This window comes from Streptomyces sp. NPDC059649 (assembly GCF_042734445.1).
Classification (GTDB): domain Bacteria; phylum Actinomycetota; class Actinomycetes; order Streptomycetales; family Streptomycetaceae; genus Streptomyces.
In genome coordinates, this window is the sequence record NZ_JBHWDV010000017.1 from 1 (window position 1) to 57,671 (window position 57,671).

48 protein-coding genes and 8 pseudogenes (1 of these 56 running past the window's edge) are annotated in these 57,671 nt (G+C 68.8%); 20 read left to right on the forward strand and 36 right to left on the reverse strand.

The window, feature by feature from the left end; translation table 11 throughout:
- The coding region (locus ACFV1J_RS19595) for an IS630 family transposase (protein WP_385859773.1) at positions 1–585 on the forward strand (585 nt) is incomplete at its 5' end.
- A gap of 290 nt (positions 586–875) precedes the next feature.
- Here the strand turns inward: ACFV1J_RS19595 and ACFV1J_RS19600 are convergent.
- Positions 876–1,337: a hemerythrin domain-containing protein gene (locus tag ACFV1J_RS19600; protein WP_385859775.1), complete on the reverse strand. Its 462-nt coding sequence runs from the start codon at positions 1,335–1,337 to the stop codon at positions 876–878.
- A complete protein-coding gene (locus ACFV1J_RS19605; RefSeq protein WP_385859777.1) occupies positions 1,327–2,106 on the reverse strand; it encodes an alpha/beta hydrolase in 780 nt (259 codons plus the stop codon). The genes ACFV1J_RS19600 and ACFV1J_RS19605 overlap by 11 nt, the downstream gene beginning before the upstream one ends.
- Positions 2,107–2,866: 760 nt before the next feature.
- On the opposite strand from ACFV1J_RS19605, the gene ACFV1J_RS19610 reads away from it, so the two are divergent.
- A complete protein-coding gene (locus ACFV1J_RS19610) occupies positions 2,867–3,274 on the forward strand; it encodes a DUF3224 domain-containing protein (protein WP_385859779.1) in 408 nt (135 codons plus the stop codon).
- A 9-nt stretch (positions 3,275–3,283) separates the two neighbouring features.
- Here ACFV1J_RS19610 and ACFV1J_RS19615 read toward each other — a convergent pair.
- The 9 genes and pseudogenes from ACFV1J_RS19615 to ACFV1J_RS19655 form a co-directional block, all read right to left on the reverse strand.
- A pseudogene (locus tag ACFV1J_RS19615) lies at positions 3,284–3,454 on the reverse strand (IS5/IS1182 family transposase); the annotation flags it as partial.
- Between the two features lie 112 nt (positions 3,455–3,566).
- Positions 3,567–4,027, reverse strand: a pseudogene (locus ACFV1J_RS19620) (recombinase family protein).
- A gap of 154 nt (positions 4,028–4,181) precedes the next feature.
- Positions 4,182–4,865 (reverse strand): response regulator, encoded by a 684-nt coding sequence (locus ACFV1J_RS19625; RefSeq protein WP_385859781.1) that lies wholly within the window; start codon positions 4,863–4,865, stop codon positions 4,182–4,184.
- Positions 4,862–6,100 (reverse strand): sensor histidine kinase, encoded by a 1,239-nt coding sequence (locus ACFV1J_RS19630; RefSeq protein WP_385859783.1) that lies wholly within the window; start codon positions 6,098–6,100, stop codon positions 4,862–4,864. Before ACFV1J_RS19630 ends, ACFV1J_RS19625 begins: the two co-directional genes overlap by 4 nt.
- A 23-nt stretch (positions 6,101–6,123) precedes the next feature.
- Positions 6,124–6,858 carry a hypothetical protein gene (locus ACFV1J_RS19635; protein ID WP_385859786.1) on the reverse strand — a complete coding sequence of 245 codons (735 nt, stop codon included), beginning with the start codon at positions 6,856–6,858 and terminating at the stop codon, positions 6,124–6,126.
- A gap of 130 nt (positions 6,859–6,988) precedes the next feature.
- A complete protein-coding gene (locus ACFV1J_RS19640) occupies positions 6,989–7,258 on the reverse strand; it encodes a Tn3 family transposase (protein WP_385859788.1) in 270 nt (89 codons plus the stop codon).
- Between the two features lie 43 nt (positions 7,259–7,301).
- A pseudogene (locus ACFV1J_RS19645) lies at positions 7,302–7,652 on the reverse strand (Tn3 family transposase); the annotation flags it as partial.
- 320 nt (positions 7,653–7,972) lie between these two features.
- Positions 7,973–8,217: pseudogene (locus tag ACFV1J_RS19650) on the reverse strand (IS701 family transposase); the annotation flags it as partial.
- A 35-nt stretch (positions 8,218–8,252) separates the two neighbouring features.
- Positions 8,253–9,191, reverse strand: coding sequence for a GlxA family transcriptional regulator (locus ACFV1J_RS19655; protein ID WP_385859790.1), 939 nt, complete (start codon positions 9,189–9,191; stop codon positions 8,253–8,255).
- Between the two features lie 196 nt (positions 9,192–9,387).
- Between ACFV1J_RS19655 and ACFV1J_RS19660 the strand changes: the two genes are divergently transcribed.
- From ACFV1J_RS19660 to ACFV1J_RS19680, 5 genes and pseudogenes are all read left to right on the forward strand, one after another.
- The gene (locus ACFV1J_RS19660; RefSeq protein ID WP_385859792.1) at positions 9,388–10,077 is read left to right on the forward strand and encodes a DJ-1/PfpI family protein; all 690 of its coding nucleotides are present in this window, start codon (positions 9,388–9,390) and stop codon (positions 10,075–10,077) included.
- A gap of 71 nt (positions 10,078–10,148) precedes the next feature.
- A complete protein-coding gene (locus tag ACFV1J_RS19665; protein WP_385859794.1) occupies positions 10,149–10,466 on the forward strand; it encodes a hypothetical protein in 318 nt (105 codons plus the stop codon).
- Positions 10,463–10,939, forward strand: a complete 477-nt coding sequence (locus tag ACFV1J_RS19670) for a DUF2269 family protein (RefSeq protein WP_385859795.1) — start codon at positions 10,463–10,465, stop codon at positions 10,937–10,939. Before ACFV1J_RS19665 ends, ACFV1J_RS19670 begins: the two co-directional genes overlap by 4 nt.
- 348 nt (positions 10,940–11,287) lie before the next feature.
- Positions 11,288–11,425, forward strand: a complete 138-nt coding sequence (locus ACFV1J_RS19675; RefSeq protein ID WP_385859797.1) for a hypothetical protein — start codon at positions 11,288–11,290, stop codon at positions 11,423–11,425.
- Positions 11,426–11,466: 41 nt separating this feature from the next.
- Positions 11,467–12,027 (forward strand): annotated as a pseudogene (locus tag ACFV1J_RS19680) (GNAT family N-acetyltransferase); the annotation flags it as partial.
- 147 nt (positions 12,028–12,174) lie between these two features.
- Here ACFV1J_RS19680 and ACFV1J_RS19685 read toward each other — a convergent pair.
- From ACFV1J_RS19685 to ACFV1J_RS19695, 3 genes are all read right to left on the reverse strand, one after another.
- Positions 12,175–12,438 carry a hypothetical protein gene (locus tag ACFV1J_RS19685; protein WP_385859799.1) on the reverse strand — a complete coding sequence of 88 codons (264 nt, stop codon included), beginning with the start codon at positions 12,436–12,438 and terminating at the stop codon, positions 12,175–12,177.
- 167 nt (positions 12,439–12,605) lie between these two features.
- Entirely contained in the window at positions 12,606–13,502 is an 897-nt protein-coding gene (locus tag ACFV1J_RS19690; protein WP_385859801.1) for a polymorphic toxin-type HINT domain-containing protein, read from the reverse strand.
- Between the two features lie 1,120 nt (positions 13,503–14,622).
- Entirely contained in the window at positions 14,623–15,888 is a 1,266-nt protein-coding gene (locus ACFV1J_RS19695; RefSeq protein ID WP_385859803.1) for a trans-sulfuration enzyme family protein, read from the reverse strand.
- A gap of 60 nt (positions 15,889–15,948) precedes the next feature.
- Between ACFV1J_RS19695 and ACFV1J_RS19700 the strand changes: the two genes are divergently transcribed.
- The 3 genes and pseudogenes from ACFV1J_RS19700 to ACFV1J_RS19710 form a co-directional block, all read left to right on the forward strand.
- Positions 15,949–16,485, forward strand: coding sequence for an Lrp/AsnC family transcriptional regulator (locus ACFV1J_RS19700; protein ID WP_385859805.1), 537 nt, complete (start codon positions 15,949–15,951; stop codon positions 16,483–16,485).
- A gap of 16 nt (positions 16,486–16,501) precedes the next feature.
- A pseudogene (locus ACFV1J_RS19705) lies at positions 16,502–16,704 on the forward strand (IS701 family transposase); the annotation flags it as partial.
- A gap of 13 nt (positions 16,705–16,717) precedes the next feature.
- Positions 16,718–16,815, forward strand: a pseudogene (locus tag ACFV1J_RS19710) (IS5/IS1182 family transposase); the annotation flags it as partial.
- Between the two features lie 402 nt (positions 16,816–17,217).
- On the opposite strand, the gene ACFV1J_RS19715 reads toward ACFV1J_RS19710, so the two are convergent.
- Both ACFV1J_RS19715 and ACFV1J_RS19720 read right to left on the reverse strand, forming a co-directional pair.
- Positions 17,218–19,185: a SpoIIE family protein phosphatase gene (locus ACFV1J_RS19715; protein ID WP_385859807.1), complete on the reverse strand. Its 1,968-nt coding sequence runs from the start codon at positions 19,183–19,185 to the stop codon at positions 17,218–17,220.
- 381 nt (positions 19,186–19,566) lie between these two features.
- On the reverse strand, positions 19,567–20,532 hold the full coding sequence (locus ACFV1J_RS19720) for a trypsin-like serine protease (protein ID WP_385859809.1): 966 nt from the start codon (positions 20,530–20,532) through the stop codon (positions 19,567–19,569).
- Positions 20,533–21,177: 645 nt separating this feature from the next.
- Here ACFV1J_RS19720 and ACFV1J_RS19725 point away from each other — a divergent pair.
- Complete coding sequence (locus tag ACFV1J_RS19725; protein ID WP_385859811.1) at positions 21,178–22,551, forward strand: erythromycin esterase family protein; 1,374 nt, start codon at positions 21,178–21,180, stop codon at positions 22,549–22,551.
- A 164-nt stretch (positions 22,552–22,715) separates the two neighbouring features.
- On the forward strand, positions 22,716–22,898 hold the full coding sequence (locus ACFV1J_RS19730) for a hypothetical protein (protein ID WP_385859813.1): 183 nt from the start codon (positions 22,716–22,718) through the stop codon (positions 22,896–22,898).
- Between the two features lie 1,028 nt (positions 22,899–23,926).
- On the opposite strand, the gene ACFV1J_RS19735 is transcribed toward ACFV1J_RS19730, so the two are convergent.
- The 5 genes and pseudogenes from ACFV1J_RS19735 to ACFV1J_RS19755 all read right to left on the reverse strand — a co-directional run bounded on the left by ACFV1J_RS19735 (position 23,927) and on the right by ACFV1J_RS19755 (position 28,241).
- The gene (locus ACFV1J_RS19735) at positions 23,927–24,181 is read right to left on the reverse strand and encodes a ribosomal protein L7/L12 (protein WP_385859815.1); all 255 of its coding nucleotides are present in this window, start codon (positions 24,179–24,181) and stop codon (positions 23,927–23,929) included.
- A 961-nt stretch (positions 24,182–25,142) separates the two neighbouring features.
- Positions 25,143–25,757, reverse strand: coding sequence for an FMN reductase (locus ACFV1J_RS19740; RefSeq protein ID WP_385859818.1), 615 nt, complete (start codon positions 25,755–25,757; stop codon positions 25,143–25,145).
- Positions 25,754–26,857 (reverse strand): LLM class flavin-dependent oxidoreductase, encoded by a 1,104-nt coding sequence (locus ACFV1J_RS19745; RefSeq protein ID WP_385860003.1) that lies wholly within the window; start codon positions 26,855–26,857, stop codon positions 25,754–25,756. Before ACFV1J_RS19745 ends, ACFV1J_RS19740 begins: the two co-directional genes overlap by 4 nt.
- A gap of 525 nt (positions 26,858–27,382) precedes the next feature.
- Positions 27,383–27,436: pseudogene (locus ACFV1J_RS19750) on the reverse strand (hypothetical protein); the annotation flags it as partial.
- A 226-nt stretch (positions 27,437–27,662) separates the two neighbouring features.
- Positions 27,663–28,241 carry a Dps family protein gene (locus ACFV1J_RS19755; protein WP_385859820.1) on the reverse strand — a complete coding sequence of 193 codons (579 nt, stop codon included), beginning with the start codon at positions 28,239–28,241 and terminating at the stop codon, positions 27,663–27,665.
- Positions 28,242–28,479: 238 nt separating this feature from the next.
- Here ACFV1J_RS19755 and ACFV1J_RS19760 point away from each other — a divergent pair, with 238 nt between their 5' ends.
- Positions 28,480–29,847 carry a dihydrolipoyl dehydrogenase family protein gene (locus ACFV1J_RS19760; RefSeq protein WP_385859822.1) on the forward strand — a complete coding sequence of 456 codons (1,368 nt, stop codon included), beginning with the start codon at positions 28,480–28,482 and terminating at the stop codon, positions 29,845–29,847.
- 50 nt (positions 29,848–29,897) lie between these two features.
- Positions 29,898–31,025, forward strand: coding sequence for a low temperature requirement protein A (locus ACFV1J_RS19765; protein ID WP_385859824.1), 1,128 nt, complete (start codon positions 29,898–29,900; stop codon positions 31,023–31,025).
- A gap of 100 nt (positions 31,026–31,125) precedes the next feature.
- Here the strand turns inward: ACFV1J_RS19765 and ACFV1J_RS19770 are convergent, their stop codons facing one another.
- On the reverse strand, positions 31,126–32,103 hold the full coding sequence (locus tag ACFV1J_RS19770; RefSeq protein ID WP_385859826.1) for an alpha/beta hydrolase: 978 nt from the start codon (positions 32,101–32,103) through the stop codon (positions 31,126–31,128).
- A 404-nt stretch (positions 32,104–32,507) separates the two neighbouring features.
- Here ACFV1J_RS19770 and ACFV1J_RS19775 point away from each other — a divergent pair, with 404 nt between their 5' ends.
- The 5 genes from ACFV1J_RS19775 (at position 32,508) to ACFV1J_RS19795 (ending at position 37,681) form a co-directional block, all read left to right on the forward strand.
- Positions 32,508–34,394 carry an amidohydrolase gene (locus tag ACFV1J_RS19775; RefSeq protein WP_385859829.1) on the forward strand — a complete coding sequence of 629 codons (1,887 nt, stop codon included), beginning with the start codon at positions 32,508–32,510 and terminating at the stop codon, positions 34,392–34,394.
- A 127-nt stretch (positions 34,395–34,521) separates the two neighbouring features.
- Positions 34,522–35,184, forward strand: a complete 663-nt coding sequence (locus tag ACFV1J_RS19780) for a hydrolase (RefSeq protein WP_385859831.1) — start codon at positions 34,522–34,524, stop codon at positions 35,182–35,184.
- A 55-nt stretch (positions 35,185–35,239) separates the two neighbouring features.
- Positions 35,240–35,764, forward strand: coding sequence for a DoxX family protein (locus ACFV1J_RS19785; RefSeq protein ID WP_385859832.1), 525 nt, complete (start codon positions 35,240–35,242; stop codon positions 35,762–35,764).
- On the forward strand, positions 35,745–36,482 hold the full coding sequence (locus tag ACFV1J_RS19790; RefSeq protein ID WP_385859834.1) for a YoaK family protein: 738 nt from the start codon (positions 35,745–35,747) through the stop codon (positions 36,480–36,482). The genes ACFV1J_RS19785 and ACFV1J_RS19790 overlap by 20 nt, the downstream gene beginning before the upstream one ends.
- Positions 36,483–36,748: 266 nt before the next feature.
- The gene (locus tag ACFV1J_RS19795) at positions 36,749–37,681 is read left to right on the forward strand and encodes a glyoxalase (protein WP_385859836.1); all 933 of its coding nucleotides are present in this window, start codon (positions 36,749–36,751) and stop codon (positions 37,679–37,681) included.
- A gap of 120 nt (positions 37,682–37,801) precedes the next feature.
- On the opposite strand, the gene ACFV1J_RS19800 is transcribed toward ACFV1J_RS19795, so the two are convergent.
- The 11 genes from ACFV1J_RS19800 to ACFV1J_RS19850 all read right to left on the reverse strand — a co-directional run bounded on the left by ACFV1J_RS19800 (position 37,802) and on the right by ACFV1J_RS19850 (position 52,204).
- Positions 37,802–39,466 carry an ATP-binding cassette domain-containing protein gene (locus ACFV1J_RS19800; RefSeq protein ID WP_385859838.1) on the reverse strand — a complete coding sequence of 555 codons (1,665 nt, stop codon included), beginning with the start codon at positions 39,464–39,466 and terminating at the stop codon, positions 37,802–37,804.
- A complete protein-coding gene (locus tag ACFV1J_RS19805) occupies positions 39,463–40,800 on the reverse strand; it encodes an ATP-binding cassette domain-containing protein (RefSeq protein WP_385859840.1) in 1,338 nt (445 codons plus the stop codon). Before ACFV1J_RS19805 ends, ACFV1J_RS19800 begins: the two co-directional genes overlap by 4 nt.
- Positions 40,801–41,232, reverse strand: coding sequence for a hypothetical protein (locus ACFV1J_RS19810; protein WP_385859842.1), 432 nt, complete (start codon positions 41,230–41,232; stop codon positions 40,801–40,803).
- On the reverse strand, positions 41,229–42,506 hold the full coding sequence (locus ACFV1J_RS19815) for a cytochrome d ubiquinol oxidase subunit II (RefSeq protein ID WP_385859844.1): 1,278 nt from the start codon (positions 42,504–42,506) through the stop codon (positions 41,229–41,231). Before ACFV1J_RS19815 ends, ACFV1J_RS19810 begins: the two co-directional genes overlap by 4 nt.
- The gene (locus ACFV1J_RS19820; protein ID WP_385859847.1) at positions 42,499–43,863 is read right to left on the reverse strand and encodes a cytochrome ubiquinol oxidase subunit I; all 1,365 of its coding nucleotides are present in this window, start codon (positions 43,861–43,863) and stop codon (positions 42,499–42,501) included. Before ACFV1J_RS19820 ends, ACFV1J_RS19815 begins: the two co-directional genes overlap by 8 nt.
- Positions 43,864–44,286: 423 nt before the next feature.
- Entirely contained in the window at positions 44,287–45,273 is a 987-nt protein-coding gene (locus ACFV1J_RS19825; protein ID WP_385859849.1) for a helix-turn-helix domain-containing protein, read from the reverse strand.
- A gap of 119 nt (positions 45,274–45,392) precedes the next feature.
- Positions 45,393–46,208: a carbohydrate ABC transporter permease gene (locus tag ACFV1J_RS19830; protein WP_385859851.1), complete on the reverse strand. Its 816-nt coding sequence runs from the start codon at positions 46,206–46,208 to the stop codon at positions 45,393–45,395.
- Positions 46,209–46,219: 11 nt separating this feature from the next.
- Positions 46,220–47,113, reverse strand: a complete 894-nt coding sequence (locus ACFV1J_RS19835; RefSeq protein ID WP_385860005.1) for a carbohydrate ABC transporter permease — start codon at positions 47,111–47,113, stop codon at positions 46,220–46,222.
- Between the two features lie 67 nt (positions 47,114–47,180).
- Positions 47,181–48,578 carry an extracellular solute-binding protein gene (locus tag ACFV1J_RS19840; RefSeq protein ID WP_385859853.1) on the reverse strand — a complete coding sequence of 466 codons (1,398 nt, stop codon included), beginning with the start codon at positions 48,576–48,578 and terminating at the stop codon, positions 47,181–47,183.
- On the reverse strand, positions 48,551–49,327 hold the full coding sequence (locus ACFV1J_RS19845) for an alpha/beta fold hydrolase (protein WP_385859855.1): 777 nt from the start codon (positions 49,325–49,327) through the stop codon (positions 48,551–48,553). Before ACFV1J_RS19845 ends, ACFV1J_RS19840 begins: the two co-directional genes overlap by 28 nt.
- A gap of 129 nt (positions 49,328–49,456) precedes the next feature.
- Positions 49,457–52,204, reverse strand: coding sequence for a helix-turn-helix transcriptional regulator (locus ACFV1J_RS19850; protein WP_385859857.1), 2,748 nt, complete (start codon positions 52,202–52,204; stop codon positions 49,457–49,459).
- Between the two features lie 456 nt (positions 52,205–52,660).
- Between ACFV1J_RS19850 and ACFV1J_RS19855 the strand changes: the two genes are divergently transcribed.
- Positions 52,661–55,408, forward strand: coding sequence for an AAA family ATPase (locus ACFV1J_RS19855; RefSeq protein ID WP_385859859.1), 2,748 nt, complete (start codon positions 52,661–52,663; stop codon positions 55,406–55,408).
- A 24-nt stretch (positions 55,409–55,432) separates the two neighbouring features.
- On the opposite strand, the gene ACFV1J_RS19860 is transcribed toward ACFV1J_RS19855, so the two are convergent.
- The 3 genes from ACFV1J_RS19860 to ACFV1J_RS19870 all read right to left on the reverse strand — a co-directional run.
- Positions 55,433–56,677 (reverse strand): MFS transporter, encoded by a 1,245-nt coding sequence (locus tag ACFV1J_RS19860; protein WP_385859861.1) that lies wholly within the window; start codon positions 56,675–56,677, stop codon positions 55,433–55,435.
- Between the two features lie 287 nt (positions 56,678–56,964).
- Positions 56,965–57,306, reverse strand: coding sequence for a GNAT family N-acetyltransferase (locus ACFV1J_RS19865; RefSeq protein WP_385859863.1), 342 nt, complete (start codon positions 57,304–57,306; stop codon positions 56,965–56,967).
- Positions 57,307–57,316: 10 nt separating this feature from the next.
- Positions 57,317–57,671: the end of a pirin family protein gene (locus ACFV1J_RS19870; protein WP_385859865.1), read on the reverse strand. 626 nt of this gene lie beyond the right edge of the window; only the last 355 of its 981 coding nucleotides appear in the window; its start codon lies off the right edge, out of view; it ends in the stop codon at positions 57,317–57,319.

Consider the following 57,671-nt stretch of genomic DNA (forward strand, 5'->3'; position numbering starts at 1 on the left):
AAGGGGGCGGTGAACACACGTGCCTGGATCGTCTTCCTCGACGAGTCAGGCGTCTCACTGCTGCCCCAGGTCCGCCGCACCTACGCACCCCGCGGACGCACCCCGATCCTGCGACATCGGCTGAACTGGAAGCGCGCCTCGATGGCCGCGGCTCTCGGCTACCACGCCACCGAGCCCGACCGCGGACCTCGTCTTTGCTTCCACCTCAAGCCCGGCAGCTACGACACCACCGCCCTCATTGAGGTCCTGGAACAGCTCAAGGTGTTCTACCGAAGGGAACGAGTGGTAGTGGTATGGGACGGACTGTCCGCCCACTGGAGCCGGGCCATGCGTGCCTGGGTCGCCCAACAGGACTGGCTGACCCTGGAGCGATTACCCGCCTACGCGCCCGAGCTCAACCCGGTGGAACTGCTGTGGGCCTCGCTCAAGAAGCGTGAACTCGCCAACCTCGCCAGCGAGCACCTTGCCGATGTCGCCGACGCCACCGAACAAGGCATCCACCGCATCAACCAGAACCGGCAGCTGCCCTGGTCCTTCCTCACCCACACCGGCCTGACCATCCACCCACCAACCCCACCGAACTAACGAAAAGATCAGTAAGACCGTGTCCTATGTGGTGAGCCGGAGCGTCAGTGACCGCCTGGTTTCAGCAGCGCGGACAACGGGTCGAGCGCACCACAGCCAAGGCGGCAGCGCACCGCACGGACGCGCTGGACAGCGTGACCGAATTCATCACCGCGCTGGCCGATCACCGCAGTAGTGCATCGGCGATCGCGGTTCAGGCCCCGGGCGAGGCGGTGGCGGTGGCGGTGCCGCTCGACCCCAGGTGGGATTGCCGGTCGCGCCGTCGGCGGGCGGCGCGACCGGGACGCGGCTCAGCTGATCGGGCCGAAGATCTCGGTGCGGTCGAAGTCGGCGTCCATGCCGTCCAACACCGCCCCCAGTTGCTTCTCCTCGTACTTGAAGTGCGTCTCCATGACCGCCTCGATCCCGTCCAGGTGGCGGTGTGCCACCTCCGGGTCGGCCGAGTCGGCCACCGCCTTCTGCAATCCACCGATGAGGTGCTCGATCATGTTGTGGTCCTGAGTGAGCTTCGCGACCACCGGCGCCAGGTCGGGTCGCGCCCGCACCAGTTCCGGGAACAGCGAACCGTCCTCGGCACGGTGGTGGCCGGACAGAGCGGCGCAGAACCCATGGCAGAACAACAGCAGGTCGGTGGCGGCCTCGGCCGGGTCGCCGCCGTCCAGGCCCGCGCGCGCCAGCGCCAGCGCATTGCGCAGCTTGCCGTGCACCCGCTGCAGTTCCCTGCCCCAAGCAGTGACGCGGTCAGTCGGCAAGTACGCCCTCCCGTCGCAGCCAGGCCGCGCATGCGGTCGTCCAGGACGCAGTGTGCGGCTCGCGCGCAATGAACTTATGCGGCTCGCCGCCGTATGCCACGCCGTCGGCCAGGCCGATGCCGTGGCTGCCGCCCAGGTAGACGTGCAACTCCACCGGTACCGCGGCGGCCGCCAACGCCCGGGTCCACTCCAGGGCGTTGGGCAGGCCCGGCGGGTCCTGAGCGGTGGCCCAGACGAAGGTCGGGCACACCGACGCATCGACATGCTTGGCCGGGGACAGCTCGTCCTTGATGGGCAGCAGGTCGCCGAGCAGGTTCTCCACCACCGGCGGCGGCAGCAGGTCGAGGTCGGCCAGCGCGTAGGCCAGGATCGCGAAGTCCGGTCGGGGCGGGTCGGTGACGCCCTCCTCGATGGACAGGACTTGGCCGGTCATGAGCAGGCCGGCGAGTTGGCCGCCCGCGCTTGATCCGATGACGCCGACCCGACCGATGTCGAGGCCGTGGTCTCCGTTGCGGATGTGGTCCAACGCGGCCCGGGCATCTTCGAGTGGGGCCGGGAACCGGTCCGGCAGCAGCCGGTAGGACAGGACGAAGGCGTGGATACCAAGGCCGGACAGCCAGCGCGCGTAGCCTTCGCCTTCGTGCGGTGGAAGTTCCCGGAAGCCGCCGCCGGGCAGGACGAGGACGGCGGGTCGGACGCCGAAGAACCGGTCCTCTGCGGGGTAAAGCGTGATCTTCTGTGAAATTGGGGCGGGAATGGCCGTAGCCACCTTTCGATACGACGCCTCCATGCCTGACGCTCATCCGCCACCGGCACGCGACGCTGCCCGGGAGTATAACCGCGAAGATCGCTGGGGCCCCCACTGTGGTCTGTGCCACCATCATGATCCACAGCCCGGACAGGTTGGTGCACCAGGCCGTACCGCCGCCCTCGGTCTGGAGTTGGGCGCAAGGTGTGCCGCCGGCGAGGAGGCACAGGAGAGCTCGGCACCGCGGCCCGGCGCGTCCATTTCCTCGCTGAGGGCAGCCATGCGTGCCTTGTATTCAGCCTGCGGGATTTGCCCCAGGACCGCGAGACGTTCCAGTTCGACGGCCTCGGCTTCATGCGAGATCTTGCGGCTCTGCCCTACTTGCTCTCCGCTGTACTTGACGGCCTTGGCCCGCGGGTCATGACTGCTGGAACCGCACCCACCCCCCAACACCGCTGCTGGCGGCAGCCGCTGACGTCAGCGAGACCCGCGCCGCCTCGCACGTCGTCCGCGCCGCAACCACCGCAGCCGCGGTCCGCGTCACCGTCGTGCTGCCCGCGGCGGACCGTGACACGCTCAAGGCGCGGTCCGCCCGAGCGCGCCAACTCCCCTGCCGACGAACCGGTCACCCGTTATCCGAGACTCCCCCAAGTCGTCAGGCACGTATGGAATGTATGGCATGTATGGCATGTGGGGAGAAAGCCACGTACCTGGAGTCTGTCCGGCGGATCATGGTCGAACTACTCAGCAGCGATGTCAGTGGCGCGGCATACGATCCGGGATGCGAGCTTCAGGAACTTTCAAAGTTGCCGACTTCACCCCGGCGCCGGTGCCCAGCGCCGCGATCGAGACGGCCTTGCCCGTCGGTGTGGCCACGATGGAGAAGCAGTACGAAGGCGAGGTCGTCGGGCGCTCCGTCACCTTGTTCACCGCCGCGTTCGACCAGCCCACCGGTACGGGGACATACGTCGCGATGGAGTCCTTCGAAGGGACGCTCCATGGCCGGGCAGGCGCCTTCAATTTTGCGCACTCCGCGACGACCCTGGGCGAAGGGAGGGAGAGCGAGTTCTTCGTCATCGTGCCGGCCAGTGGGACGGGCGCGTTGGCTGGGATCACTGGGACCGGCGGAGTCGCGGTTGACGCGGACGGCACCCACCGGATCTGGTTCGACTACGAGCTCGGCCAGTAGATCGGCGCGTCAAGAACGGAGCCAAAGCCGGATCGCGACGACAGTAACGGTGCCGTGGAAGACGTAGGCGCGCTTGTCGAACCTCGTCGCCGCGGCCCGGAAGTTCTTGATGGCGTTGATCGTCCGCTCAACTTCGTTCCTGCGCTTACAGATCGTCTTGTCGAAGCCGACGGGCCGCCCGGCCGCACGCGGTGCTCGGCCGCCCGGCGCCGGGCGCGGAGCGGCGCCTGGAGGTTCATCGCTCTCAGCGTGGGGCCGTCACCGAGGCGGGCTTGACGGATCTGCTCGTCGGTCATGGCCGGCGGGCGTCCGAGCGGGCGCCGCGGGCGCGGGCGGCGTCCAGGCCCTCGTTGGTGCCCTGCACGATGAGTTCGCGGATGAACTCGGCCAGGGCGGCGAAGACGTGGAAGACCAGGCGTCCGGAGGAGTGGTGGTGTCGAGCGCCTCGTGCAGCGAGGTGAAGCCGACTCCACGCTTGCGCAGGCCTGAGACGATGGCGATGAGGTCCTGGATGGAGCGGCCGAGCCGGTCGAGCGACGGGACGACGAGGGTGTCCCCGGGCCGGAGGCAGTCGAGCGCCGCCCAGAGTTCTTCGCGTTCGGCGTTCTTGCCGGACTTCTTGTCGGCGAAGATCCGGATGCAGCCCGCTTCGTTGAGTGCGTGGATCTGTCGGTCGAGCAGTTGTCCCTTCGTCGATACGCGGGCGTACCCGACGAGGGCGCCGGTCCGTTGAGCGGGACAGGGCGAGGAGATCGGCGGTGTCGTCGTCTGAAGGTGGCTGCACCCGCGAGATCGTGCAGAAAAGTGTGGCCCTCAAGTTCATGAGCACGTCCACTTTTTGACACCGTTTTACGGACATGATCCGGCGCCGATCGGACCGCCGACCCGCACTTACGGATCTTGCTCATCAATCGGTCGATTGATGAGCGACGCTGACGAGCCCTGACTCGTAGGCGCTGATCACCAGCTGCGCGCGGTCCCGCGCGCGCAGCTTCCTCAGCAGCCGACCGATGTAGGTCTTGACGGTGCCGTTGCTGAGATGGAGGTACTCGGAGATGTCGGCATTGGAGAGGCCACGCGCCACAAGCACAAGGACCTCGCGCTCGCGCTCCGTGAGGTCCTCAAACGAGGAGCCCAGCGCATGGTGCGCATGGGGAAGACGGGCAAAGTCGGCGATCAGGCGTCGGGTCACCGAAGGGGCGAGAAGGGATTCTCCGGCGGCGACAGTGCGGATGCCTGCCAGGAGCACCTCGGGAGATGTGTCCTTGAGGAGGAATCCCGCTGCCCCGGCACGCAACGCGCCGTACACGTACTCGTCGAGGTCGAAGGTGGTGAGGATGAGAACGCGTGTCCCGGCTGTCTCGGGAGATCCGGCTATGCGCCGTGTCGCCTCGATGCCGTCCATGCCGGGCATCCTGATGTCCATCAGCACCACGTCCGGGCAGAGCCGCTGTGCGCTCTCGACAGCTGCGGCCCCGGTGCCGGCCTCGCCCACCGCTGTCAGCCCGGGTGCGGTGTCGATGAGCACCCGGAAGCTGCCTCGGAGCAGGGACTGGTCATCGGCGACGAGTACCCGGATCGGTTCGGTCACGCGGTCCTCTCCCTCCGGCTCGTGGCCGTGCTGTGAGCGGGTTCGGGCGGGAGACGAGCCGACACAGCGAATCCGCCGCCGGGCCGTGGCCCGGCGGCCAATGTCCCGCCATACATCATCACGCGTTCGCGCATCCCCACGAGCCCGTGGCCGCCCCTGAGTTCGACCCGGTTGGACGCGGCCGCGTTCCCGGCTCCGTCATCCACCACCTCGATGCGCACTTCTCCTTGCGAGTCGACTGTGATCGTCACCTGGCAGTGTGTTTTGTTGCCGGCGTGCTTGACCACGTTCGTCAGGGCCTCCTGCACGATCCGGTAGACGGCCAGCGCCGTCCCCACGGGGAGGCCGACGGCCAGCCGAGTGCGGAGCTCGGCACGAACTCCCGCTCGCTCGGCACGCTGGACGAGGGCCGGCAGGTCGTCCAGCCCGGGAGGGGGAGCCGTCTTTGCCGAGCCGGGTTCTCGCGTGCGCCGTCCAGCAGTGTCGCCGCGCAGCACTCCCAGGGCACGGCGCATCTCGGTGAGCGCCTCCCGGCCGGTCTGCTCGATCGCCTGGATGGCATCGCGCGTCTCCTGGGGGCGTGCCTCGGCCACATGGTTGGCCACCGCTGCCTTGACGACGATCACGCTAAGGCTGTGCGAGACGATGTCGTGTAGTTCTCTGGCGATGCGCAGGCGTTCTTCGGCCAGTGCCTCCTCTGCAAGGCGACGGTCCCTTCGGGTCGCTCGGGATCTGCGTTCACGTACGACACGGCCTGCGGCCCACGCGGCCCCGGTGACCAGCCAGACGAGGGCGGCGGTTCCGGCTGCTTCCGTCCACGGGCCGGAGGGCCTCAGGCACGCTTCACCGGTGATGACCGCGGCTGCCGAGACAACCAGGGTCAGGCCGAGCGCTGCCGAAGCCCGGCGTGTCGGCTCGATGAGCGCCACCGCGTAGAGGGCCAGGGCCGCGGAGATGTAGGGGTCACGGGTTATCTCGAGCAGTGTCGCCGTCGCCGAAGCACCCAGAACTACGGCCAGGGCGGGCAGGGGCCACAGGCGCCGAACGGCCAGCGGCACTCCGACACAGACGGCCACCAGCCAGCCCAGCCACCACGGGCCAGAGAACCGAGGCAGACCGTCTGTGGCACCCTGGTCGGCCAATGCCACGTACCCGGCTGTCACGACGGCCGCCACACAGGCGTCGATCGCCAGCAGATGCGCGCCGGCCCGCAGGTGCCGCCCCATTCTGTGCATTGCTCGACGATACCGACGGCTGCTCATCCGGCTTGCCCGAAGAGGAACATCGCGGTACCCACGGCGACCAACACGAGAAGCCTTCGCGCGACCGTGGCCGCTCGCGGGGTCTGCCCGCTGCGCAACGCGGCCATACCCATGGGCACGAGCGCGACGCACAGTCCCGCAGCGGCGGCGACCGATAGAGGGGTCGTTCCCTTCAGCACCCCCAACGGCATCGCCGATGCCAATGCCAGGGCCGCCGCACGCAGCGGGCCGAACACTCGGGAGCGGTAGGCGCCGATGGCCAGCAGAAGCCAGCCGCCCATGATGGCGGCGTTCAGTGTGCTGAAGATGTGGAACGCGCCGTAGGTCTCGCTCACCGTTCGGGTCGTCGCTGCCGCCCCCTGGACGGCCACCAGTTGGAAGGCCAGGTGGTCCACACCGGCGTGAAACGCGCGGGCGAAAAGGCCGAGGACCGTGAGTGCGCCGCCCCACAGAGCGAGTTCCCGGAACCTCTCACCGATCCTGGCGGCGAGAAGTACGACTCCCGGCCAGAGCAGCACCCACCCGGCGGACACAAAGCTGTATGAGGCCGTCATGAGGTCCGGATGGTGCCCGTACGCGCTCAGTTGCGCCGGGAAGAAGAAGTCGAAGCGCAAGCGCAGCAGTACGCCGGTGAGCAGCAGCAGGGGGCTGAGGACGAGGGAGGCGCCGCCCACCCAGCGTCCCGGAAAGACAGGGTGGGGAACGGTGATTGGCGAAGTCGTGACGGTCATGGGGCAACGATGCTGCCGCCGCACGTACCGTGTCGTCGGAGCATGGACCACACTTTCGGATCGGACCGTGGTCGTACCGCCTGCCTCGTGTTCGCTTCCGGTCCGACCCTCGAACCAGCCACCATGCTGCTCACGTGCGCTCGGCCGACCGGTGCTCGTTGACGTTCGCCGGTGCCCGAGGGCCTGGCACGGTAACCACGGCAAGGTCCAGGCGGGCGCCCATATCGAGGTTCACCTCCCCGTACGGAGGCACATGCGACCAGAACAGCGGTGTCAGGCCGCGCCGGTCGGCCGGGGTGAGGAGGTCGGCCCACTCCGGTTCGCCGAGAATGTCCGGAAGCATCCGGGTGTTCACGTAGACCAGGGCGGACTGCAGAATGCGCAGGCACAGGACAAACATCTCCTGCTCGTCGCGCCGGTTCGAGGCGATCTCTCCCCCCCTTGCCGTACGCGATCAGGGAGTTGGCGCCGTTGGAGGACGCCATCACGTTCAGGCCCTCCTCGATCTCCCGCTGAAGGTCACGCAGCCGCAGGTAACGGGCCACAAAGATGGTCTTCTGCGCGCGGCCGACCTCTGGGCGATGAGTTCCCGGCGGATCGGACGGCTCAGCGCCGGGGCGAGCCGTGGGTAGGCGACCGCCTCGCCGGCCACCGGCCGACAGGTTCTGGTCGTACGCGCGCACGTGCGTGGAATCGGAGGCGACCGCGGTCGAGCCCTGGCCCCACAACTCGGTGTTGCGGGCAGCGAAGGGCGCGTTGGCGATCTGGATGGCGATGCCGCCGTCGAGCAGCACGTGAGCGCGAGCCCTTGCTCAGGGCCAATGTCTCGGGAATAGGGGGCCGCTCCGAGGGGTGGGTCAGGGGCACCGGCTCCTGGCCGGACAGGCCACGACCTCGAACGGCATTCTCAATGTCGTCGCTCTCGCCGTCGAGGCTGGCATCCACCGTATGGCCCTCCGGGTTCACCTCCGCTCGAGCGGAGGTGAACCGTTCGTGATCCGGACCTCGAATCTCCCCCTGTACTCCAGTCAGAAATCGTTGCCTGAGCTGGTTCTTCTTCGGTAGTGGCAGCGGCGGGCGATGGCCTGGTGCTGTCTGCGCCAGCGGGACCAGTTCAGTGCCTGGGTGACCGATCCGAGGCGGGGAGTGGGGCGGGGCAGCAGAGTATCCAAGAGTCTGCGGATTTCTGCCACGGTGAAGCGGATGGTGCTGGTGGTGTCGTTTCTCCGGCCCCCCTTTCGGTTGTCCGGGCTGCGACGGCGGCCAGGAAGGCGTGGGCGAGCATGGCCAGGGTGATGTGTCGGTACCAGCCGGGATAGCGGCGGACTTCTACTGGTCGAGGCCACATTCGTTCTTGGCGGCCGGGCAGGCGTCCGGGAAGGGTGGCGGCGAGCTCAGTTGAACGTACGTCGGTACGTCTGCGGGCTGACGCCAGTCGTGCGTTTGAAGCGGTCGCGGAAGGTGGTGGGGGAACCGAAGCCCACCTGGCTGCCGATGCGTTCCACGGAGTGCTCCGTGGTTTCGAGCAGGTGCTGTGCCTGGCGGATACGGGCTCGGTGGAGCCACTGGAGCGGGGTTGTGCCGGTCTGTTCGCGGAACCGCCGGATCAGGGTCCGGGTGCTCGTCCCGGCCTGCTCAGCGATGTCGGCGAGGATGAGGTCGCGGGCCAGATTTTCCCGCAGCCACGTGAGCAACGCCTCCAGCTCGGAGCCCTGCGGTGTGGGCGCGTGGTCGCAGACGATGAACTGCGCCTGCCCGCCCTCCCGTTCAAGAGGCATCACCGACAGCCGGGCGGCGTCGGCGGCGACAGCCGAGCCGTAGTCACGGCGGATCATGTGCAGGCACAGGTCCATTCCCGCGGCCGCGCCGGCCGACGTGAGGAACTGGCCGTTGTCGACGTAGAGGACGTTCGGGTCGACGTCGAGGTCCGGGTGGGTGTCGGCCAGAAGCCCGGCCGCTTGCCAGTGGGTCGTGACACGCAGCCCGTCAAGAAGCCCGGTGGCGGCCAGCGGGAAAGTGCCTACGCAGATGGAGGCGATCCGCGTGCCGTCGGCAGCGGCCGACCGCAACGCGTCGCGCACGGGGGAGGAAAGTGGGGCGGTGGGGTCGTTGACGCCCGGCACGATGATCGTGTCCGCGTCCTGCAGGCCCTCCAGACCCCAGGGGGCGCGCAGGGTGAAGGCTCCGGCGTCGATCTCGTCGCGCTCGGCGCACACCCGGACCTGGTAGCCGGGCCGCCCGTCAGGAAGACGGGTGCGGGAGAAGACCTCGATCGGGGCGGACAGATCGAACGGGATCACCTGGTCCAGCGCGAGAACGGCAACGGTGTGCATGGCCGGAACCTACCTCCTCATCGGCTTGACGGTTCCGGACCGATATCCGGGCAGCTCCATGTCACCGCAGCTCTGAGTACTCCGGAAGCCCTTGGCGCTATCCCGTTGAAACCTGTCACTCGTGCCACTGGGCGATCACGGCGGCAGCCGATTGACTCAGAACGTCCGAGAGAAATCGACACCCGAAGGAACACCCATGCACATCCAGGTCGTCCTGTTCGACGGTTTCGACCCGCTCGATGCCATCGCCCCCTTTGAGGTCCTGCACGCCGGTGGCTCGGCGTCGGACGGAGCGGTGACCGTCGAGATGGTCTCCGCGGAAGGCCCGCGCGAGGTGATCAGCGGCGCCGGAGGGCTGACACTGCGCGCCACCAGTGCCCTCGACCTGAAGCGTGCGGACTTGCTCCTGGTGCCGGGCGCCGCCGGCCGGGTCGGCGAACCCGGCGAGGTTCCGGAAGAAGAGGTGGGCGCCGGCGAGTGGAAGCAGCAGGAGTTCATACCGGTGCTGCTGGGCCGCACGCTGACCACCGAGCTGCCCGCACTCCTCAAGCAGGCAATGGACGACCCGGACATCACGGTCGCCACCGTCTGCGGCGGCTCGCTCGTCCTGGCCATGGCCGGTCTGCTGGAGGGACGCCACGCCACCACCCACCACATGGGGCTCGACATGCTGGACGCCACCGGCGCCCACCCGGTCCGCGCCCGCGTCGTGGACGACGGCGACCTGATCACCTGCGCCGGTGTCACCTCCGGGCTCGATCTGGGCCTGTACCTGCTGGAGCGCGAGGTGGGCCCACGCGTCGCGCACGCCGTCGAAGAGCTCTTCTCCCACGAGCGGCGCGGCACCGTCTGGCGCGCCCAGGGGCCGACGCCCGCCACCCTCTGAACACTCGGTCCGCGCCCTTCGCGGGCCAGTCGCTCACCCTCCCCCTTTCACAGTCAGGAAGAACAGTCAGCATGTCCCTCGAAGGCACCTGGAACCTGTCCATCTCCACCCCCATCGGCAAGATGAAGGCCGTGGTCGAGCTCCGTGAGCAGGACGGCGTCCTGACCGGCGTCGCCCACGGAACCGGCGAGGAAGTACCGCTGAACGACGTCGCCCTCGACGGCGACCGGCTCACCTGGAAGCAGGCCGTCACCAAGCCCATGCGGCTGAACCTGGCGTTCGACGTGACGGTCGACGGCGACACGCTCCAGGGCACCTCCAAAGCCGGCCGCCTTCCGTCCTCGACGGTTACCGGCGAGCGCCGGACCGCCCCGGAGCACCAGGCGTGACCAAGCTCCTCCTGTCGCTGCACGTCCTGGCCGCCATCGTCGCCGTCGGCCCGGTCACCGTCGCCGCGAGCATGTTCCCCGCGACGCTGCGCCGTGCCCTCGGCGACTGCGGCGACGGCGACGCCCAGACGACCCTTCGGACGCTGCACCGCATCTGCCGGGTCTACGCGGGCCTTGGCATCACGGTTCCCCTCTTCGGCTTCGCCACGGCCAGCAGTCTCGGTGTCCTCGGCGACGCCTGGCTCATCATCTCGATCCTGCTGACCGCGGCGGCCGCCGGCGTACTGGCCCTGCTGATCCTGCCGGCACAGGACCGTGCTCTGGCCGAGACGACGAGTTCCGCCTCGCCTTCGCCAGCGCCAACCCCGTCGACACCGGGTCATATCGCCATGCTCACCGGCATCTTCAACCTGCTCTGGGCCACAGTCACCGTGCTGATGATCATCCGCCCCGGCTCCACCACAGGAGTGTGACCGTGCACCTGCGGTCTCCGCGCCATCTGCGCATCGCAGCTCACGCCGAGCTGGCCTCGCTGATCATGATGCTGGCCAACGTCCTCACCGTCCACCTCAAGCCCATCTCGTCCTTGATGGGCCCCACCCACGGCTGCGCCTACCTGTTCGTCGTGATCGCGACCTGGCGCCTCCAACACGTCCCGGCCACCGCCAAGGTCCTGGCCGTCGTTCCAGGCATCGGCGGGCTGCTCGCGCTGCGACAGCTCGACCGCGTCGATACGGCCCGCGCCCCGTGGCGAGCCCGTCGAGCAGATCCAGCCCGACCTGATCATCCCCACCGGCAAGCGCAAGGGACAGAGCCCCTCCGTGGCCAGCATCTACCGGGCGCTCGCCGAGCACGTCAAGCGGGAGGCGTACCCGGAAGCCGTCGAACAGGCCCACACCGACTTCGCCTCCATGAGCAACGCAGCTGTCCCCGAGCCCGTACTCCAGCAGAGGCCATGAAATCACGCTGAGCTACATGTCTCTCGCCCTAGCTATACGAGAACAGGGCCTACTTCGCTGTCTCGGTCCCCGACCGCGGCGACGACTTCTTCGACCAGTTCGCCGACCGATACAACGCTTTGTTGGCTGAGCAGGAGGCTGGCATCTGCGCCTTCCACGTGCTCGTCACCGAGGACGGCTCGGTACTCGGCAGGTTCAACCTGGTCGACATCGAAGACCACACTGCGGAACTCGGCTACCGGTTCGCGCAGCACGTCGCCGGCCGAGGCGTGGCGACCACAATCGTCCGCGAGATGTGCCAACTGGCGGTGATCCAGAGCCGGTTACGCACACTGCGAGCGGCCACCGTCCGCCAGAATGCCGCGCCCCAAGAGGTGCTGATCAAAGCCGGGTTCGTCCCCGTCGGCCCAGCCGACCCGGCCCATCTCGGCGGTAAGCCAGGCACCTGGTATCAGCGCGACCTGGTGCACGCGATCTTGCCGGGGACCGGCTGCGGTAAGGCCGCGGCCACCGCCCCGCCAGCCCGGTACTCAACGCCTCGCCGTCGCCGTGGGCCTGGCCGATGCCGCCCCGGCCCACGGTGCTTCCGTCCGCCCCGGTAGGCGCGGTCGGCGTCGTACGGGGCCGTCGGCAGCGAGGGTGCAGCCAGGAGCGGGCGGCGGCCCGCACAAAGCGGGCCGCCCTTGAACCGGTTGAGAAACTCTGAACAGCTCACCCGCTGCCGTCACCGCCTGCCAGGCACATGAAGATCAATCTTTCTCTACGCGCTCAAGAACGAGATCGATTGGAGAGTCGATCTCTTGATCTGCCGTGAGATGAAGATGCGCACCTTCATGAACGCCTTGCTGGGCAAGGGTCAACAGGTGACGGGCAAGTGAAGTCAATCCGGCGCGATTCGCCTTGATGACCACCTCTGTCGACCCGACCTCCAACTCAATCTCAAAATCTTCGTCCCAGGCGAATCGCAGTCCTTCGCCGACGCGAAATTCTGGCACGCTCATTACAAGATCCATTGCAGCTGTCACTTCCTTTGGTGGCGCAGTGGGGAGCCGTTGATGTGCCACCAACGGCTCCCCACTTTCAGGGTCTATTCGAGGTAGATGTGCCGATTCTCGACAATCATGAACTTGCCCGGCTTCTTGGGGTTCGGGGCTTCCGAATAGCCGGGGCCGATCCACTTCTACGCCGCCTCGAGAGCTTCGCTTGTGGGAATCTGAGTTCCATCCACCGGATGGCCGTCTGCATCGAATTTCCGGTAAGAAGTCCAAGGGCAGTTGCTGTTGTGCACGAGGACCGGCGTCTCACCAGCGAGTACATAGTACGTGTGCAGGTTGTTGACCGTCAGGTTGTACGTCCTGGCGTTTCCACTGAAGGGACGATTGCCCTTGATCGTGACCGCGCTGCCCTCGACGGTTCTGAGTGTCATGCCAGGACGCAGGTGTGCGGCCTCGGTCCAGGCCTTCTGTGAGGGTGACCAGAAGGGGTGCTCATTGGTGACGGCGAGGCGGTGCAGGCCCTGAGGGGTGGCGATGGTGAGCTCGTTGAAGTTTTTGTCGTGTTCCGTGACGAGGAGCCGGGTGACAGTCTGCTTCCCTGTGCGGCCGCTGATCGGGTCGGTGGCGATCACCTCGTCACCGGTCTTCATCGACTCGATGTTCTTCGTCGAGTGATCAGCCATGAGTACTTTGGTGCCGGCGAGGAAGCACTTGAAGCACTTCACCTTTTTGGCGACACGTGAGCCTTCAGCGATGTCTTCGACACCTTCGCCGAGCTTCTTGAGGAGCTTTACCTTGTCGACGGGGAGGACGGAGATGGCGAAGGCGGTGCATGCTCCGAAGTTGGGATTTTTGATGCACTCCTTGAGGTCGTTGAGACCGGTAACTTCCCATACCGCGGCGGAGAGGGTGGGGTCGATGACGGGAGTCACGTCGCCGCCGGACATGACACAGGGCAGGAGGCCGGCTATTTCGTTTCCGGTGTGCGAGACGCAGTGCGGCTTCTTGGCCTTCTGCTCCTCCTGTTGTCTGCGGGCTTCTTCGGCCTTGCGGCGTGCTTCGGCCACCTCGCTCTCGCGCACCGAGACGACTACAGCGGTGCCTGGTACATGTACATCGGCAGCGACAAGAAGGGGCTTTTCTACAGCACCGCCACCTTCAGTGTGTGCTGAGCGCGGGGCTGCGCTTTCGGAGAGGCCCCGCGCGGACTCACCCACGCGTTCGTGCACAGCAGGCCGCGAGATGACGTGCCGTTGATCATCGACCAGGGGCATGCGACTCGTGCAGCGATCACCTCGACCGGAACATCACCACCGGGCCCTCACCCCGATTTTCTTGGGGCAAGTGTCTCGGCCAAGATTCGCGTGCACGCCCCGAAATGGGCTCGGCGCCTTCGACCGACCGGTCGAGCCGCCCGGCCGGTTGGCCGGGCGGCAGACGACGGGCGTCGATCCCCGCCGGGAAGGATCGCTGCCTTGAGCTCGACGCCCAAAAAACAGCCCTAACGCGCTACTCGACAGGTCAAGCCCGAAAGTCGATTGACCCGCGCTACCTGATCCAGGACGACCACCTCACGCTCCGTCAGAATCAGCGTCGACCGAGCGTCAAGACATTTCTCGAACCCGTCTCTTACGGAGTTGAGGCAGAGCGTTCCGGAACTACGCCCACGCTGCGAAACCGCAGGTGAGACACGTGGCGGGACCTGCAACATGCTCCACGCGGTGAACTTCGGGAAACAGGTCGAGCACATCCGGCCACGCCTGAGAAACCCGAGAAAACCGCAGGTCAGACGCCCTTTGCAGCGGGCTCAAGAATCGCCACGCACTCCACGTGCGACGTCACAGAAAACACGTCGCCGCAGGCCAGCATGAGGAAACATACAGGTCAGGGGCGGCGTTTCGGCTCCGGAAGGGATCTGCCGGGGCCGTGGAGCGTCAAATGAGCATCACGGTGGAAAAGCAGCCACGCCCCGGACGTGCCATGAGGCGCACGCCTGCGGCCATGCTCGCCGGGTCCAGAGTCGGTCTGAGGTCCCGTGATGTGCAGGCCGAGAAGGAGCGGCTGGAAGGCGACGCGGTTCAATCCGCGCGCCTCGGCCCGACGCTGCCATTACCGAAGAAGAACCAGCTCACGAATCTCTGCTGGAGTACTTGGTCCGACCGCACAGGACGACGACCGGGCCGGTCGTCGTCCTGTGCGGTTCTACCTGTTCGCGACCGCCGCTTCCCGGAGGGCCCTGCCCGGTCCCGGCGCCGTCCCCAACGCCTGGTCGAGGTCGGCCCACAGGTCCTCCACGTCCTCCAACCCCACCGAGAGCCGCAGTAGCCGGTCGCTGACTCCCGCGCCGCGGCGGTCGTCGGCGTCCACGATGCGGTGGCTGATGGACGCGGGGTGCTGGATGAGGGTGTCGACGCTGCCGAGGCTCACGGCCGGGGTGATCAGTCGGACGCCCGCGATGACATCGTGGGGGTCGCCGGCTACCTCGAAGGCGACCATGGCGCCTCCGATGCGCGGGTAGTGGACGCGGGTGACGCGTGGGTCGGCGGCGAGCCGGCCGGCCAGCTCCGCCGCATTCGAGGACGCGGCTCGGACCCGTACGGGCAGCGTCGACAGACCACGGAGCAGCAGATAGCCGGCGAGCGGATGTAGCACTCCGCCCGTGGCGAACCGCACCTGGCGTAGCCGCCCGGCGAACTCCTCGTCGCAGGCCACCACGCCGCCCATGACGTCTCCGTGGCCGCCCAGGTATTTGGTGGCGCTGTGCAGGACGAGACGGGCTCCCTGCTCGACGGGGCGTTGCAGCACGGGGGTGGCGAAGGTGTTGTCGGCGAGCAGCGGGACGGAACCGCAGGCGTGCGCGACGGCTCTCAGATCGAGTTCGGCGAGGGTCGGGTTGGCCGGGCTTTCGACCATCACCAGGCCGGTGTCGGGGCGCAGCGCGTCCGCGATGCCCGCCGGGTCGACCCAGGTCACCTCGGAGCCCAGCAGCCCTGCGGTGAGCAGGTGATCGCTGCATCCGTACAGCGGCCGTACGGCGACGACATGGCGCAGGCCCATTGCGCTGCGTACGAGCAGCATGGCGCTCAGCGCGGCCATCCCGGTGGCGAACGCAACCGCGCTCTCGGTGCCCTCAAGACGCGCGAGGGCGGTCTCGAAGCGGGCGACGGTCGGGTTGCCGAGGCGGCCGTAGACGGGCGGGCCCTCCGGTTCGGCACCGTCGGTTGCGAAGGCGTCTATCCGGGCGGCCTCGCCCCGGCTGTCGTGCGAGGGGTAGGTCGTGGACAGGTCGATCGGCGGGGCGTGCACCCCCTGCCGCGCGAGGTCGTCCCGCCCGGCGTGCACCGCCTCGGTGGCGAGCGCCCGGGGTGCGGGCACGCCCGGGACACGACGACCGGTGTCGTCGAGAGCATGGCCGGATCCCTGTGGGTCGGCCGGTACGTCATATGCGTCAAAGCTGCCGGAGTCCATGCCCAGGAGTCTGAACACCGAACGGGGTCGGATGGCCGGACCCCGTGCTACGTTCGAAATATGGCCGATTCTGTCGTACTCGATCCGGTGGATCTCCATCTGCTGCGGCTGCTCCAGAACGACGCACGGATGACGTACCGCGATCTCGCCGCGCAGATCGGTGTCGCGCCGTCGACCTGCCTGGACCGGGTGACCAGGCTGCGCCGCGCGGGAGTGATTCTCGGCCATCAGCTGCGGCTGGACCCGGCGAAGCTGGGCCGGGGCCTGGAGGCACTGCTGTCCGTGCAGGTCAGGCCGCATCGGCGGGAGTTGGTGGGGCCGTTCGTGGAGCGGATCCGGGCGCTGCCGGAGTCCATTACCGTCTTCCATCTGACCGGGCCCGACGACTATCTCGTCCATGTCGCGGTGGCGGACATGGCGGATCTTCAGCGACTGGTCCTCGACGGGTTCACCTCGCGGTCCGAAGTGGCGCGCGTCGAGACCCGGTTGATCTTCCAGCAGTGGGACTGCGGCCCGCTGCTGCCACCCCGGCCCGAGGGTGCTCCCGCCCCCACGCCCACCTCCGACCATCAGGCCCCCGGGAACCCCGGGGCCTGATGCGTATACCGGTCCAAGCCGGAGCCACCCGCACGAGACCGCCTACTGCATCGCCTACGCCCCTGACGAGACCACACTCAACGAGCTCATCGCCGTCGTCGGCCCGCGCTGGACCATCGAGGAATGCTTCGAAAGCGCAAGGGCGAATGCTGCCTCGATCACTACCAGGTCCGCCACTACCAGGGCTGGCATCGCCACATCACGCTCACGATGGCCGCCCGCCGGCTAATGCCGACTCAACCACCGGTACGAACGCTACCCCGTTACTACCTGGCTTTTCTCGGCCTCGCAGTAGCCCTGTGCTGCTACAAGCGACTGGTCCCCGGATAAGGCTTGGGCACAGCGACATCCTTCCCACCCGCCCTACAGGGCAAGCCAGTTCAGATGTCACCCGATCGTGCAGCAGACCCGTCGGTGGCTTCTCGGGCATGGCGAAGCTCATGTAGAAGGAGTAGCGCCGTCGGCAACCGCACAACCCTCACCCCTTCCGGCCGTGTCCTCACCTCCGACCACGACGCCATCGGCCGCGAAACCACCCGCCACCTCGACGGCGTCTTCACTCTCCACCGCACCACCGATGCGATGGGCCGCCTGACCGAGCCTGTGGTAGGCCTCTTGCTGCAACGTCGTACACAGCGTCCTGGCGAAGTGGTTCCCCGGCGTCGCCTCGACACTTCACTTCGGGTCCGATGCGATCGTCGCTTCCGCTGTGGCTCCAAACAACAGCAGCGTTCAGAGCCGGCCCAGTCGTGCGACAAGGAGCGCGGCGTCGTCCGCGGAGCTGGCCGGACGTACCGCCGTCATCGCGTCACAGATCTCGTCCAGGGGTGCCTTCGGGTCGCGGACGGCACGGCTCAGGAGCGCGATTCCCTGGTCGAGGTCCAGAACCGCTTTGCGGTCTTCGATCATCCCGTCCGTGTAGAGGACTATCAGACTCCCTGGCGGGACGCGGTATTCCTCGTCGGCGTACACGTCGTGGAGGCCCATCCCCACGGGCGGCCCTGGCTCGCACCCGAGCACGGCCACTGATCCGTCCGGCATGACCAACAGAGGGGGCGGGTGTCCGGCGAGTGCGATGCGGCAGCGTCCCACACCCCCGTCGTACACGACGCAGGTACACGTCGCGGCGAGTTCGCCGTCGATGCCGGCGAACAACCCGTCCAAGCGGGTGAGCAGTTGCCCTGGCGGCAGCCCCACGGCCAGCAGCGCGTGCACCGAGGAGCGGTAGCAGCCCATCGCGGCGGCGGCGCCCACGCCATGGCCGATCACGTCACCGATCCCCAACCCGATCCGGCCGCCCGGGAGGGCCACCGCGTCGTACCAGTCGCCCCCGGCCAAGGAGTCGTCTTCGGCCGGACGGTAGCGGTACGCCAGTTGGAACCACTTCGCCGATGGCAACTGGGTGGGGAGCAGGTGGCGCTGGAGCGCGAGAGCAGCCAGCCGTTCGCGTCGATAGAGCAGCGCGTTGTCGATCGCGGTGGCAGTACGGGCCGCGATCTCGCGCGCCAGGAGAATGTCCTCGGAACTGAAGGCCTCCACCTGCCGTAGGAAGGTCACAGCTCCGATCATCCTGCCGACCGCGATCAGCGGCACCGCCATGCCGTGCAGTGCGGACCCGTCCTTCTTCGCGGTCTCGAATGCCACAGGCTGCGCCGAGCTGACGCACTGGGCGGCGGCCCGGAGTGTCGGACGTGGCTGCGGCAGCTCGTCCTCGGGACGTGGCCTGCTGGCGCCTGACGTGAGATTCAGCGGGTGGAAGAGAGGCTCCGGTGGGGCAGCGGGCTGCGCGCCGGACTCCGCCGCACGGGTATCGAAGGAATCGGCGGTCGGCTGCGCCGCGCTCTCCAGCAGATCGACCTCGACAGCTTCGGCGAATCCCGGAACGCAGGCCGCCACCAGCTCGGTCGCGACGGTTCGCGGGTCCAACCCCTGACCGAGCCTGGCACTGACCCGGCCCAGCAATTCCAGCCTGCGCCGCCCGTGAGCGGTGTCCAGGAATTCGTCTCCGCCCTCCGTCAACTCGTAGACGAGGGCTGCTACGCCCATGACCCTGCCGTCGGGCCCATGAAGCGGGAACAGGTTTCCGAGGACCTCGTACGGATCGCCGTCCGGCCTGTTGGCCGCCACCCGGAGGTTCTCGACGGTCTCCCCTCTGTCCACAATGCGGCGCAGCAACTTTTCCATCGCTTCCGGATCGGGCAGGTCCAGAACTTCAAGGACGGACCGGCCCAGATGCTGTTCGACGGGGATGCGATGCACGTGGGCGTACGTCTTGTTGACGTACACGAAGCGCAGTTCCGTGTCGGCCACCGCCAGGCCGACGGGTGAGCAATGCAGAAGACGGTCGAGCGTGACCGGGTGGCCCTGGCTGGTCACCCGTGCCTCGGGCACCGCCACGGCGAGTAGGCCCGTACCGGTCGCCAGCGGAACCGGCACGGAGTGCCAGGTGACACTGCGGCAGGTGCCGTCGCGGCAGCGGAGCCAATCGGTGTGCAGGCTGCCGGCGGTGCGCAGCAGTGCCTGGACGAGCGCACCTCCCCGCAGCCTCGTCCGGTCGGCGAGCAGCGCCGCGTCCCGGCCGATGACCTCCTGATCCGGATAGCCGGTCAGTGCCCGTGCGCCGTCGCTCCAGCGCTGGATCCGCCCGTCGGGATCGACGAGCACCGTGGCGAGCGGGGTCCCGGACTGTGGCTCAGCCACTACGAACGGTGGCCACGTAGGCCGCCCACCAGGCCGACCGCCCACATGCGCAGAATCCACCTTGCACACCGTCCCCACAGCACGTGCGCACGGGATGGCACGCGCCATCACTCACGTTCTTGCCATCTTCACCAAGATAAGAGGTGGTGCGTTGATTGTCCTGGTAAACGGCGGTTGATCTAGGTGTATCGCCCTGAGGTTGGGGACACTGGCTTCGTTCACTTCCAGCGACAGCGTTTGTCGATGAGTTCCGGCAGCAGTCGGTCACCAGCCGGCTCGGGGAGGTTCACGAGAAATGACGGCAGTGCCGTGTCACGGGCAGAACGCGGCGAAGGGCGGCCCCTGGCGAGGGGCCGCCGTCTTGGGTTGCGGTGGGTGCGCTCAGGCGGCGTGGCGGGTCTTGCGGCGGCGTACGGCGAGGGCGGTGCCGCCACCGGCGGTGATCAGCGTGGCGGCCACGCCGACGATCGCCGGGGTGTTGTCGTTCGTGCCGGTCTCGGCGAGGTCGGAGCCCTTGGCCGCGGTCGACGGAGCGCTGTTGGTCTTCATGGTCTTGTTGATCCAGCCCGCGTAGGCGGGCGCGCTGGTGTAGAGGCCGGGGCCCTGCGAGCACGGCACGTTCGGGGCGCCGGGCCCGGAGGTGACGCCGATCAGTTCCCAGCGGCCGTTCCGGCCCTTTTGGACCTGCGGTCCGCCGGAGTCCCCGTGGCACGCCATGGCCTTGGGCACGGTGGTGATCGTGCACAGCCGGGTCCGGTCCGCGTAGCCGGGCGCGCACTCGGACTCGGTGCCCCTGCGGGTGTTCAGCTCCTGCAGTCGGTCCGGGAACGTCAACTCGGTGTCGACGGTGGTGCCGAAGCCCAGGAGCCGGGTCGGTGTGCCGGGCGGCCCTGCCTGCTCGGCGATCTTGATGGGCTTCTGGGCGACCGGGCGGTCCAGGCGTATCAGCGCGATGTCGTTCTTGTTGGCGACCTTGTTGTCGCCGTTCACGTAGCCGGGGTGGACGAAGGTCCGGTCGATCTTCCGGACGGTGCCACCGGACTTGCGGTGGTCGCTGCCGACCCGCACGATGCCGTCCAGCTTGAGCCCCTCCACCTTCACGCAGTGGGCCGCCGTCAGCACCCACTGCGGATCGATCAGGGACGCCCCGCAGTTCCCATCGATCAGACCCTGGTCCGGGGCCGACGACGGGATGACGGCCATGAACGGGTACCTCTCGGTGGAGTCCGACCCGTTGACGATGGCTCCCGCGCTGCCGGCCATGACAGTGACGCAGGCCGCGGCGGCGAGAGCGCCGACGGCAGCGGTGCGGGCGGAACGGCGGCGCGGCGGCTTGAAGCTGAACACAGAGGGTTTCCTTTTGCTTGGTGATCCGTGCGCGTTCAGCCTCGTCGGCCGAAACTTGCCGCACCATCCAGGCAACGGGTCGGTCGATGGTATCGCCAGCCCCCTTCTGTACTGGGGAAAACCCCCGGAGCGAGTCACCGGCCGGGAGCCAAGACACAGACGTAGGCCCTACTCGCGCTGGGGCACGCCGTACTGGAGACCGGCTAGGACGCGGAACGGTCGAAGCGGCGAACGCCCCGCCGACGACTGGACAGACCCACCCCAGCGATCGGCAAGAACCACGTCGCCTGCGGCATTAACAGCAACTTTCACAAGGAGCATCTCGATGCCGCCCCGGCAAGAACTCAGTGCTGTCAAAACTCGTGAACATCACCCGACCGTGGATCGGGGTGCCTCCCAAACCCGCGTACAACCGCTGTCACGCCCCGCGAATAAAGCCACGCGTCAGGGGCGCAAGTGTCCGTCCCCAGCGAGGACGAGCCTTTCCCATGCGTTCTGACCGCTCCAGCCGCAGAGCCCCGAGGACGTGGCGAAGGGGGGATATCCCCCGGCCGAACCCGGGGGAGGCCACCAGCGTGGTCCACGCTCGCCCAGGCCATGATCGCTTCACCGTCCGGAAAACGAGACCGAGCCGAGGAGTTCATCATGGCCGTACACCAGCAAGCGATCGGCAGACGGAGGCTGCTGCTCGCAGCAACGGCCGGCCTCGCAGCCGTGGCCCTGCTGGCGCCGATCGCCTCCGCCGCGACCGGCGCACCTGCCGCACCCGCCCGCACGGGGGCGGAGGACCAGCAGGCCGCCGCGCTCCGCGCGCTGGACCGTGCCGCCCACCCCCTGCGCTCGACGGAACCGGGCGGCAGCACCTCCGACCTGCGGGCGCTGGACGCCATGATCGGCGACACCAAGGTGGTCGGACTGGGCGAGGCGACCCACGGCTCGCACGAGTTCTTTGCCATGAAGCAGCGCGTCTTCAGCCACCTCGTCGAGGAGAAGGGCTTCACCACCTTCGCCCTGGAGATGAGCTGGACGGCCGGTCTGCGGATCGACGAGTACGTCCAGGGCGGCCCGGGTGACGCTCGGCAGGTGGCCAAGGAGACTCTGGCCGGATCGCCCTGGGAGCGCGAGGAGTTCGTCAGCCTCATCAGCTGGATGCGGCAGTACAACGACCGCCACCCCGACCGCAAGGTCCACTTCATGGGGAACGACATCGGGGCGCCCAAGCTCGGCGACGCTGTCTTCGACCGGGTGCTCTCGTACGTCCGCGTGAACCGCCCCCAGGACGTCGCGCGCCTCGAAAAGCTGTACGCGGGCCTGCGGCCCCTGGACGACGTCTTCGCGTACCTGCGCAAGCCCGTTGCCGAACGCCGTCTGAACGCCACCACCGCCCAGCAGGCGTTCGACCTGGTCACCGCGAACAAGGGGGCCGGCGGCGACGCCTACGAATGGGCCGAGCAGCACGCCCGGAGCATCGCCCAGACCTTCGAGTTCGCCGCGCTCGACCTCTCCGACCCGGCGTCGGTCTCCGAAGCGGAGCACTTCCGTGACCGGGTCATGGCCGACAACACCGCCTGGTGGCACCGTCGCACCGGCGACAAGATTCTGCTCTCGGCGCACAACGGCCACGTGGGCTACCTGTCCAGCGACCCGGTGACGTACCCGACCACCCAGGGCGTCTACCTGCGCAAGGCCCTCGGCCGGGACTACGCCGCCATCGGCTTCACCTTCGACCGCGGCTCCTTCCTCACCGCGACCACCCTCGGCAGCCCCTGGAACAAGGTCACGGTCCCCGCCGCCACCCCCGACATGCAGGAGTACACCCTGGACAAGGTGCGCTACCGCGACTACTACCTCGACCTGCGCACCCTGCCCGCCGCGGGCCGCACCTGGCTGAACACCCCCCGCCCCACCTACGATGCCGGCTCGTCCTTCAAGAAGGACCCGCTGCCCACTCTCGCCATCACCCCGGCATACGACATCCTGATCCACCTCACCCAGGTCCATGCAGCCACCAGCCTCTGAGGCGCCGGGCTGATTTCGGGGTTCGGCTGGAGGCGGTAGACCGGCATCCGGCCGCGCAGCGTCTTCTGCTCGCTGATGTCCAGGCAGTTCGTGGCGAGCGCGGCGTCCACGATCGCGTCGTCCAGGCCCGGCTCGCGGCGACGACCGCGCAGGAGGAGAGCGAGGTGACGACGGGCTTCAACGAGCAGGTGATGGCAATGGAACCGGCCGCCGCCGTTCATCACGAACACCATCGCGGTGACGTCGACGGCCGCCAATGCGACGTCGACCACAGCGGCAACGCGGGCCCGGATCGCGGCGGCCGCGGCACGGGCGTCACCGCCCGCACCAGCGAAGCCACTGAGTAGCCACCTATGGAGCTTTGAGTGACCGTCTGTCGCCGCCTTTGACAGTCTGCGCGAAGTTGTCCAGCCCTTTCGTCACCAATGACATGGCAATCGGTAGAGAACGTCAGTACTCCACTCCTGCGCAGCCCAGCTTGGTGATCCGTGCGCGTTCAGCCTCGTCGGCCGAAACTTGCCGCACCATCCAGGCAACGGGTCGGTCGATGGTATCGCCAGCCCCCTTCTGTACTGGGGAAAACCCCCGGAGCGAGTCACCGGCCGGGAGCCAAGACACAGACGTAGGCCCTACTCGCTCTGGGGCACGCCGTACTGGAGACCGGCTAGGACGCGGAACGGTCGAAGCGGCGAACGCCCCGCCGACGACTGGACAGACCCACCCCAGCGATCGGCAAGAACCACGTCGCCTGCGGCATTAACAGCAACTTTCACAAGGAGCATCTCGATGCCGCCCCGGCAGGAACTCAGTGCTGTCAAAACTCGTGAACATCACCCGACCGTGGATCGGGGTGCCTCCCAAACCCGCGTACAACCGCTGTCACGCCCCGCGAATAAAGCCAGGACACGGCTGGCGGGTGGCTTGCCTGCGAGCGCGGTGTGTCCCGCGGTGGTGATTGTAGGTGTGTAGCCATTGCGGGAAGGCTGCTCGCCGTTCGACCCCACTTCTCGACGGGTCTCGAAGGCGCCTGCCTGGTGCCGGCCTCGGTATCGACGAGTACGGGAGGCACGCTGAGCGTGGCCCGCGTGTCAGCAACGGGGGCTGGCCCGCCCCGCCACCTGATGCCGTAGCCAGCGTCTTGGACCTTGGCGCGTCTCCATGCGGTGGCGTCCCCGACGGCAGGCAGCCCCGTGACATCGGCGGGTGCTGCCCGAACTCGTCTATTCCCGCGGGCTGGGGATGTCCTTCGAGGATTTCCGGGCAGCTACAAACGGCTGGCTCTGTCGGATTGGGCGCATGAAGCTGCGGGACCGGATTCGCCGTTCCCCCCGATCCCGCAGTCTGCTCAACAGCTACGACCGTGGCTCACCAGCCGTCAGACGGGCTTCTGCCTCGCTTCAGCAACAGCGCCCGCCTCCCGCAGCACTGCCACCACGGCATCTGCGAGCTCTGGTGAAACGTCTTCGAGGACCGTTGCCGGCACGTCCCTGGTGAGGAGCTTGCTGTGCCACAAGCTCAGCCCCGTGTACCGGCGCAGCACCTTCACCACCTCAACGACGTCACGCCCCGACTCCACAAGAACCACATCACTCGACGCCTCGTCGCAGACAAGTTCGAAGTACTCCACCACAGCACTCGTCCTCTCGTTACCCGGCAGGCCTCATCCCCCGACCCCAGCGGGCCCGCACACAGCGCCTGCAACAGAAACAAGCCCACCGGCACGCATCCGCCACCGTCGCTGTCTACTCCCCCAAACGGCCACATCGCGCAGGAACGACTGGCACAGTAAGCCCGGGGCGGCTGGCTGGACCCGGCATAGGGCACAGTGACGGAGCAGCCGCCCCTTCCGACACTGGCCGGCCCACACCACACCAGGACCGAAATCCTCTGGTGGTAATGGCTGGTACGGGTACGACGAAGCCGGCGCCCCCATGAGGGGCACCGTTGTGCGGGCAGGCCACGCGCCAACGTGGAGCCGCCGGGTGTCCCTGTCAGCATCGGCTTGCAGCCAGTAGCAGTTCAAGGACGTTCGCGGGCCGGAAGAACTGGCCTCCTGTGTTTCTGGGCTCACCATCACTCATAGATGGGACTGGGCAAGCCGACCATGGACGCCGATGAGCCAACTCCCGCAAGCAGGCAACCGGGGCTCGCAGCGTCGTGGCCGGCACGCTGGTGACACACTGCGCGCGCGAAACGGGGCGAGGGAACGAGAATCGTTGGACCCGCTAGAACCCGCCCGTGCCGATAGGGGGCCGGCGGGCGGGCGTACGACGCTGGGAGGAGCACCCTCGTTTACCGGTGCAGCAGGCTCAGCGACCGCAACGGAGGAGTGGGCACGCCCGTGCCCACTATCGAGGGTTCCGGGACAGCGTTTGCGCCGCGTCATGCAACGCCCCCTACGAAAGCATCCACTTCAATGAGCACCGCGATCAGGCCCGGCGGGCCCTGGTCGCCGACCCGACCTCGCCGAGCACGGATGGGCCGGGGGTACCGCGTCCCTGGTCAACCTCACCAGGCTGTCCCTTTCGGTCTGCGGGCGCCGTGGTGGTGGCTCTTCCGCTCGACGGTCGACAGCTGCCCGAGCCGAGCGCTCAGTCGAAGCGCAGGTCGGAGAGTTGCCTCTTGGCCAAGGTGGGGTCGTCCTCGGGCACAGGATGAGCTGCTCTGGCAGCCAGGATCGACGCCATCTCCCGGCCTGCCCGCCGTATGCGTGCCGGCAGACCATCCGTGTGCGCGTCGCTGCCTGATCCCCAGTCCTCCGACGCCGCGTACACGCCGGTCGGGAGGACCATGGTCCGCAGGTAGACGAAGAGCGGGCGCAGCGCGTGATCCAGGACAAGCGAGTGGCGGGGCGTACCGCCCGTCGCCCCGATCAGGACCGGCTTGCCCGTGAGGGCACCCGGATCGATCAGGTCGAAGAAGGACTTGAACAGCCCGCTGTACGAGGCGCTGAACACCGGTGTCACGGCGACCAGGCCGTCGACGCTCGTCACCGCTTCGATCGCGTCGGCCAGCTGCGGTGGGGGAAAACCGGTGACGAGGTTGTTGGCGATGGCGACAGCCAGGCCGCGCAACTCGATGACATTCGCTTCCGCCTTGTGGCCTTGGTCGGCGAGTTCGTCACGGACCGCGTCGGTGAGACGGTCGGCCAGCAGGCGTGTGGACGAGGGGGTGCTCAGACCCGCGGATACCACGACGAGCTTCATGCGACGGTCCCCCCTTCCGACAGTGCTTCCGAACCGGCGGCGAGCAGGGACTGGTGGGTCGGCGCGTCCGGCACATCGGCCAACCGCCCGTTCGCGAACTCCTTGCGCAGGACCGGTACGACCTCCTCGCCGAGCAGGTCGATCTGCTCCAGCACGGTCTTCAGTGGCAGCCCCGCGTGGTCCATCAGGAACAGCTGGCGCTGGTAGTCGCCGGCGTACTCGCGGAAGGCCAGGGTCTCCTCGATGACCTGCTGCGGGGAGCCGACGGTCAGCGGGGTCTGGGCGGTGAAGTCCTCCAGGGAGGGCCCGTGGCCGTACACCGGTGCGTTGTCGAAGTACGGCCGGAACTCGCGCACGGCGTCCTGCGAACTCCTCCGCATGAAGACCTGGCCGCCGAGCCCGACGATCGCCTGCTCGGGCGTGCCGTGGCCGTGGTGGGCGTACCGGGTCCGGTACAGCTCGACCATCCGCTTGGTGTGGTCGGCGGGCCAGAAGATGTTGTTGTGGAAGAAGCCGTCCCCGTAGTACGCGGCCTGTTCGGCGATCTCCGGCGAGCGGATGGAGCCGTGCCAGACGAAGGGCGGTACGCCGTCCAGCGGGCGCGGGGTGGAGGTGAAGCCCTGCAGCGGGGTGCGGAACTTCCCCTCCCAGTCGACGACGTCCTCGCGCCACAGCCGGTGCAGCAGGGCGTAGTTCTCGATGGCGATGTTGATGCCCTGCCGGATGTCCTGGCCGAACCAGGGGTAGACCGGCCCGGTGTTGCCGCGTCCCATCATCACGTCGACCCGGCCGTCCGCGAGGTGCTGGAGCATCGCGAAGTCCTCCGCGATCTTCACCGGGTCGTTGGTGGTGATCAGAGTGGTGGAGGTGGAGAGGACCAGCTTCTCGGTCCGCGCGGCTATGTACCCGAGCATCGTGGTCGGCGAGGACGGCACGAACGGCGGGTTGTGGTGCTCGCCGGTGGCGAAGACGTCCAGCCCGACCTCCTCGGCCTTCAGGGCGATGGCGACCATGGCCTTGATGCGGTCGCGCTCGGTCGGCGTTCGGCCCGTGGTGGGGTCCGGCGTGACGTCGCCGACCGTGAAGATTCCGAACTGCAAGGTTCCTCCAGTTATCAGGTGATTGAGTGGGTCTCGAACAGTAGGAGTCCGTTGCATGGACGGGATGACCGCGCGTGCACGGGAAGTGGTCCCACAGCGTTCTTTTCGCGCGCCCTGGTCATCGCAAGCGGAGCCGCCACACCCCCAGACCGCGCAGTGGCGATGCATGACGGCGCTGCTTGCCGACTGGGCCGGCCCACGAAGGCGATGGGATCGCGTCCGTGACGGCCGCGCGGCGTCCCCGCCGCCGTCATGCTGGCGGCGCCCCGGCGGGTGTTCGCCGGGATGACACCGAATGGCGCCTCCCCCGGATGTTCCGCACGCAGCGCGGCCAGGGCGTAGTGGATTCCCGCCCATACCCCCTGCATCGCGCCGACCGTCACCCGCCCGCGCAGCTGCCCCCGTACGGCATCGATCGCTTCCCGGGCCAGCTCGGCGGCCCGGAGCGTCGCGCGCGGCGGGGACGAACGCCTCGCCGGCCGGGGTGAGGGCGACGCGGTGTGTGGTGCGGCCGAGCAAGCGGGTGCCCAGTTCGCGTTCAAGGGCGCGGGCCGTGCTGGACACGGCGGACTGCACCACATGCAGTCCGCCGTGAAACCATCCGTGTCCCCCACCGCGACGACGACCTCCGTCTGCCGCAGATCCGTCATCCGCCTCCGGTCGAGCAGCGCTCCGTCCGGCGCGAGGGCGACGGGCTTCGATCTTCGCTGCGGCGTATGCGGACGGCGGGGCGTCGTGCGGGAGCGCCGATCAGAGCCAGGTACCCGGTCACATTGGCCCGACGGTCCGAGGCCGCAGCCATTCCTCAGACGCGAACCAATGGTGTGTCGACCAGATGCTCGGCCAGGAACCACGTCTGCCGTTCGCCGGTCCGGATCACTTGGGACACCAGCAGGTCGACGGTGCCGTCGTCACCGTACTCGGCGGTCCGGGCGGCGGCGTCGTGGGCATCGATGAGGATGGTCTCGTGGGCCTCGAGCAGCCGGGACAGCATGGCCGGCACCTCTTCCACCCCGTCCGGGGGTCGCGGGATCGACGTGATCTCGACGACGTGCCGGGGATCTCCCACCGCGACGCCGCCCAAGGACTGGACGCGTTCGGCGAGGGTGTCGATGATTTCGAGCTGTTCGCCCGCGTGCTTGTCCAGGACCAAGTGCAGCTGGTAGAAGGTCGCCCCGCGCATCAGCCAGTGGTGCTTCTTGTAAAGGCCGTAGAGGATCTGCGTGTCCGCGAGGACCTTGTTCAGGCGCTGACAGGAGTACATCCGCGCCTCGTAGGACAGGGCGACCGGGAACTGCTTGACGGTCCCGAACTCTTGGATCACCTCGCCCTTCTGATGCAGCCAGGGCTGACTGCCGTGTGTGGACGGGGAGTTGCTGGTCATGATCCGCCTCCTGCGGTGCCGTGCTGTGTGTACCCCGGTGACGCTAGGTGCCCGGTCGGGGGGCGTCTTGACCGGCAGTGCATGCCGTGGTGCCCGCCAGCGCACTGCGTCCGGTCCTTGTCCACGGCGTTCGCTCTCGGGCAAGCCTCTGTGCGCCGGCGGACTCGGACCGCCGTCAGGCCGCTCTAGCGTCAGCGGGACAGTCCATGCCCGGAGAACGGGCGGAACGAGGAGAGGCATGAGCGCGATCGAGCAGGCGGATGTGGTGGTCCTGGGGCTGGGACCAGGCGGCGAGTACGTCGCCGGCACGCTGGCCGAAGCGGGACTGGACGTGGTGGGGGTCGAGGCGGAACTCGTCGGAGGCGAGTGTCCGTACTGGGCATGCGTGCCCACCAAGATGATGATCCGCGCCGGGAACCTGCTCGCCGAGGCGGGCCGGGTTTCCGCCCTCGCCGGTGAGGCGGTGGTGACTCCGGACTGGGCCAGGGTCGCCGGACGGATCCGCGAGGAGGCCACTGCCGACTGGAACGACCAGGTGGCCGCGGACCGCTTCGCGGCGAAGGGCGGTCGGCTCGTCCGGGGGACGGGGCGCCTTGCCGGGCCGCGCCGGGTGGCGGTCGGCGACCGTACGTTCGAGGCCAGGTGCGGTGTCGTGCTGGCCACCGGTACCCGGCCCCGGATCCCGCCCGTGCCGGGTCTGCAAGGAACGCCGTACTGGACCAACCGGGACGCCATGGCCGCGAAGGAACTACCGGCGTCCATGGTGGTGCTCGGCGGAGGGGCCATCGGCGTCGAACTCGCCCAGGTTTTCGCCCGCTTCAAGTGCGCGGTCACGGTGATCGAGGGGCAGGACCGGCTGCTGCCGCAGGAGGAGCCCGAAGCAGGGGAGCTTGCCACCGACGCGCTACGCGCAGACGGTGTCACCGTCCTCACGGGCACGCGGGTGCGGCAGATCAGCCATGGCGGCACCGAATTCACCGTGCGCCTTGAGGGCAATGGACAGCTGCTGACTGCCGAACGGCTCCTGGTCGCCACCGGACGCCACGCCGACCTGACCCCGCTGGCGGTCGACACGGTGGGCCTCGACCCGTCAGCGGGGTCCGTTCGCACGGATGGGCAGATGCGGGCCGGGGAGGGGCTGTGGGCAGTCGGCGACATCACCGGCCGGGGCTCGTTCACCCATGTGTCGATGTACCAGGCGGAGATCGCCGTCCGGGACATCCTCGGGCAGGCCGGTCCTGACGCCGACTACCGGGCGCTGCCCCGCGTCACCTTCACCGATCCGGAGATCGGGGCCGTGGGGTTGACGGAGCGACAGGCGCGCGAGCAGGGCCTGCGCGTGCGCACCAGCGTGGTGACCATCGCTTCCTCCACCCGCGGCTGGATCCACGGGCCGGGCAACGAGGGATTCATCAAGCTCGTCGAAGATGCCGACCGGGGCGTGCTGGTCGGTGCGACCTCGGCCGGGCCGGCGGGCGGCGAGGTGCTGCACGGTCTGAACGTGGCCGTCCATGCCGAGGTACCCGTCGACCGGCTTCAACACATGATCTACACCTACCCCACCTTCCACCGGACCATCGAGACGGCCCTGGGAGCCCTCCGCTGAACCGCACCTCGACCCTGCAGACGGACCCGGGTGCCAGGCGGTGGCGCACCATGGTGGGCCGCAACCCCGACGAGCCGCACCGGACCGCCACCTCGCTGGAGCTCTTCTTCGACCTGTGTTTCGTCGTCGCGGTGGCGCAGGCGTCCACGAGTCTGCGTGAGGCGCTGACGGAGGGGGACTACGCCGGCGGTGCGCTGCGCTTCGCGCTGGTCTTCTTCACCATCTGGTGGGCATGGATGAACTTCACCTGGTTCGCCTCCGCCTATGACCCGGACGATGTCACGTACCGGCTGACGGTGCTGGTGCAGATCACGGGCTCACTCGTCCTTGCCGCCGGTGTGCGCCGCGCGTTCGAGGACGGGGATCTGCACATCATCACGCTCGGGTACGTCGTGCTGCGGACGACATTGGCCGCGCTGTGGCTGCGTGCCGCGTTGTCCGATCCCGCCCGGCGGAGGACCACGCTGCGCTTCGCCACGGGGGTGATGTGGTGTCAGCTCGGCTGGGTAGGGCTGCTCTTCGTCCCGGATCCGGTGCGGCTGCCGGGCATCGTGGTGATGATCGTGGCCGAGGTGTCCGTGCCGGTGTGGGCGCAGTCCGCCGGGATGACGCCCTGGCACCCGCGCCACATCGCCGAGCGCTACGAACTGTTCACCCTCATCGTCCTCGGCGAGTGCGTCGCAGCCGCCACCGTCGCCGTGCGCAGCGCCTTCGACCGGCATCACGGCACCGGTTCGCTGTACGCGCTGGCGGCGGGCGGGCTGCTCGTGGCCTACGCCATGTGGTGGCTGTACTTCACCCGACCCGCGCACACGCTGCTCGCCACGACGCACCAGGCGCATCGCAGGAGATTCTCCTGGGCCTACGGCCACTACCTGATCTTCGCCTCGGCGACCGCGGAGGGCGCCGGCCTGGCCGCGTACGCCGATCACGTCACGCACCGCGCCGAAGCCTCGTCGATTGCTGCCGGCGCCGCGGTCACTGTTCCGGCGGCCGTTTTCCTGATCACGGTCTGGGTCGTGCACCTACGGCCGCACCAAAGGAGCCTGGCCGAGCGGATTCCGTTCCCCCTCGCCGCGGTCGGTGTCCTGATGGCCGCCTGGTCCCCGGCGCCCGCGCTGGTCGCCGGTGTGCTTCTGACAGGCCTGGTCGGGTGGGTGACGATGCCGCGTCGGTGACCAGATCGCGCGGCGGGGTCCAGCCCTGGGCCAAGGCGAAGGGGCCGCGCGGACGGACACCGTACGGAGTGTCCGTCCGCGCGGACGCCATGCCGCCGGGTCAGCCCGCGTGGAGCGCCGTGCGCAGGACGCCGGTGGCCAGCGTGATGGCGGCCCCGGCGGCGTGGGTCTCGCGCAGGGCGTTGAGCATCACGAAGTCGTGGATGATGCCCTGGAAGCGCACGGCGGTGACCGGGACGCCGGCCGCACGCAGCTTGTTGGCGTACGCCTCGCCCTCGTCGCGGAGCACGTCGGCCTCGCCGGTGATGACCAATGCCGGGGGCAGGCCGGTGAGCTGCTCGGTGGTGGCGCACAGCGGGGAGGCGGTGATCTGGGCGCGCTCGGCCTCGTCGGTCGTGTACTGGTCCCAGAAGCACTGCATGCCGTCGCGGCGCAGGAAGTAGCCGGTGGCGAACTGGTGGTAGGAGCCGGTGTCGAAGTGCGCGTCGGTCACCGGGTAGAACAGCACCTGCTGCACCAGCGGGATCCCACCGCGCTCCTTGGCCATCAGGGTGAGCGCGGCGGTCATGTTGCCGCCGACGGAGTCGCCGGCCACGGCCAGCCGGGAGCCGTCGAGGCCCTTGGACGCACCCTGCTCCACGACCCACCGCGCGACGGTGTAGTTCTGCTCGATGGCGACCGGGTAGCGGGCCTCGGGGGACAGGTCGTACTCGGGGAACACCACGGCGGCGCCTGCGCCGACGGCGAGTTCGCGTACCAGGCGGTCGTGTGTGTGGGCATTGCCGAACACCCAGCCCGCGCCATGGATGTAGAGGATCACCGGCAGGGTCCCCTCGGCGCCGGCGGGCTTGACGAGGCGGGCCCGGACACTGCCCGTCGGACCGCCCGGGACGGTGATCCACTCCTCGTCGATCGCCGGCATCTCGATCTCGCCGGACTGCACCTCGTCGACCGCCTTGCGGCCCTCCACCGGGGGCAGGTCGAAGAGGTAGGGCGGGTGGGCCGTGGCCTCGGCGAACGCGGCTGCAGCCGGCTCCAGGACCGGCTGGACCGGTACGACGGCGTCGGAGTCGGACATGTCTCTCTCCCGGGTTCATGTGGTGGGCCGGTCTCTCCGGCGAGGTGCGGCGGCTCGGGGCAGGCGCAGACGTCTGCGGAACCGTCGATCGTCACGCTAAGCCGCACAGGCGGCGGAAATTGCCCAAGAGCGCACGGGAGTTGACCTCACAGTGCGCGCGGAGAGGCAGTGCACTGTCGGAACGTATCCAGTGCACTGCCGGGATACACGGACGCTTTGACGCGCAATAACTTGGCGGCGCAGCAGTCGAGGGCCGCCGGGACCCGACCTGTGTATCGCACGGTCACCCGGAATGCGCGCGGTGATGGCGCATGCCCCGACTCTTCCCGCCCACCGCTGCCGACGCACGCGGACGTTGATGCACATGCATCGACGTCGTTCATCCAGCAGGAGGTTGTCGCAAGGTGTCCACGATGCCGGTCGGTGGGCTGGTTCCCCGCGCCACCGACAACGCCGCGGACCTGGTCGTCCGCAACGCGAAGATCCACACCCAAGACCCGGTCCGCCCGCAGGCCGAGGCGATCGCCATCCGCGACGGTGTCATCACGGTCGTCGGCGACGACAACGACGTCGCCTCCCACGTCGGACCGGACACGAAGGTGGTCGACGCCGTCGGCCGCCGGATGGTTCCCGGCCTCAACGACGCTCATCTGCATGTCATCCGGGGCGGGCTCAACTACGTACTGGAGTTGCGCTGGGACGGTGTCCCCACGCTGCGCCAGGGTCTGGCGATGCTGCGTGAGCAGGCGGCCCGTACGCCCAAGGGCCAGTGGGTGCGGGTGGTGGGCGGATGGTCGGCCGAGCAGTTCGCCGAGCGGCGGCTGCCGACCGTCGCCGAGCTGAACGCCGCCGCGCCGGACACCCCGGTGTTCGTCCTGCACCTGTACCAGTCGGCGGTGCTCAACCGGGCGGCTCTCAAGGCCGCCGGATTCACCCGGGACACCCCCGACCCCAAGGGCGGCCAGATCGTACGGGGCCGGAACGGTGAGCCCACGGGCATGCTGCTGGCCGCCCCCAGCGCACTCATCCTCTACTCGACCCTGGCCAAGGCCCCGGTGCTGCAGGGGAAGGACAAGAAGACCTCCACCCGTCACTTCCTGCGGGAACTGAACAGGTTCGGCCTCACATCGGCGATCGACGCGGCCGGAGGGTTCCAGAACTTCCCCGACAACTACAGCACGGTCGTCGAACTGGCGGAGGCCGGCCAGCTGTCGCTGCGCATCGCCTATCACCTCTTCCCGCAGACCGCTGGTCAGGAAATCGACGATCTCACCCGCTGGATCGAAATGGCCCGCCCCGAGGACGGGGACGAATGGCTGCGCCTCAACGGTGCGGGCGAGAACCTGACGTGGGCGGCGGCGGACTTCGAGAACTTCGCCGAGCCACGGCCGGAACTCACCGACTACGAAACGGAATTCGAGAAGGCCGTACGTCTCCTCATGGAGAACGGCTGGGGATTCCGGCTGCACGCCACCTATGACGAGACCATCCGCCGAGACCTGGCGGTGTTCGAGAAGCTCGCCGCGGAGGGGCTGTTCCCGGCCGGCAACCGGTGGCTGTTCGACCATGCGGAGACCGTCTCCGCGGACAGCCTCGACCGCATCGCCGCCCTCGGCGGCGCCATGTCCGTGCAGAACCGGCTGTCCTTCCAGGGCGAGGCGTTCGTACGCCGCTACGGTCCCGGTGCCGCCGCGGACGCCCCGCCGATCCAGGCCATGCTGGAGCGCGGCCTGACCGTCGGTGCCGGCACCGACGCGACCCGGGTCTCCACCTACAACCCGTGGGTCGCCCTGCACTGGCTGGTCACCGGCCGCACCGTGGGCGACCTGGTCGTCCGCCCGCCGCACAACCGGGTCGACCGCCGGACCGCGCTGGCGATGTTCACCGAGGCGGGTGCCGCGCTGACCGGGGAGGAGGGCGCCAAGGGCATCCTGCGCCCGGGCTTCCTCGGTGACCTGGCAGTCCTGTCCGAGGATTACTTCACCGTGCCCGAGCCGGACATCGCGCACATCGAGTCCCTGCTGACGGTCGTCGGTGGCCGGATCGTCTACGCGACAGCCGAGTACGAGGGCCTCGACGAGGAACTCCCACCGGTCAGCCCCGAGTGGAGCCCCGTGGCGCACTTCGGCGGCTACCAGGCCACGCCCAGTACGGGCCTGTCGGGCGCACGCCAGGCCGAACTGCTCGGCCAGGCCGTCGCCGAGTCGGAGCAGCACCGCCAGTGGCGCGCCCGACGCGGCCTGGCCCCGCAGACAGCGAGCACGTTCTTCGATCCCTGTTTCTCCCTCTGATCTTCCGGGAGGGACCGGTCACGAGCCGCCCCTCCCGGAACACCACCCCAACTCGCGCCGCACCACGCGCGGTTGCGCTCAACAGCGGACATCCGTCCGCGATCAACACACACCGGAAGGCTCACTCATGGTCAACATCTCCGAGGTCACCGCGGCCCCCAGCCCGGACCTGCTCACCCCGGACAACTGCGCGGTGCTGTTCATCGACCACCAGCCGCAGATGTTCTTCGGCACCGGCAGCGGAGACCGCACCGCGATCATCAACTCGACCGTCGGCCTGGCGAAGGCCGCCAAGGCGTTCGACGTCCCGGTCGTGCTGAGCACCGTGGCCGCCGAATCCTTCTCCGGCCCGATCCTGCCGCAGCTGGCCGAGGTCTTCCCCGACCAGAAGATCATCGACCGCACCACGATGAACGCCTGGGAGGACTCCTCCTTCGTCGAGGCGGTCAAGGCCACCGGCCGTAAGAAGCTGGTCCTGGCCGGCCTGTGGACCGAGGTCTGCATCGTGCTGCCCGCGCTCTCCGCCCTCGCCCAGGACTACGAGGTCTACGTGGTCACCGACGCCTCGGGTGGCGTCAGCCCGCAGGCCCACGAACACGCCGTCCAGCGCATGATCCAGGGCGGCGCCGTCCCGGTCACCTGGGTGCAGGTCCTCCTCGAACTGCAGCGTGACTGGGCCCGCGGCGAGACCTACATGTCGGTCATGGACGTGGTGAAGGAGCACGCCGGTGCGTACGGCCTCGGCGTGGTCTACGCGCAGGCCGTCATCGGGGCCCACGCCGTCGGCTGATCCCCGCTCCTTCACAGAGCAGTCAAGGACTGAGTCAGGAACAGGCAAGGAAGAGATGAACGCTGGACTGCTGGTCCTCCGGGTGGTGACGGGACTTCTCATCGCCGGCCACGGAGTTCAGAAGGTGAGTTTCCGGCTCGGAGGCCACGGCTTGGCAGGCGGTACCGAGGAGTTCCGCCACGACGGGTTCCGCGGCGGTCGGCTGACCGCGATCGTCGCGGGTGCCAGTCAGATCGGTGCCGGCCTGTTCCTGATCGCCGGACTGCTCACACCCCTGGCCGCGATGGCCGCCATGGGTGTGATGACGGTCGCGGGCACCGTCAAATGGCCCAAGGGCCTGTGGGTGCAGAACGACGGCTACGAATACCCGATGGTCCTCGTCGTCGTCTCCGCGGCGCTGGCCCTGACCGGGCCCGGCCGATGGTCGCTCGACCAGGCGCTGGGCGTCACACCCTGGCCGCTGTGGGTCGTCCTCCCCGCGATCGTGATCGGCCCGATGAGCGGACTGCTCACCCGCGTGGTGCTGCACCACCCGCCCACCGCAACGGAAAGGAAGCATCATGCGCAGGCTGCTGAGTGACGCGATACGCACGCTCGCACCGCAACGACAGGACCGCCACGGCCCGCTGCCCCTCCTGATGCTGACGCTGACGGTGGTCACCGGTCTGATCGACGCGGTGAGCTATCTGGGGCTCGGGCACGTCTTCGTCGCCAACATGACCGGCAACGTGGTGTTCCTGGGGTTCGCTCTGGCGGGTGCCGCGAACCTGTCCGTGCTCGCCTCGCTGGTCGCGCTGGCGGCGTTCCTCGTCGGCGCACTAGCCGGGGGCAGGCTCGGCACCCGGTTCGCGGCCCACCGCGGAAACCTGCTGAAGACGGCCACCGCCGTGCAGACGGTGCTGATCGCCGTCACCGTGGCCGCCGCCGCGGTCACCGACGGCCGGGTCACCACGGGCGTCCAGTACACACTGATCGTGTTCCTCGGGCTCGGCATGGGCCTGCAGAACGCCGTCGCCCGGCGCCTCGGCGTCCCGGACCTCACCACGACCGTACTGACCCTGACCCTGACGGGGCTGGCCGCGGACTCCACTCCGGCCGGCGGCGCGGCGCCGCGACCCGGCCGCCGGATCCTGTCCGTGCTGGCGATGTTCCTCGGCGCCTTCGTCGGGGCCCAACTGGTCCTGCACGGCCACCTCGTGCTCACCCTGAGCCTGGCCTTGGTGCTCCTCGCCCTCACCTCCGTGATCACCCACCGCCTCGCGGCCGGCAACCCCGCCTGGACGAAGTCACCGTCCTGAGACCGGGTCCGCTCGCCCCACGGGGTGCACCGGATACGCCTGAGCCCCCTGATTCAGGGGGCTCAGGCGTATCCGGACGTTGCTCAGGGACGCGGTGCCCGCAAGCGGCCGCCTGACCTGCGTCGCGGGCGAGCCAGTGGGTGGTGCCCGGACAGTCGTGCCCGGACGGTCAAGGACCGGAGCGCTCCGAGAAAACCCTATGCCGCGCTCGCTGCCTACATTCCCTTCGGTCCATTCCCTACGGACCCGACGGAAGGAAACGGAAGATGAAGAAGCGCAAGGCAATGGTGCGGTTGCTGCCAGCGTTATTGCTGGTGGTGGGGGTTGGGGGATTCGCGGCTCCGTCGTCGGCGCAGAGCCGGAACGCCCCCGCCCGGCTCCCGGCCGCTACCACGGCGGTCGGACCGCAGTACGACACCACGCACGTCTATGTCACCCCGGGCACGATGGATGCGTTCGTCACCTGCTGGGAGGCGACCTTCGGCGGAACCCACACGGCCAAGGTGGTCACACAGGTCACGCCGACGCCCAGTACGACCGTGTCGGAGTTGGTTCTCTCACCTGTCGGCACGCTGTCCGTCTTCGACTTCCGGACGCCGGTCCCCTACCCGTTCGGTGCCGAACGCACCGGCTGGCTCATGAGCGACTTCGACAAGGGCGTCCGGCTGGCCCGGGCGAGCGGGGCGGACGTCGTCGTCGCGCCCTTCGACGACCCCATCGGCAAGGACGCGGTCGTCCAGTTCCCGGGCGGCGTCAACGCCCAGCTGTACTGGCACACCAAGGCTCCGTCCTACGCTCCGTTGGAGACCGTGCCGGACAACCGCATCTACCTGACGAGGGACTCGGCGAGTGAATTCCTCACCTCGTACCTGCGCTTCACCGGTGGCCGGATCGTCTCGGACGACCGGGCCGCCGATGGTGGTCAGATCGGTGTGCCCGACGAGACGTACCGCCGCATCGCCATCAGCTCTCCCTTCGGCAACACGGTGGTCAGCGTGACCGATGGCCACCTGCCGTACCCGTTCGGGCGGGAGACCACCGGCTACGCGGTGAAGGACCTCACCTCGACCCTGCGCAAGGCCGAGGCCGCGGGCGCGAAGGCCCTCTGGGGGCCGTACGCCTCCGAGGGCCGCACCAGCGCGATGGTGCGGTTCCCCGGCGGCTACGTGGCCGAACTCCACCAGGGCAACGCCCGCTGATCCTCGGTAACAGCCACCGCACGGCCCGCCGTGCGGGCCGGGGCCGTCGCCCCGGGCAAGGACGTCGCAGTCCTCGCCCGGGGCGACGGCATTCCCGCGCACATCGCTCTCTGCGCCCGACTACTCAGCGACTGCCGCACGGGAGGTGGGCTTCAGCCGCAGGACGCGGGAGGCGGCGAAGGGCATGAGGTCGTCGTGCCGGTCCGGTAGGGCGATCACCAGGGCGCTGTCCGGCAGGGCGCGACGCACGCCCGTCAGCATCCGCATCGCCGTATGGTCGTCGAGGCCGGCCGTCGGTTCGTCGAGCAGCAGGACCGCGGGTGTCCGCAGGACCGCTCTCGCGATCACCAGGCGGCGTCGCTGGCCCTGCGAGAGAGCACTGCCCAACGGGCCCGTCGGAGTGTCGAGGGACAGCTGCTCCAAAGCCGCGGCCGCCAGGGCCGCCCGGAGTGTGTCGTCGTCCGCGCCCGGGGCGGCCTGCCGGAGGTTCTCGGCGATGGTCGCGTCGGCGATCCAGTCCTCCGCTTCGACGAGGGTGAGCGAATCGGCGATCGCACGGGCGGGCAGGGACTCGACGGGTACGCCGCCGAGCAGCACCGACCGGGGAACAGCGGGGGAGATCCGTCCCGCCAGAGTCTCCAACAGGGTACTTTTCCCACTGCCGTTGGGCCCGGTGACCATGACGGCGCTGCCGGGCTCGATCACCGCGGACCACGTGGTGCGGTCGGCGCCGACACCAATGGGCACTTGGTGGGCCACCAGGGCCCGTGCCGCGCCTGCGAGCGGCGCCCTCGGCGGGGACGCGGTCGACAGCTCAGCCGGAAGGGCCCTGTTCACCAGCTCCGTCAGCCGCTGTGCAGCGTCGGCGGCCAGACCGTGGTCACGGAGCACCTGAGGGAGCGTCTCCACCAGCTCGTACGCAGCCGCGACCAGCAGCACCTCGCCGATGGCCTCGGCAGCCGGCTGGGCGAAGACAGGACCGGACAGCGCCAGCACCAGGACCGCCGTCTGGCCGGCCACGGCCAACAGCCGCAGCAGCAGCCGGGATCGGCGCATCACCGACTCAGCCGCGGCCTCGGCCCGCCGGGCCCGGCCGACCGCGTCCGCGACCTGATCGCGGACCAGATCGACCGCGTCCAGGCAGCGCAGTTCCCACAACGCGGAGCGCGCACTGAGCAGCGCGGCACGTGCGGTGGCCCACGCTTCCGCGGCCGTCCGCTGATGGCCGCGGGTCCGCCGCTCGGCGGTCACTGCCGTGGCCGCGGAGAGCGCGAGCAGCAGCAGTTCGGCCACGCCTGACGGCGGACTGGCCACCGACAACAGAGTGACGACGACGGCGGCGGTCAGGCCGATCCCTGCCAGCGGCGGGACGACCTGGCCGGCTATCCCGCCCACCGCGCCGACGTCGCTGGTGAGCCGGGCCATCAGGGCGCCGTCACGGTGGTTGCGCAGTTCGCGTGCCGGCACGGTCGTCGCGGCGCGGACCAGGCGCGAGCGCAGCGAGACGGTCGCGCCGAGCAAAGCACCATGGCTGACCAGGCGCTCCGAGTAGCGCAGACCGGTGCGGCCCAGGGCGAGAGCGCGGACCGTTCCCGAGGGATACATCCAGGACCAGGTGGTGTTCGCCTGTGCGGTGACCACCGCGCAGGAGGTCAGGAACCAGCCGGACACCCCCAGCAGGCCGGCGGCACACAGTTCGGCGGTCCCGGCGAGCACCGCTGCGACCAGCAGGTCGCGGCGTGCCCGGTGGTCCGCCGCCGTCCACAGCAGCCTGAACGCGGTCACAGTGTCTCCCTTGTCCGGGACACCCGTCCCTGTTCCAGCCGCACGATGTCGTCGGCGATGCCGAGCAGTGCCGGGCTGTGTGTCGTGAGCAGCACGGTGCGCCTGCGCGCGAGCGTCCGGATGGCACCGATGACACGGGCCTCGCCGTCCGGGTCGAGATGGGCGGTGGGTTCGTCCAGGCACAGCAGCGGTGTGTCGTGGAGCAGAGCCCGGACCAGCACCAGCTGCTGCATCTGCCCGGAGGACAGCCCCCAGCCGCGCTCCCCCACCGGGGTCGTCAACCCCTGGGGAAGTGCGGCGAGCAGGTCCTCGAAGCCCAGTGCCGTGAACGCCGCGGCCAGTTGTACGTCGTCGGCGTCGCGCCGGGCCAGCAGCAGGTTGTCCCGCAGCGTGCCAGGGAGGAGGTGGGAGGGCTGTCCGGCCCATGTCGTCATGGCCGGCGAGGCTTGCAGGGTCGCGGAACCGATGGTGTGCAGGCACTGCCCGCGGTCCGGTTCGCGCAGACCTGCCGCCACGGAGAGCAGGGTCGTCTTTCCGGCGCCGCTGGGACCGCTGATGGCCACGATCGCACCCGGCCGCACGGTCAGGGTGACCTCGTCGAGGGCCGCGTCGTCGCGACCCTGGTACCGAACGCCTACCTCATTCAGGGTCACACCGGCCGGGCCCGGCCCGCTCGGACGACGGCCAGGGGGCACCCGCGTCGGGGGACCGCCGGTCGGTGCGACCGGAACCCTGCCGATGATCTCCGCGATCAGCTCGGCCGCCGCGGAGGCCTCGGCACGGGCGTGGTAGCCACGGGCGAGCTCCCGGGCAGGGGCGAAGTACGCCGGGGTCAGGACGAGCACGAACAGCGCGGTGCCCAGGCTCATGGTGGACGGGACCACCGGAAGGTCGAGGTAGCCGAGCAGGGCGAGTCCGCAGTACGTGGCGACGACGGCCATGGCCACGGTGATGAGGAGCTCGATCCAGGCCGTCGAGAGGAAGGCCACCCGCAGCACGGTCTGGGTACGCCTGGCCAGTTCCCTGTCGACCGCCTCGGTCGCGCGTACCGCCTCCTCACCGGCTCCGAGGCCGACGAGCGTGGGCAGTCCGCGCAGTTGGTCCAGCAGCTGGGTGCTCAGCTTCCGGGTGGCGGTGAGCTGGGCGTGCACCGCGGCGCGAGTGCCCAGGCCGATCACTTTCAGGTTGAACGGCAGCAGCGGTGTCGCCAGCACGAGCAGCAGAGCGACGGCCCAACTCCCCACCAGGACGGCGGCCAGCACGATGCCGCTGCCCAGCAGCATCGCCCGCCGGGCAGGAACGTACGTCGTCAGCCACTGGGTCAGTCGGCCCACCTAGCTGTCGAGGGCCTCGCCGAGAGCGGCGTCCGACACCTCTTCCAAGGGTGTGGCCGCCGCTGGGAGCGCGGCCAGGAGCAGGCGGGTGCGCAGGTGGTCCTGGACGGCGGCCGCGCCGTCGTCTGCGGTCCGGTCGGCCGCCGCGAGCAGGACTGCGCGCAGCAGCAGCCCGGCGGCGACCAGAGCCGCACCGGAGAGCACCGTGGCCAGGGCTGCGCCCCCGTGTGGGGACCGCAGTGCGGCCTCGGCCGCCCTGCCCAGCCCCGCCGCCCACATCACATGGCCCACGGCCGCCAGCCCGCGCAGGGTGCCGGCTCGCCGGAATGCAGGTTCGCCGACCGCCGCCCATCGGGTGAGCAGTCCCGCCGCCCGCTGCTGACCTTCGTCGTCCCGGCCGAGCCGGGCGAGGTGGTCGGGGCTTTCGTTCACTTGTCGGCTGCCCGGAGGTCGAATTCGCCGGCGGCCGCCGAGCGGCGGTCGGAGCGGATCCACCCGGCGAGCGCGGTCATGGCGAACAGAGCAATACCGACCGGGCCGATCCACACCCGTACGCCACCGAAGACATCCTGCGAGACGGCGGCCACCGCGACGGCCAGGAGGGTCAGGAGCACGCGCCGGACGGCAACGGCCGCCCACGGACCCTCGCCCGCGGCCGGGGCCGCCGGCACGGCCCGCTCCGCGGCAGCCGCGGAGTCGGACGGGCCGGCCGCATCGCAAGGGGCCGGTGGCTGGGCGAACTTCCCGCGGAAGACCCACCACGCGTAGATGTTGTAGGCCAGGACGAACGGTATGCACCCGCCCACCCCGATGAGCAGGAACAGCTGCGACCCGTGCGGGCTGGCGGCCGCGTGCACGGTCAGGTCGGGTGGAACGACGACGGGCGCGGTGGCGGCGACGAGCGCGAGCAGGCCCGCGGCCTCCGTACCGGCCACGGCGGCGAACGGACGCCAGTCGGGCCGGCGGCCGAAGCCGTACCAGGCGATCGCCGCGCAGACCACGGCCAACGCCACCGCGAGGCCGAACAGGGTTGCCCGGAGCGGCTGGTCGAAGCGCAGGTGCTGCGGGTCGGCGAGCCGGAGCCCGAATCCGAGGACCAGGCCGGCCACCGCGACCGCCAGGATCAGCGGTCGCCCCAGTCGGCCCGCTCGTTCGTGGGCCGTCCCCGTGGTCTTGTCCTGCAACCACGCGGCACCCGCCAGCAGATGGACGGCCACAAGCCCCAGGGCGCACAGCACGCTGTAGGGCGTCAGCCAGTCCCAGGTGCCTCCGGTGAACACCCCGCCGCGGTGTGGCAGTCCGGACAGGACGCCGCCGACGACGAGGCCCTGGCACACGGTGGCCACCAGCGAGGAGATGCCAAAGACGAGGCCCCAGCCGCGCCGGTAGCCGGGGGCGGCGCTTTGCAGCTCGATGGCCGTGCCGCGCAGCACGAAGGCGAGCAGCATGACGATCAGCGGCAGGTATACGCCGGGCAGCACGGTGGCGTAGACACCGGGCAGGCCCGCCCACAGCGCCACGCCCGCCAGGATGATCCAGCTCTCGTTGGCGTCCCATGCGGTCGCGATCAGCTCGTTGTACTCCTTGCGCCGCTGGTCGCTGCGGTCGAACAGGCTCAGGATGCCGATGCCGAGGTCGTAGCCGTCGAGCAGGACGTAGGCCCCGAGTGCGAGCAGGACCAAGGCGTATGACGCGTACTCAAGCATGGCCGATCTCCGTGGAGTGGACGGTGGCGCCGGGGTCGGTCACCAGGTGCTCGGGGCCGGTCCGCACCGTGCGGACGATGTAGCGGATCCACAGCCCGAGCAGCAGCGCGTACACGGCGACGAAGCCGGTGAGGCTGACGATCGCCGCGCCGAGGGAGAGGTGGGAGGCGGCGTCACTGGTGCGGATCAGGCCGTAGACGACCCAGGGCTGCCGGCCGGCCTCCGCGGTGATCCAGCCGCCGCTGATGGCCACGACACCGGCGGGGGCCATCCAGACCATCAGCCGGTGGAACCGCCGGGCTGTGTACAGCCTGCCGCGCAGCCGCAGCACCAATCCGGTGAAGGCCATGCCGAACATCGCCAGAGCGGTGAAGTACATCGCCCGGAAGCCGTAGAAGACGGACCACATGTCGGGGCGCTCGTCCTCGGGTGTCTGCAACAGTCCGGGGACGTGCGCCTTTCCGGAGAGGTCCTTGCCGATGACGGCGCCCAAGTGCGGTATCGCGACCTGAACCTTGTTCTCGCCGTTGTCCGTGTCGGGCACCACGAGCAGGTTGTAGCCGTTGTTGTCGGACTTCCAATTTCCTTCGAAGGCCTCCAGTTTGGCGGGCTGGTGTGCACCCATGAACACGGCGGTGAGGTCGCCCACATAAAGCTGTACGGGCATCAGAATGGCCAGCACTCCCAGTGCAATGGACAGCGTGCGGCGGGCGAAGGGCAGCGCTCGCTGCTTGACCAGGTACCAGGCGGCGATCCCGCCGATGAACCAACCGGCGCTGATCAGCACCGCAAGCAGGATGTGCGGATACCGGTAGGAGAACGCCGGGTTGAACAGCACCTGCCACCAGTCGCTCGCCCGGAACTGGCCGCCGACCTCGGCGAACCCCGAAGGGCCCTGCATCCAACTGTTGGCGGACAGGATCCACGTCGTGGACAGCAGTGTGCCGACGACGAGCATCCAGCAGGCGAACGCCATGGTTCTGGGGCGCACTCGGCCGTCGCCGTACAGCATGATGCCGATGAACCCGGCTTCCAGGAAGAAGGCCGTGATGACCTCCATGCCGATCGTGACACCGAGGATCGGACCGACCGCATGGGCGTATCTTCCCCAGTTGAGGCCGAACTCGAAAGTCATGACGGTACCGGCGACCACACCGAGACCGAATCCGACCGCGAATATCTTCTTCCAGAAACGGAATATCTGGAGGTACAGCGGATTCCCGGTCCTGAGGTAGACCGTGTACATCACGGCCAAGAAGAGGGAGAGGCCGACGGTCAGTGCGGGAAAGCTCATGTGGAAGACTGCGGTGACGGCGAACTGCCATCGTGAGATATCCACCACTGCGGGCGACGCCACGGCGTCTCCTCCTGATCGGTTTCGGTCGGTTCGGATGGCGGCGGCCAGACCTGGTGGAATGGCCCAACAGCCTCCGGCTGTGCCACCACGCGGCAGGCGAGGCCCTTGCGGGTCACGAATTCCGGACGGCCTTCGTATTCCCCGGCTCCTGGGCCACCGTAGGGTCGGCCGGTGGGCGCCCTTTGTCTCTGGGCGCATCACCCGTGTCCTCGCAGCGCAATGCGTGGCTGCGGCGCGGCCGGCGGCCGATGGGACCGGTAGTGGCATACCGCCGTGCGCTGAGCCCAGGGATCACAGGCGGTGCGCTCTCGGTCAACCGTCTTCCGCCGCCCACCCCTGCAGTCGCCATCGGCTATGCCCGCACGGCACCTGAGACATGGCCGGATTCACGGAACACGGCACGAGAAAGCACCGGACATCGGGTCAGGAATCGATGACTTGGGTGTCGCGCCATTCACGGGGGGCCATCCCATAGGCCGCCCGGAACACCCGGCTGAAATGCGCGGCACTGGCGAAACCCCATCGGTGCGCCACGGCGGCGATCGTGGAGCCACTCCCCCGGCGCGCCAGCTCGCGCCGGCACTCCTCCAGGCGACGCCGCTGGATCCACCGGCCGACAGTGGCATTTTCGCTCTCGAAAAGCTTGTGCAGATAGCGCGGGGATATGTGGTGGGCTCGGGCGATGGCCTGCGGGGTCAGATCGGGGTCTGCGAGATGGCGGTCGATGAACGCCTGGATCCGCAGCAGCAACGCCCGGCCCCCGCCGGGCGTCTCCGCGCTCGAACGGCCGAGCACCTCGTCGGTCAGCACGCCGAGCAGGTCCACGACGTTCCGGGCCATCAGCTCGCTGGTGCGCGGCAGATAGGTTCCCGCGCCGTCCACGAGCCCGGCCAGGAAGGGCGAGAGCAGGCTGCCGAGGGGCGTGTCGGGGCCGAGCGGGGAGGCCGTGACATGAGCCATGTCGGACTCGCTCAGGCCCAGAACGTCTCTCGGCAGGACGAGGGACTTCGTCCGGAAGGACTGGGGAAGATTCAGCTGGACGGGGCGCGCCATGTCGTAGACGAAGATATCCCCCGGACCGAGCAGCGCTTCACGGCCGTCCTGCTCCAGTCGGGCGACTCCTCTGTCCAGCAGTTTGACGACCACGTACTCCTCTTCAGTGCCCTGAGCGACGAGTCGGTGCGTTCGCAGAGCGGACAGGCAGTCGCCGTCCACGGTGACGGCCTGGAGCCGGCCGAGCGGTGCCGTACGGATCGTGCCGGAGTACACCTCGTCGGGGACGGTCATGTCCACGGCGCCGAAGGTCTGGGACAGGGCTTCGCGCCAGTACGCCCGTCTGCGATGGACGGGCAATGAATGGGTGGTGTGGAAGCTGCCAGGGGCGCTTCTTTGCAGGACATCCGGCGACATGTTCTCCGCCTTTCAACCGCGGTGCTTGCGGAAACACCGTGGCAGCGGCCCTGGGTCGGCGCATCGAGTGAATCCGCTAGATCAGCGGGCAGGACCGCAGTGCGTAAGGGGACGGCCCCTCACTTGACGGCTCCGCTGCTGGCGCCGGTGGCGACGTAGCGCTGGGCCACGACGAGCAGTACGGCGGCGGGGACGGACGCCATGACTGTGGTGGCCATGATGGCGTTCCACTGGTTCGTGTGGGCACCGATGTACTGGTAGATGCCCAGAGTGATCGGCCGCACGGTCTCCGTGGTGGTCAGTGTGAGGGCGAAGAGGAAGTCGCTCCAGGTGAAGAGGAAGGTGAAGACGGCGGCAGTGATCAATGCGTTCGTGCTCAACGGGAGCACCACGGAGCGGAAGACGCGCAGCCTCCTGGCACCGTCCACCCGCGCGGCCTCGATGATCTCCCTCGGAATGCTCCTCATGAACGCACGCAGGATGATGATCGCGAAGGGGACCCCTGCGGTGGAGTCGGCGAGGATCAGTCCGACGTAGGAGTTCAGGAGTCCCAGGTCGTTGTAGGCGCCGTAGAGCGCGTTGGCCACGACGATGCTCGGCACCATCTGTGTGACCAGGATGCCGAAGAGCACGAGGTTGGTTCCGCGGAGGGGGAACTGGGCCAGCGCGTAGGCCGCCGGCGCGGCGAGCCCGAGGCTGAGGACGACGCTGCCGAGGGCTACGACGAGGCTGGTGACGAGGTTGCGTCCCTGATCGCGCAGTGCGGTGACGTAACCGCTGAAGTCCGGATGGGAGGGGAACCAGCCTCCCTGAAGTGTGTTGCCCGCGGGCTGGAGGGAGGCGTTCACCATCCAGTAGACGGGAAACAGCATCAGAGCGAGCAAGGCGATCCCGACGAGGGTGGACGGCCGGCCACGGCCCGGTGCGCGCTTCACTGGATCATTTCTCAGATGTTCCGGGCGCGACGGTTGGCGCGCAAGTAGACGATGGCGGACGAGAGCGAGATGACGATGAGCACGTTGCTCATTGCGGCGCCGCGCCCGAACTCGAACTGCTGGAAGGACAGTTCGTAGGAGTGGGTGGCGAGGGTTTCCGTGGCCTCGGCCGGTCCTCCGCCCGTCACCACGAGGATGATGTCCAGCACTTTGAGGGTGTAGACCACGCCCAGCACCAGCACGACGCTCACCACGGGCCGCAGCAGTGGCCAGGTGACATGGCGGAACGACGCCAGCGGGCCGGCGCCGTCCAGCTTCGCCGCCTCGTACAGGTGTGGAGGGATGTCCTGGAGGCCGCCGTACAGGATCGCGGTGTTGAAGGGGATTCCGACCCAGATGTTGATGAGGATCACCGAGACCAGCGCCTGTGAGGTGCCGGTGAGCCAGGGGATGCCGGACGACGAGAGGTGGAGGCCGCGCAGCGCTGTGTTGACGACTCCCGTGTCGGGGTCGAGCATCCACCGCCACGTGGTTCCGGAGACGACCAGCGGCAGCAGCCACGGCAGCAAAAGGAGCGCGCGCAGTACGCCGCCGAGCGGGAAGCGACGCTGGAAGAACAAGGCAAAGGCCAAGCCGAGTACGAACTGCCCGATGATCGAGCCGGAGGTGAACAGGACCGTGGTCAGCAGGGCCTTGGAGAACAGGTCCGACGAAAGGATCTCCGCGTAGTTCCGCAGTCCCACGAACGCGGCGACACCCGTGTAGAACGTCGTGGCCGTGTACTGCTGGAAGCTCATCACGACGTTTTTGACGATCGGGTAGCCGAAGAACAGCAGCAGGTAGGCCGCGGCGGGCACGATGAACATCGACTGGGCCAGCCGCTCCCAGAAACGTGCCCGGACCACGACCCGGTCCCCCGCGGCGGCGGTGCCGTCGTCCTGCCCGGTATCCCTCCGGAGGATCGGGGACAGGTCAGTGACCTGTCGCGATCTGCTGCCCACGTCTGAGGGCTTCCTCCGGTGTCTGCCGGCCCGTCAGGGCGGACTGAATCGCGGTGTATATCCCGGTCGCTGCCTTGGGCCACTTGACGCCGAGCTGGCCGGTACGGGCCCGCGCCGCTTCCACGCTCTTGACAAAGGCAGCCATCGACGGAGTCTGCTCGGCGTACTGGGCGGCCACAGCCGTGCGGGAAGGCACGGTGAAGTGCTGCTCGGCCAGGGTGAGCATGGTCGAGTGGCCGTTCAGGCAGGCGAGGACCTGGGCGGCCTTCTCCTGCCGGGCCTTGGAAGGGCTCCGCGGGACCGTCCACACCTCACCGCCGAGCGGTGTGACCGGGGTCTGCCCCGTCCGGGGGACCGGGATGGGAGCCACTCCCCAGTGCAGGTTCTTGGCCTGCTTCAGGGCAGGGATCCGCCAGGGACCGTTGATCATCATGGCTGTCTTTCCGGCGACGAACTGATCGTGGACATCGGCCTGGGTCCAGTTCAGCACCGACTTCGACATGGATCCGCTCTTCACCAGGTCGACCCACAACTGAAGTGCCTTTGCGGCCTGCGGGGTGTCCAGTTTCTTCTCGTCACCGCCGTTGGACCACAGGAAGGGCAGGAACTGCCAGGTGCCCTCAAAGGTGGGGTTCGCGTCGACGGCCATGCCGTAGCGCCCGGGGCGGGCCAACTTGGCTGCCGCCGCCTTCAGTTCGTCCCAGGTCCCAGGAACGGCGACACCGGCCTTGGCGAGCATGTCCTTGTTGTAGAAGAGGGCGATCGTGCTGACGTCAGGGGCCAGTCCGTACACCTTTCCCTTGTAGGTGCCCGCCGAAAGGATGCCCTTGGCGAAGCCGCTGGAATCGATGCCGTACTGGTCCAGCGGGGTCAGCGCACCGGTCTGTGCGATCTGCTGCAGGTCGGGGTTGTCCAGCATCAACAGGTCGGGAAGGGTCCGCGACGACGCCCGCTGCAGAACCTTGGGGATGAGCGACGCCCCGGGAACGCTTGTCTGCTCGACCCTCACACCGGCGGTCTTGCCGCACGCGGCGAGCACTTCGCCCCATTGGGTGTGTTCACGTTCATCGGTGTAGTAGTCGAGCGCGGTGATGGAGGTGATCTTGCCTGTGGCGGACCCGGTACCGGTTTTGCCACCGCATCCGGTGGCGGCCAGCACAAGGGCGATCGTTCCGGTCAAGAGAGCGGCGATCCGCCGCGCCGGCGGTCTGGCCGGTGAGATCATGCTGGTGCCTTTACCGAGTAACTGTCTGTGGCCGGGGACGGTGTCACGAGGAGGGACACACTTCAGGGGTGCGGTCAAAAAATGGTCAACATCAGCATCTTCGACTCGACCGCATGCTAACGGGTCCCGGATGACCGATGGCATGGAGCATCCGGGAGGTCGGCTCCCGCCGGGCGCGCCGGCGGTCCCGCGCAGACGAAACCGCCGCCGCGATCACCGCCCTGTTCGGCGACTTCCCGAATCATCGCCACCACCGCGTCGGGCTGCGACAGCACAACGGCGTGCGAGCCGTCCAGCACGTATTCGGTGGCCGCCATGCGTTGCGCCATGAAGCGCTGAGCGGTGGGGCTGAGCATCCGGTCGGCGGTCGCGATGGCGTACCAGGACGGCTTGGAGGCCCAGGCCGGCGGGCCCGATCTACTGGTCAGCGCGCTGCAGGCGATCGGGCGTTGCGCCACGGACAGCGCCTCCTTGACACTGCGCGGCAGGTCGTCGGCGTACACCTGCGGGAACCGTTCCTTACGGATGTAGAGCTCACCTTCCGGGCCTCCGGGGAGGGCAGCAGTGAAGGTCGCGTCGGCCGCCGGCACAGGGGCGAAGCGGTTCGTGATGTCCAGGACGCATTCGCCCGCGTCGAGGCCGAACGCCGCGACATAGCACAAGGCCACGACGTTGTCGGCGTCGGTCGCGGCCTCTGTGATAACCGCGCCACCGTAGTCGTGGCCGACCAGCACGACAGGGACGTCGATGTCACGCACCACGCTCCTGATGTAGGCGGCGTCCTGCGCCAGACCGCGCAGCGGGTTCGCCGGGGCGCGCACGGTCAGTCCGGCGGCGTGCAGGAGGCTGATGACCCCCGCCCACGACGAAGCATCCGTGAACGCCCCGTGCACAAGCACGATGGTCGGCGGTGCGGGGGTGGATCGGTGCATGCCGGTTACCTCCAACTGACTGTGGGGGATGCCCCAGCCAAACGCGTTCAGGTGTGGCGGGGCATCGCGTGAACGTACCAACCGCTCCGCTCAGCTGTCGGGCAACGTCATGACCAGATTGGCGAGCTGAACCCGGGAGTTGATCGACAGTTTGCGGAAGACGGACGTCAGGTGGGTGTTGACCGTGTGCGGAGAGACGACAAGCAGGTCGGCGGCCAACCGGTTGGTGTGGCCCTGGGCGATAAGGCGCGCGACCTTCTGCTCCGAGGCCGTGAGGGCTTCCCATCCCTGCACGGGACGCTGCGTGGTCGCTGCCCTGCGGCTGCCGTCTCCGGCAACATCAAGATGGCGCTGTACGCGGCCCGCTGCGGCGTGGGCGCCGCACTCGGCGAACGTGTCGCGGGCGTGCGTCAGCGCGGCCACGGCCTCACGCTTCCGGCCCGCTGCCAGGAGCGCCTGTCCGAGATCGGCGGATGCGGCAGCCCGGGCCAGCGGGCGAGGGCTTGTCTTGAGCAGCTCGACGGAGTGCTCGAGCATCGCGGGATCGCGTTTCACGAGCCCGAGGGCCTGCGCCGCGATGCCCGTGGCGGTCGGCACGGCAGGATTACGTTCGGCGTGCGCTCTGGCCTGTGCGGCCAGGTCCTCGGCGAGCTCCTGCTCCCCACGGCGCAGGGCCATGCGTATCGCGCAATCGACCCAGTAGCGCAACAGACGCCACCGCATGAAGGGACCTATCTGCTGCACTTGCCGAATCTTGTCGGCGGCAAGCGCGATGTCCCCGTCGGCCTCGGCGTGCACCGCTTCCAGGAAGCGCACCGCGGCGGTGTTGCCCGGGTTCGGTTTGACCGCCAGCCTTTCCCGCGCTGCGGCCAAGTGCTCCCGCGCCGCTTCCCGGTCGCCGCGCAGCAGGGCGATCCGGGAGCGGATCACCCGGCCGTTCACCTGCTGGACGGGGACCTGTACCTCGTCCTCCAGACGCTCCATCGTCACGAAGTCGGCGTCGGCGTCGTCGAGCCGGCCGAGCCCCAGATCGTGCTGCCCCTGTGCCCACAGCATCATCGCCTGCCGCATCGCCCCGGCATCGTTCGCTGCTTGCAGGAGCAGCCGTTTGCCGGCCGCGAAGTCGTCCATGTGCAGGTGCGCGACGATCTCTTCGGGGAGGAAAGCGGAATCGATGGCGCTCAGCGCGGCAAAGCGCTCCAGCGCGACCGCATTCTCCCCCGCGTTCTGCGCGATCTCGCCGAGCCCGGACAGGGCCAGGACATGCGCGTCCCGGTCACCGACCGCGGTGGCGGCACGCAGCGCGGTCTCGCCGGCCGCACGCGCAACGACGAGATCATCGTCCCGGGACAAGGCCAGGGCGCGCAGCGCCGCCAGCCTCGCCCCGATTTCCGGGGCGGCGCCCCCCATGGCGAGGGCGGTTTCGGCCCGGCGGCGCAGTTCGCCGGCGAGATCCATGTTCCACAGCGTCCCGCCGAGGGCGGCCTGCAGCCGGCTGAACGCCTCCAGCGGTGGCCGGGCGGCCAACAGCCGGTCGCCCGTCGACAGCGCCTCACGGTTCCTGCCGGCCCGTGTCAGGCAGCGGATCGTCTGCTCACCCACTGCGAACCTCAGCGGCCGTGCCGACGGCACCAGTTCCAGGGCGCGCGTCATCAGGTCGGCCGCGAGGCCCGGCGTGACCGGCAGGATGTCGTCAGCCGCTCGCCGCAGCAGCGCTACGGCCTCCTCGTCGCCGGGCAGGGCTCCCCTGAGGATGTGCGGCACCGCGTCGATCGGCTGATGGCCCGCGGCGACAAGGTGGTGGGCAGCCTCTCGGTGCAGAGCCTTCCGGGCTGACGGTGGGATGTCGACATAGACCGCCTGGCGCAGCAGATCGTGCCGGAAGACCAGATGATCGCCGTCATCGTCCAGGAGTCCGGCACACACCGCTTCCTCCAGCGCCGCGAGGGATGTGGCGGTCGGTTGGCCGGAGAGCGCGGCGGCGTCGCGGAAGCCGAAACTGCGCCCCAGCACCGCTCCCATCTGAAGGAAGCGCAGCGTGCCGGGGTGCAGGGACTTGAGTCTGGCGCGCACACCCACCACGAGACCTGGGGGCACAGGTTCGTCCGAGGCCTGGGCGGTCCGCAGTCCCACGAGCATCTCGACCGCCAGAAAGGGGTTCCCACCGGCTCCGTCGAGCAAATCCCGTACCCGCTCGTCACCCGCTGCCCCGAGTGTGTCGATGGTCAGTTGATCGATGGCCACGCCGGACAGTGGCCCCACGGACACAGTGATCGTCGGGAGGTTGCCGGTCGCGGCTGCGACCACTTCTTCCGCCGGGCTCGCGGGCTCCGGTCGCCCGGCCAGCATCCACAGCACCGGCGAAGTCCGCAGGCGGGTCGGAAGCTGCTGCAGGGCAAACCGGCTCAGCGGGTCGGCCCACTGCACGTCGTCCAGGCCGATCAGCACCGGCACGCTGCCGGCTCTAGCCTCGATCGCCTCCGCCAGGCGCTCCACGAGCCAGATCCGCTGATCGTGATTGCGAGCGAGATCGACAAAGGCGTCGCCGGACAGCAGCGGCTGATCGCCGTGCAGGACGCAGGCCGCCAAGGACGAGAGCGGCACGATGTGATGCAGCTCATCGGCCTTGCCGAAGCCGACTGAGAATCCCGCTGCTCTGGCCATGGAGACGGCCTCGGCGAGCAGTGTGGTCTTACCGATGCCCGGTTCGCCCTGAATCAGGGCCAATCCACCACTTCCGGTGCGGGCCACCGAGGCGATCACCGCCTGAAGCTCTTCGAGTTCGACCTCCCGGCCGCGCAGACCGCTACGCGACAGCGAACCGCCTGACCCCGCCACTTACGCTCCGTCCTGTCCGCACTCGCCGGCCCAAGCCGGGCTCGGCCCACACCAGTTGGTGACCGCGCCCTCCCGCAGGTGGCGGCTTCCCGCGGGCACACCGCGCCTGGGCGCATCACCGCAGGTCAAAGCCACTGTATGCGAGCCATCCGGCACCTCGGATCTCCCGTCGTCCGGGAATCCGGCCGTATCGATCACAGATGTCATGGGCGCCCTCCAGCTGGTCGTGTGCCGGGCTCCACCACCGCTCAAGTAGTCGGCTCAGCACCGACCACCTTGCAAGACGGGATGACTTACGTCGTCGGCATGATGACTGCGAAGCGACTGTGAGTGAGCGGGGCGACTGTGAGCGAGCGAGGCGCCCAGGGCTTTCGACTCACCGCACTCTCTGGTGTTCTCTGCGCACACATAGACTGCAACTATCCAGGTCAGAACACCGGCGCAGGGGAACAAAGAATGTCGGGCAGCAAACTGTTCGGTCGGGATGAGGAGCTGGCGACCGTCGACGCAGTGGTCGACGGACTGCCCGAGCGCGGCAGTGCGCTACTGATTCAAGGAGCCCCCGGAATCGGCAAGTCCGCCCTCTTGGACCACGCCGTCACCCGGGCCCGGAACTCAGGATTCACCGTCCTCAAGGCGTCGGGTGTACAGGCCGAGACCCATCTGCCGTTCGCGGGGCTGCACCAGCTGACCCACATCATGACGGATCGCGTCTCGCGCCTTCCCCCCGCTCAGGCGGAGGCGCTACTGGGCGCCTTCGGCATGGCGGAGCCCTCCCCCAGTGCCTCCGCGCCCCAGTTCTTCATGATCGCCCTGGCCACACTCAGCCTGCTCGGCGAGGCGGCCGCCGAAGCCCCCGTGCTGCTGGTCGTGGATGACTCCCAGTGGCTCGACAGGCCGACCCTGGACGTGCTCGGATTCCTCGCGCGCCGCGTGGGTGCCGAACCCCTCGGCCTGCTCCTTGCAGGCCAAGAAGGCCGCACGGCGTGGCCGGGCGCCCCCGACATCCCCGCGCTGCACCTCAAGCCTCTGCGGCCAACCGCGGCCGACGCTCTGCTGGACGCCCGTAGTCCCGGCCTCGACCCAGCGGTACGCCGCCTTGTGGCGGACATGTCCGCCGGCAACCCCCTGGCCCTGATCGAGCTCCCGATCACCCTGAGGGCGGACAGGGTGGCCGCCGAGTCCGCGGTATCGCCGGCGCTCCCCCTCACCACCCGACTTGAGCGCGCTTTCGCCTCACGGCTGGCCGATCTTCCTTTCGACACACGCCAGGTGCTGCTCATCACCGCCGCCGACGACGACGGTGCGTTGACCGAAGTGCTCACCGCCGCTTCGGCACTTGCGGGCACCGAGATTTCCGCACGCTCCCTGGAGCCCGCCATAGCAGCGGGTCTGGTGTCCGTCGACGAGTTCCGCATCGGCTTCAGCCATCCCTTGGTGCGCTCCGCCGTCCTGGGCTCGGCAACGCTCGCGGACCGCCTCGCCGCCCACGGCGCACTTGCCCACACCCTTCACGGACAGCCTGATCGGCAGGCTTGGCACCGGGCCGCGGCCATCGGCCGTCCCGACGAGGCAGTGGCGCGGCAACTGGACGAGGTGGCTCGCCGAGCGAGCGGGCGTGGCGCCGCCGCGGTTGCCTTGACGGCGTTGGAACGCGCCACAGCACTGAGCGAAGTCCCTTCCGGAAGAGTGGCCCGCCTTCTGGGCGCCGCGGAACTGGGCCTCGAACTCGGCCGGACAGATCGCGCGGCAAGCCTGTTGCACCAGGCCGACCAGCTGGAACTCGGTGTGCTGGAGCGGGCCCGCCTGCTCCAGCTGCGCGAGGGCCTCGAAGTGGATATCAACACGAGCACACCCCGGATCCATCTGCTGATCACCACAGCGGAGCGGGCCGCCGAGGCCGGCGATCCCGAACTGGCCCTACGGCTGTTGCGCTCAGCCGCACGGCGGTGCTGGTGGTCGGACCCCGGACGGGAACTGCGGGAACGCGTCGTGGCCGCGGCCGAGCGGCTCCCCGTTTCGGAACTCCACCCGGACCTGGTGTACACGCTGGCGGCGGCCACCCCGGTGGAGCGGGCGGCGACGGTACTCGACCGCCTGGAGCGTCTGGAACGTCAGGGCGGGTACGACATTCAGGCCGCCGCCACCCTGGGCACGGCGGCCACGATGGCCAACGCGTACGACCGCGCCACCGGGTTTCTCCGGCACGCGGCGGCCGGTCTGCGTGGCCAGGGCCGTCTGGGCCTGCTGGCCCAGACCTTGGTATCCCTCGCCCTCAGCGCCGTGCACACCGTCGACTGGGAGACCGGACTCCCGGCCGTGGCCGAGGCGATGCGGCTGGCCGAGGAGAACGCCCAGCCGCGCTGGCTGACCGGTGCGCGGATCGCGAAGGCGCAGTTCGCCGCATTGCACGGAGATCTGGACACGGCGCTCACCGTCATCGCAGAGGCGGAGGGCCGAGGTTTGTCCGTGGCCCACCCCTCCAATCTTGCGTTCATCCAGATCACTCGTGGCCTCATCGGCCTCGCCGCTGGTGACCACGCCGAGGCGTTCCACTGCGTCTGGCGGGTCTTCGACCCGGTCGACCCGGCTTACCATCCGTTCCTCCAGACCATCGCCATCGCGGAGTTGGCCGAGGCTGCCACGGGCGATGATCAACGAGCCATGGCGAAGGCCGCGTTGCAACAACTCGTCACGTCCACCGGGGCCAGCGAGGCCCAACTGATCCGGATCAACCTGGGATTCGCTCAGGCGCTGCTCGCTGACGACGAGCATGCGGAAGAACACTTCCGATCGGCGTTCGATCTGGACATGTCCCGTGCGCCCTTTGCTCGCGCCCGGCTCATGCTCGCCCACGGCGCCTGGCTGCGACGGCGTCGCCGCGTGATGGAAGCCCGCACTCCGCTGCGGATCGCCCGGGAGTCGTTCGCGTCCCTCGGCGTGGAACCGTGGCGCGAACGGGCCTGCCAGGAACTCCGCTCGGCGGGCGAGGGCAGCAAGCGGCAAAGCCGCAGCGACTGGGACCTGCTCACACCTCAGGAGTTGCAGATCGCCCAGCTCGCGGCGGACGGCCTGTCCAACAAGGAGATCGGCCAGCAGCTGTATCTGTCACCGCGAACGGTCGGTGCGCACCTGTACCGCATCTTCCCGAAGCTCGGGATCACCTCGCGCGGCCAGCTGAGGGACAAGCTGGGCATGAACTGACCGCACCCCGTGGGGCACCCGGAGCTACCTGCCCGCTGTGCTCGGCTTCGTTGCCGCCCCCTGCCGACGTTCGGTGACCCAGTAAAGGAGGGCGAGGACGGGCAGGGCCGCACCGAAGGCGGTGAGGGCGGTCCAGCCTCCGGCGTGGTACACGACGGAGCCGAGTTGGGAGCCGACCGCTCCGCCCGCGAAGAACGTGGCGATGAAGGCGCTGTTGAGGCGGGCACGGGCGGCGGGGTCGAGTTGGTAGACGGTGTGCTGGCCGAGAATCAGGGTGGCCTGTACTGCCATGTCGATGAGGATCGCGGCCAGGGCGATCAGTACGACGCTGTGTCCGCCGAACCCGGCGAGCGCGAAGGCCAGAGCGGTGACCACGAAGGCGATGCCGGTCATGGGACGTACGAGCCCACGGTCGGCCCAGTGCCCGGCGAACGGGGCGATGGCCGCTCCGGCCGCGCCGACGAGGGCGAACACACCGACCCCGACCGACGAGTAGTGGAAGCGAGGGCCGGTCAGGACGAAGGAGACCGTGGTCCAGAAGGCGCTGAAAGCGCCGAACATCGCGGCCTGGTAGAGGCCACGGCGCAGTAGTGCCGGGTGCGTGCGCACCAGCCGGACGGTGGAGCGCAGCACGTGGTGGTACGGGATGGTGGTCGTCGGCGCGTGCTGCGGCAGGGCCGCGCGCAGGGCCACGGCGAGCACGGCCATCAGAGCGGCGGAACCGAGGAAGACGGCGCGCCAGCCGGCGAGGTCGGAGACCAGACTGCTCAACGTGCGGGAGAGCAGGATGCCGGTGAGCAGCCCGCTCATCACCCGGCCGACGATGCGGCCGCGGGCGTGGTCGGGTGCGAGGCTGGCGGCGAACGGCACGAGGATCTGGGCGACGACCGAGGTGGCCCCGCTGACGAGTGAGGCGATCAGCAGCATGGGGAAGCTGGTGGCGAATCCGGCCGCGAGGAGCGCGAGGGTGGTGACCGTCAGCAGAACGGTGATCAGGTTGCGCTTCTCCAGCCGGTCGCCGAGCGGGACCAGGAAGAGCATGCCGATCACGTAGCCGACCTGGGTCAGTGTGATCAGCGCCCCGGCGGTGGCCGTGCTGGTGTGGAAGACACTGCTCAGCGAGGACAGCAGGGGTTGGGCGTAGTACAGGTTGGCGACCGTCATGCCGGAGGCGACGGCCAGGAGCGCGATCAGCCAACCCGGCACGCGGTGCGGGGCCGTTGCGGTTGCGGGCCGGCGCGAGCTTCGGAGCTCGGATGGTGTGGACATGTGCACCTTCTGGACGGGGCGATCCGGGAGTCCGGCGCGGAGGACGTGCTGTGGAGTGGCCGGCGGCTTCTTCGATGCCGTCACGCAGGCATAGGCGCCGATCCACCCCTCAGCGCTTCGTCATCCGAGACGATGGTTTCGGGATGTCAGTCATCTCCGTGAGAGATAGGCCTGCGGAGCGCGCCCCTCGCAGCGGAGACCGAGGACGGTGTCCACCGAGTGGACACCGCCTCGCTCGGTGGAACCGTTGGACCGGAAACCCCGGGGAGCAGGTGGTGGCGCGGAGGTCACTGCGCCAGCACGGTCTTCAGCCACCGCAGGACTTCTGGGGTCACGGGGTCGGCTACATCTGCGAATTCGTCGTGCCTCGTGAGGAACTTCGCCACGTAGGGGCAGACCGGTACGACGCGTTTCCCGGAGGCGTGTACGTCGCTCAGGGCCTGCTGGACGAGGAGCGAGGCCAGGCCCTGCCCGGCGAAGGCGTCGTCGATTTCGGTGTGGTAGAAGACGCGCTGGTCATCGTGGTCGCGGTACGCGGTGAGGCCGGCGGTTTTGCCGTCGACCAGGATTTCGTACCGGTGCTTTGCGTCGACTCGCTGAACGGTCGGAGCGGCGGCGGGCTGTGTCATCGTGGGCCTTTCAGTGGTGCGTCGGGTTCTTGCGCGGCGCGATGGTGGCATTCGGAAGGGCGGGCGCGGGAAGGCGGTCGCCGTCGTAACCGTCGACGCTGCCGAAGCGGTCGGATGCGCTCTCCCAGGCTTGCCGGGCTTCGACGATGTCTTCGTGGCTGCGGCCGATGAAGTTCCACCACATGACGATCTGTTCCTCGAACGGCGTCCCACCGAGCAGGACCGCCCGAGCGGGGGCGTCCGTCTCGTTCGTCAACGTCAGCGTGTCGTTTCCGGTGCCGAAGTAGCCCAGTTCCGCCGGGCGCAGAAGTGTTCCGGCCATGCGGACGTCCCCTTGGTCGACGAGCAGGCCGTATTCGAAGTCG

Excerpts from the sequence above, each read along its gene's own strand:
- ACFV1J_RS19700 (WP_385859805.1), top strand. The coding sequence starts at position 15,949 with ATGGCCGATTCTGTCGTACTCGATCCGGTGGATCTCCATCTGCTGCGG.
- ACFV1J_RS19630 (WP_385859783.1), bottom strand. The coding sequence starts at position 6,100 with ATGCACAGAATGGGGCGGCACCTGCGGGCCGGCGCGCATCTGCTGGCG.
- ACFV1J_RS19695 (WP_385859803.1), bottom strand. The coding sequence starts at position 15,888 with ATGGACTCCGGCAGCTTTGACGCATATGACGTACCGGCCGACCCACAG.
- ACFV1J_RS19760 (WP_385859822.1), top strand. The coding sequence starts at position 28,480 with ATGAGCGCGATCGAGCAGGCGGATGTGGTGGTCCTGGGGCTGGGACCA.
- ACFV1J_RS19665 (WP_385859794.1), top strand. The coding sequence starts at position 10,149 with ATGTCCCTCGAAGGCACCTGGAACCTGTCCATCTCCACCCCCATCGGC.
- ACFV1J_RS19790 (WP_385859834.1), top strand. The coding sequence starts at position 35,745 with ATGCGCAGGCTGCTGAGTGACGCGATACGCACGCTCGCACCGCAACGA.
- ACFV1J_RS19795 (WP_385859836.1), top strand. The coding sequence starts at position 36,749 with ATGAAGAAGCGCAAGGCAATGGTGCGGTTGCTGCCAGCGTTATTGCTG.
- ACFV1J_RS19610 (WP_385859779.1), top strand. The coding sequence starts at position 2,867 with ATGCGAGCTTCAGGAACTTTCAAAGTTGCCGACTTCACCCCGGCGCCG.
- ACFV1J_RS19860 (WP_385859861.1), bottom strand. The coding sequence starts at position 56,677 with ATGTCCACACCATCCGAGCTCCGAAGCTCGCGCCGGCCCGCAACCGCA.
- ACFV1J_RS19815 (WP_385859844.1), bottom strand. The coding sequence starts at position 42,506 with ATGCTTGAGTACGCGTCATACGCCTTGGTCCTGCTCGCACTCGGGGCC.
- ACFV1J_RS19725 (WP_385859811.1), top strand. The coding sequence starts at position 21,178 with ATGGCCGTACACCAGCAAGCGATCGGCAGACGGAGGCTGCTGCTCGCA.
- ACFV1J_RS19755 (WP_385859820.1), bottom strand. The coding sequence starts at position 28,241 with ATGACCAGCAACTCCCCGTCCACACACGGCAGTCAGCCCTGGCTGCAT.
- ACFV1J_RS19780 (WP_385859831.1), top strand. The coding sequence starts at position 34,522 with ATGGTCAACATCTCCGAGGTCACCGCGGCCCCCAGCCCGGACCTGCTC.
- ACFV1J_RS19785 (WP_385859832.1), top strand. The coding sequence starts at position 35,240 with ATGAACGCTGGACTGCTGGTCCTCCGGGTGGTGACGGGACTTCTCATC.
- ACFV1J_RS19655 (WP_385859790.1), bottom strand. The coding sequence starts at position 9,191 with ATGCACACCGTTGCCGTTCTCGCGCTGGACCAGGTGATCCCGTTCGAT.
- ACFV1J_RS19840 (WP_385859853.1), bottom strand. The coding sequence starts at position 48,578 with ATGCCATCGGTCATCCGGGACCCGTTAGCATGCGGTCGAGTCGAAGAT.
- ACFV1J_RS19635 (WP_385859786.1), bottom strand. The coding sequence starts at position 6,858 with ATGACCGTCACGACTTCGCCAATCACCGTTCCCCACCCTGTCTTTCCG.
- ACFV1J_RS19740 (WP_385859818.1), bottom strand. The coding sequence starts at position 25,757 with ATGAAGCTCGTCGTGGTATCCGCGGGTCTGAGCACCCCCTCGTCCACA.
- ACFV1J_RS19865 (WP_385859863.1), bottom strand. The coding sequence starts at position 57,306 with ATGACACAGCCCGCCGCCGCTCCGACCGTTCAGCGAGTCGACGCAAAG.
- ACFV1J_RS19640 (WP_385859788.1), bottom strand. The coding sequence starts at position 7,258 with ATGTTTGTCCTGTGCCTGCGCATTCTGCAGTCCGCCCTGGTCTACGTG.
- ACFV1J_RS19855 (WP_385859859.1), top strand. The coding sequence starts at position 52,661 with ATGTCGGGCAGCAAACTGTTCGGTCGGGATGAGGAGCTGGCGACCGTC.
- ACFV1J_RS19685 (WP_385859799.1), bottom strand. The coding sequence starts at position 12,438 with ATGGATCTTGTAATGAGCGTGCCAGAATTTCGCGTCGGCGAAGGACTG.
- ACFV1J_RS19660 (WP_385859792.1), top strand. The coding sequence starts at position 9,388 with ATGCACATCCAGGTCGTCCTGTTCGACGGTTTCGACCCGCTCGATGCC.
- ACFV1J_RS19825 (WP_385859849.1), bottom strand. The coding sequence starts at position 45,273 with ATGTCGCCGGATGTCCTGCAAAGAAGCGCCCCTGGCAGCTTCCACACC.
- ACFV1J_RS19765 (WP_385859824.1), top strand. The coding sequence starts at position 29,898 with ATGGTGGGCCGCAACCCCGACGAGCCGCACCGGACCGCCACCTCGCTG.
- ACFV1J_RS19770 (WP_385859826.1), bottom strand. The coding sequence starts at position 32,103 with ATGTCCGACTCCGACGCCGTCGTACCGGTCCAGCCGGTCCTGGAGCCG.